This is a genomic window from Arthrobacter sp. ISL-28 (genome assembly GCF_018613875.1).
Lineage (GTDB): Bacteria > Actinomycetota > Actinomycetes > Actinomycetales > Micrococcaceae > Arthrobacter.
Genome location: NZ_JAGGPJ010000003.1, coordinates 56,966 through 114,636, shown reverse-complemented (window position 1 = coordinate 114,636; position 57,671 = coordinate 56,966). Strand labels below are relative to the sequence as shown.

Sequence of the window (57,671 nt, the reverse complement as noted above, 5' to 3'; positions counted from 1 at the left end):
GTTTGTATGTCTCGAGGTCGATGCCGGGTACCGGCTGAAGCGTCGGGATTGCTTCCCTGTCCATGTAGTCGAGCAGGAACCCGGCGAACAACGGGTCCTGCGCCACCTCGTGGGCGTAACGGTAGCCAGCGAGGTAGCCGAAGTAGCACATGCCCTGGTGGCTCGCGTTGAGGAGCCGCAGCTTCATCAGCTCGTAAGGCTCCACGTCTTCCACGAGTTGCACGCCCGCCTTTTCGAAGGGCGGGCGTCCGAGGCTGAAGTGGTCCTCCAGTACCCACTGTTCAAAGGGCTCGCAGACCACAGGCCATCCGTCATCCACGCCGAATTCCTCCGCGATGGCCGTGCGATCTTCGTCGGCAGTGACGGGAGTGATCCGGTCCACCATGCTGTTGGGGAAGGGCACGTTCTCGCTGACCCAGGCGCCCAGAGCCGGGTCCTTAAGGGCGGCAAAAGCGGTGAACATCTTCCGGGCGACGTCGCCGTTGCCTTGGATGTTGTCGCAGGACATCACTGTGAAAGGCGCCAGGCCCCGTTCACGACGGCGGGACAGTGCCTCGGTGATGAGTCCGAAGGTAGTCCGCGGGGCGGCTCCCGGCTGGAGGTCGTGGACCACGTCGGGGTTTCCGGCGTCGAAGTCGCCGGTGACGTGGTGGAAGTTGTACCCGCCCTCGGTGACGGTCAGCGAAACGATCCGGACGGCGTCGGACGCCATCTTTTCAACGACGGCCTCCGGGTCGTCAGGTGCGAAAAGGTAATCGATGATCGAGCCGATGACCCGGCCTTCCCGTGTCCCGTCGGGGTTCTTCACCACAAGCGTGTACAGGCAGTCCTGCTTGTCCATGACCTGCTTCATCCGGGCATCCCCTGGCAGGACGCCCACTCCGCAGATGGCCCAGTCATGTGCGAGTCCGGCACTCATAAGCTGGTCCAGGTACATGGCCTGGTGGGCGCGGTGGAAGCCACCGACGCCGAAGTGGACGATTCCGGCCGTCAGGGCTGACCGGTCAAAGGACGGCTTGCCGAGGTTCTCCGGGAGTCCCGTCAGTGTCGAATTCGTGAGTGGTTGCATGGGTTTTTCCTTTCAGAGCGGGCTGTCAGCGGCCTGGGTAGACGACGGCTTTGAGCTGGCCGGGCTGTTTGCCCGCTGTGAGTGCTTCTTCGGATTCGGCGAGGCTGAATCTGCCGGTGACGAGGATGTCCAGGTCCACCTGGCCGTCGGCGATGAGCTGGATGGCGAGCGGCCAGGTGTTGGTATAGCGGAAGACGCCGGAGAGCCAGATCTCCCGGTTCTGGATGAACGAAACGGGGAGTTCGACGTCGTCGGCTCCGAGACCCACGAGGATCACCCGGCCGTCCGGTCCGACGGCTTTGATGCCGGAGCGGACGGCCTGCGGGGCGCCGGAGGCGTCGATGAAGGCGTCCACGTCCAGTCCCTCCACGCTGTCGGTTCTGGCGTTGAGCGCGTGGGTCGCGCCGTGTTCCAGGGCGAAGGCCAGGCGGTCCTCGGCGATGTCCGTGATGTAGATTTCGGTGGCGCCGAACGCGCGGGCGGCCTGGGCGGCGATGATCCCGATCGGGCCGGCACCGGCGATCAGCACACGGCTGCCGGGCTTGATTTCCGCCCGCTCACAGGCCCACAGACCGACGGAGAGCGGCTCGATCAGGGCTGCGGCCTCGTCGCTGACGCTGTCGGGGATGTCGTAGGCGAAGTCGCTCTGGATGGTCACGTATTCGGCGAAGGCGCCGTCGACCGGCGGGGTGGCATAGAACTCGATGTCCGGGCAGAGGTTGTAGCGGCCGGCCTTGCACTGCTTGCAGGTGCGGCAGGGCCGCTGGGGTTCGACGGCGACCCGCTGGCCGATGCGGGCGGGATCAACGGCGCTTCCGACGGCGGCGATCCGGCCGGACAGTTCGTGGCCGAGGATCAGCGGGTGGTCCACCACGTAGTCGCCGATCCGCCCGTGTTCGTAGTAGTGGACGTCGCTGCCGCAGACGCCGACGGCGGCGACCTGGACGAGGACCTGGTCGGCGTCGAGCTGCGGGACCGGCAGGGTCTCCATGGCCATGTCGCCCTGGCGCTTCAGGACCGCGGCGCGCATGGTGGCGGGCAGGTCAGGCCGTCCCAGCGCCGGGGATTGGGTGGTTGATGTTGTCATCGAAGTATTCCTCGGGAGTTGAAGGGGCAGTTCGTTACTTCACGGCGCCGAGGGAGAGGCCCTGGACGAGTTTGTCCTGGGCGGCGAAGCCGGCCAACAGCACCGGCAGGGAGATCACAACGGCGGCGGCGCAGACCTTGGCCAGGAACAGGCCCTGGCCTGAGACGAAGCCGGTCAGAAAGACCGGGGCGGTGCCGGCGACGACGCCGGTAAGGACGCGGGCCAGGAGGAGTTCGTTCCAGCTGAAGATGAAGCAGATGAGCGCAGTCGCCGCGATGCCGGGCATTGCCACGGGGGCGATGATCCTGCGCAGAATCAGCAGCAGGCCCGCGCCGTCGATCTGGGCCGCTTCGAGCATTTCCTCGGGGACTTCAGCAAGGAAGGAGCGCATCATCCAGACCGCGATGGGCAGGTTCATGGACGTGTACATCAGGATCAGGAACCAGATGTTGTCCAGAGCACCCACCGTCCTGGCGAACAGGTAGAGCGGCAGGATCGCGGCCACCACTGGCATCATCTTGGTGGAGAGGAAGAAGAACATCACGTCGGTCCACTTCTTCACCGGCCGGATCGAGAGGGCGTAGGCGGCCGGGATGGCCAGCGCCAGCACCAGGACGGTGGAGAGGATCGAGGCGGTCGCGGAGTTGATCAGCGGCGGCCAGGGGCTGACCCCGGACGTGGCGCCGAAGAACTCCCTGTAGGCGTCCAGGGTGAGATCCGCAGCGACGGACGGCGGGTTGGTGGCGGCGTCGTTCTCCGAGTGGAAGGAGGTCAGGATCATCCACAGGACCGGAGTGGCGAAGAGCAGGGCGAGGAGCCAGGCCGCGATGCCGGCGGCGGTGTTGTTCCGGGTGGGGTCCTTCCGGGACTTGCCGCCGAACTTTCCGAAACCGCGGCGGGGGCTGCCGGTGTTGCCGGCAGTGCGGCCGGTGGCTGTGTTGTGTGACCTGGTTGGGGTGAGGGTGCTCATCGTGCTGCTTCCTTCTTGAAGAGCGAGAAAACGGTGCGGAGTGCGAACGTGGCCACGATGATGGTGCCGATGACCACCACGACGCCGGCGGCAGAGGCCAGGCCGTATTCGTTGGCGAAGTAGAACGTCTGGTAGATGGCGTAGGGCAGGTTGGCCGTGCCCAGTCCCCCGGCGGTGAGGGTGAAGACGGCGTCGAAGTTCTGCACGATGTAGATCGCGCCGAGCAGGCCGCCGAGTTCGATGTACTGGCGCAGGTGCGGCAGGGTCAGGTGCCGGAAGATGGCCCAGGGGGTGGCGCCGTCCATCTGCGCGGCCTCCACGGTGTCCATGGGACGCGACTGCAGGCCGGCGAGCAGGATGAGCATCATGAACGGGGTCCACTGCCAGACCAGGGAGACGATCACGGCCATCAGGGGCGCCTGGGAGAGCAGGTCCAACTGGGGCGCAGTATCGCTGCCGAAGAGGGACCAGACCCAGGTGAGGATGCCGTTGATCAGCCCGTACGTCGGGTTCAGCAGGGCGTGCTTCCAGATCAGGGCAGCCGCCACCGGCACCACGAGGAACGGGGCGATCAGCAGGGTGCGGGCCAGGCCCCGGCCGATGAACTTCTTGTCCAGCAGCAGGGCCAGGCCGAGCCCGATGACCAGGCTGGCCAGGACCACGGCGACGGTCAGGAGGATGGTGGTGAAGATGGCCTGGCGGAGGTCCGGGTCGGTGAGGACGGTGGCGTAGTTTTCCAGGCCGGCGAAGGCGGTCTTGTCAGGGCTCAGGCTGTTCCAGCTCAGGAACGAGATGATCAGCGTCACCACGAACGGAAGCTGGGTGACGATGATGAGGAAGATCAGGGCCGGCAGCAGCGGTGCACGCCGTGCCCAGGCCAGTGCGCGTTCACGCGCCCTGGCATCTTTTGAAGGTTTGGAGGCGCTGTGTCCCGGGCGGGAGATGCGCGCCGTTGCGGTAGTCATAATGTTCTCCTGCGGTTCGGTTGAGGTCACTTGTACTTGTTGCCGATCTTCTGTGCGGCCTGCTGGCCCTTGGCCAGCGCCTCGGCCACGGTCCCCTGGCCGGCGATTGCTGAGCTGACGCCCTGGGAGACGCTGGTGCCCAGGGCTGCGAACTCGGGAATGCCGACAAACTGGATGCCGACGGCGGGGCGGGCCTGGGCGCCGGGGTTCTTCGGGTCGGCGTTCTCGATCGCGAAGCGTTCGGCTTTGAAGAACGGCGCAGCCTGCTGGAACTCCGCATTTTCGTAGGTGGAGATGCGCTTGCCGGAGGGGACCTTCGCCCAGCCGAGCTTGGCGGCGACCAGTTCCTCATATTCCCGGGAGCTGGCCCACGCGATGAACTTCCCGGCGGCATCCTGCTTCTTGGACGCCGCCTGCATCGCCCAGGACCAGGTCCACAGCCAGCCCGAGGACTTGGTTTTCTTCACCGGCGCCTGGGCGTAGCCGATCTTTCCCTTGACCGGGGAGGCCTCGGCTTCCAAAGCGCCTGCTGCGGAGGTGGCGTCGTACCACATGGCCACCTTGCCCTGGCTCATGTTGTTCAGGCACTCGGTGAACCCGGCTTGCGCGGCCCCGGCCTCGCCGTGCTTGCGCACCAGGTTGACGTAGAACTCGGTAGCTTCGGTGAACTCAGGCGCGTTGACCTGGGCGTTCCAGTCCTTGTCGTACCAGGTGCCGCCGTAGGTGTTCACCACGGTGGTCAGCGGGGCGAAGACCTGGCCCCAGCCCGGCTGGCCGCGCAGGCAGATGCCGTTCATGCCCGGCTCAGCGCCGTCGGCCTTGGCGGCAAGATCGGCGACCTGGTCCCAGGTGGGCTTTTCCGGCATGGTCAGGCCCTTGGCCTCGAAGATGTCCTTGCGGTACATCAGGAACGAGGACTCCCCGTAGAACGGTTCGCCGTAGAGCTTGCCGTCCTTGCCCGTCAGGGACTCCGTGTAGGCAGGCAGGATGTCCGCCTGGTTGAACTCGGGATCCTTGGCCACGCTGTCCAGCGGCGCCAGCCACTTGTTCTCGGCGAAGAAGGGGATCTCGTAGTTCGACAGGGACGCGACATCGTACTGGCCGGCCTGGCTGGAGAACTCCTGGCTGATCTTGGCCCGGACATCATTCTCCGGCAGGACCGTGTAGTTGACCGCGATCCCGGTTTCCTTGGTGAAATTGTCCGCGGTCAGCCTCTGCAGATCCTCCATCTGGGGGTTGTTCACCATCAGGACATTGATGCTGTTCGGGTCACCTGCGGCAGATCCACCGCCCGCACCGGCGCAGGCCGTGGCGGAAAGTGCGATGCACAGGGCACCGGCAGCCATTGAGGCTGCACGCATGCTGGGACGCATAAGAACTCCTTTGTGCTCAAAAGTCGGATGCCGGTCCGCGCCGCCGTACGGCGGCAGACCGGGTGCGTTCGTTTCAGGGCCGGTGGTGCAGCTTCGGCTCTTCCAGAAGCTTTGCGCTCGTTTGAGCGGATCATTTTGCTCATCTGCAAAGTGACTCTAGTCATATATACTCGTTTGAGCAAGAGGCAATACTCAAATGATCAGATGTGAGAGAGGTGAGCACATGCCCGAGCATTCCCATGAGGAGCTCCTGGCGCGCATCAGCAGCGAGTACTACCTCGAAAACCGTTCCAAGGTAGAGATTGCCGCCAGCTATGACGTTTCCCGGTTCCAGGTGGCCCGGCTGCTCGCCGAGGCCCTGGAGAAGGGCATCGTGGAAATCAAGGTGCATTTCCCGTCCCGCATCTCCAATGCCGATATCCGCCGGATTGAGTCCTCGCTGGGGATAGGCGAGGTGATTGTGGCGGACACTACGGGCGATGTGGCCCAGGCCCGCGGCTTCCTGGCGAAGGCTGCCGCCGCTGAAGTCTCACGCCAGGCACCGGCGGACGGAACCCTGGGCATCTCGTGGTCCCGCACCTTGGATGTGGCCTCGCGGCTGGTCCGGGAGCTTCCCCGGTGCGATATCGTCCAGCTCGCGGGCGCCCTCCCTGCAGAAGGGGACAGCAATCCCTTGGAGCTGATCCAGCGGCTGGGACGTTTGAGCGGCGGGCTCACCTGGCCGCTGTGGTCGCCTCTGGTGGTGGAAGACCCGACGACGGCGGCCGGCTTGCGCCGCCAGCCGGAGATCGCAGGGGCCCTGGCGAAGGCGGACTCACTCGACCTGGCCGTCGTCGCAATCGGTGCCTGGAAGCCCGGCACCTCCACAGTCTGGGAACGCGCCGATGCGGAGGTGCGTGAGGCAGCGGTGGAGGCCGGCGCCGTCGCGGAATGCTCGGGCCGGCTGCTGAACGCAGCAGGTGTCCCCGTCGAATCGGGGCTGGACGAGCAGATCATCGCCGTCACCATCAAGCAGCTGCAGCGGACGCCGAAGGTGATCGCCGTGGCCCAGGGGGAAGCACGGGCGGAAGCCGTGCTGGCAGTGGCCAAGGCCGGTTTCGTCACCACACTGATCGTGGATGCGCCGCTGGCCCAGGCCATAACTGACCTAATCGATGAGGAGAACAGTCAATGAGCGTTGTCGTCGGAGTGGATTCCTCCACACAGTCCTGCAAGGTCCTCGCCGTGGACGCCGAAAGCGGTGACGTCATCTCTTCGGGCACGGCAACCCACCCCGACCTCACGGCGGTGGACCCGCAGGTCTGGACCTCCGCACTGCGGGAAGCATGGCAGTCCGCAGGCCCTGACCGCCTGGGCGGTTCCGTGGCTGCTGCCGGCATCGCTGCCCAGCAGCACGGGATGGTGGCGCTCGACAGCTCCAACACGCCCGTACACGACGCCCTGCTGTGGAACGACACCCGCAGCGCAGAAGACGCAGCGAGACTCCGGGACGAACTTGGGCCTGAAGGGTGGGTTGATGCCGTCAATCTTGTCCCGGTGGCCTCGTTCACCATCTCCAAGCTGGCGTGGCTTGCCCGGAACAGACCGGACGCCGCGGGCCGCGTGGACCAGGTGGTCCTCCCCCACGACTGGCTCAACGGCGCGCTTGGCGGTGAATTCACCACGGACCGCAGCGACGCCTCCGGCACCGGCTACTTTTCCCCGCTCACGAACAGCTACCGGCCTGACCTCGTGGAACGCTTCTTCGGACGTGTTCCGCGCCTTCCGCGCGTCGTCGCCTCGAATGAGCAGGCCGGAACAGTACGGAACGGCTGGGGCATCGACGGCGCCGTCCTCGCCGCCGGAGCCGGCGACAACGCGGCGGCAGCGCTGGGACTCGGCCTGCGCCCCGGCGAGGTGGTCGTCTCCATCGGCACCTCCGGAGCCGTCTTCACGAGCAATCCCTCCGCAATCTCGGATCCCACCGGTGCAGTCGCAGGATTCGCCGACGCTGCGGGCGGCCATCTGCCCCTGCTGGCCATGCTCAACTCCGCCCGCGTCATGGCAGCGGCCGCCTCCCTGCTCGACGTCGACCTGGCGAAGTTTAATTCCTTGGCGCTGGCAGCCGGCAGCGACGCAGGCGGGCTCACGTTCCTGCCTTACTTGGACGGCGAGCGCAGCCCCAACCTTCCGCACGCCACCGGAAGCCTCGCCGGCCTCACCAGAAGCAACATGACGCCGGAGAACCTCGCCCGGGCCTCCGTGCTGGGCGTGCTGAATTCCCTGGCGGACGCGATCGACGTCCTGAGGCAATCCGGCGGGACCCCGGACAAGGTGCTCCTGATCGGCGGTGGGTCCAAGTCGCAGGCCCTGCGCCAGGCCGCGGCGAGCATTTTCAACCTGCCCGTCGAGGTGCCGGCAACCAGGGAATATGTTGCCCTCGGCGCAGCCAAACAGGCCGCGTGGGCAGCCACGGGAGACCTTCCGGACTGGAAGCGAAGCATCGAAGCGGCCTACGAACCTGAGGGAGACTGGGGCTTCGGGGTGCGGGAGCGCTATGCCGAGGCGCGCAGGAGCTTCTACGGCGTGTGAGCTGATCCCAAAACGCAGCTGGGCTGGTAGGCCGGATCAGCGGGGCCGGACGCCTGACCCAGCGCGTGGGCCACGATCTGGTGCACCACGGGGTCGTTGGGGGTCTGGTCATGTTCGAAGATGTCGGCCGGGCACTTGTCCTGGATGGTGATGTTGGTGACCTGCCGTGCCGGACCGTTCAGGAACTGGCTGTTGTAGGGAATGACCACTTCGTCGTAGACCGTGGAGATGACGGTGTAGGAAGGTCCCGCAACGGTGTCGCCGATGGAGTTGAGCTTCTGCATGAAAACCGATCCTGCCTGCTGGTCGGCGCATGCAGCGCAACCCAGCACGCTGTAATCCGGTTCCGGGACAACGCCCGGTGGCGGGACGATCACACCTTCCGTGCCGTGGTTGGAAGGTGCGATGCCAATGAGCTGATGGACATGCTTGGCGCCGCCAAGAAAGTGCATGTAGTAGCGGGGCATCATGCCGCCCTGGCTGTGCCCAACGAGACTCACCTTCCTGGCGCCGGTGGCAGCACGCACCGCATCCACGAACGGGGCGAGCTCCTGGGCTGATTCGGCCACCGGCGCGGTGGCGTACACGCCGTTCGTCTCGCCGTAGTTCAGGGCGAAGACGCAGTACCCGGCACTCTTGAGATGGGGCGACAGCGTGGACCAGTTCTTTTCCATGCTCTCGAAGGTTCCCGGCACCAGAATGACTGGGTAAGGGTGCGCGGCGGATGGCTTGCAGGACCAGTCGTTGGCTCCTGGCGGGGAAATGGAAACAGTGTCAGCCTGGGCGGGAGCCGCGGCCAAGGAGCCGGCAAGGACGGCGGCTGCGGCGATGGACAGGACCTTGGTGAGCAGTGACATGGAAAACCTCTTTGTTCGTGTGTCAGCGTGATGCGGGGCCGGCAGGGGCCGTTCTTCGTCGTATCAACGGAGCGCCGCAAGGGTATTGAAAATGCTAGGCAACCGCACGTCCATGCGGGGCTGGTTGCACGGATGTGCACGAAAAACGGCGTCGTGAAGGGTGCCCGTTTCGGGCGCAGGATACCGGCCCACGCGCCCATAGTTACTGGTCAGTAGCTATTCGGTACAGGCGCGGCTCCACCGCAACCCGCCGACGCGAATGCAAAAACGTTCACTAGGGACATGGGCAGATAACCCATCAGGCGATTCAGGGAAGATCAGATGGTGCCCGGAGGGTCCTCCGGCGAGACCAGGAATCCATGGAGCAGCGATGCCCGGGCGTCTTCGGACTCCCGGTCACCAGCCCGTTGGTGAGCCAGTCGCGGACATGCATCTCCACGTCCGGGATGCGCGGCGGCGCAGTGGGCCTGCTCAGTGGAAAGCGTGAAGCCGGTGACGCGGACGCTGCGGGTCACCGCGAGCCGTCTTGCGGTGGAGCCGTGGTCAGGTCAGCCAGCGCCACCAACGTGGCTGCTGCGGTTCCGGCTCCGGTTCCGGTGTCGGTTCCGGCTCCGGCTTCTCCCCCAAGGCCAGTGCGGCCTCGACGATGTCGTCCGCGGTGAGCGTCATGACGGCCTCACGATCGAGCGCGTCGAGGCTTTGTTTTTCGTCGAGCGACAGACGCAGCGCCTGGCGGTTGAGCGCCTGCTCGAACAGCGTGCGGGCGAACCGTGCATTCCCGGAGTCCTCGCCCGCGTGCAGCCCGGTGAGGATGCGGCGCAGCATCTGGTCCGCACCCGGCTCCAGCGTGTACTCGTGCTGGGCCAGCATCTGGTGGAAGATCGTCTGGAGTGCGTCGACGGAGTAGTCGGGGAACGTGATCTCGCGGGCGAACCGGGAGCGCAGCCCTGGGTTTGAGAGCAAGAAGGACTCCATCAGCCGCGGGTACCCTGCCACGATCACCACCAGGCGGTGGCGGTGGTCCTCCATCCGCTTGAGCAGGACCTCGATCGCCTCGGGGCCGAAGTCCATCCGGCCGTCCTCCGGGGCCAGCGCGTAGGCCTCGTCGATGAACAGGACGCCGTCCAGCGCACGCCGGATCACCCGGTCCGTCTTGATGGCGGTCGCGCCGACATACTGCCCCACCAGGCCCGAACGGTCAACCTCGACCAGGTGGCCTTTCTGCAGTAGACCGACCGCGCGGTACATCTCGGCCAGGAGCCGCGCCACGGTGGTCTTACCCGTGCCCGGGTTTCCGAGGAACACCAGATGCTGTGATGTGGCCACCTCCGGCAGGCCATGCGCCTTACGGCGGGCCTGGACCTGGAGCAGTGCGACGAGGGCCCGCACCTGTTCCTTCACGGTCTCCAGTCCGACCAGCGCGTCGAGCTCGGCCTGCACCTCGGACAGCGGCCGGGCCGGCGCGGGCCTTGCGCCGATGAGATCGCCGACCAGGTCATCGACGCGCTCGGAACCAGGCAGCTTGAGCTGATCGACCAGATGGCCGATGGTTTCGCGCAGTTCGTCGAGCGGATGGCGGCTGGGAGCCATGTATCCACTGTAGCCCTCGATTCCCGACCGGGGCGGGGTTGGCCTGACCAGTATCAGGGCTCGTCCACGCCCACAACCTTATGCGGCCGAACCCGCTGAGGCGAGCGCCGCCGTCGTGCCTTCCCCGTCCTCAAAGAAGTCCAGCAGCGCGTCCACCAGGTGCGGGGCAAACTCCTCCTCGAGCGAGAGCACCACGCGGCACCGCGCGCCCTTCACCTCCGGGTAGCCGGCGTACAACCCGCGCATGTCGCACACCGTCTGCCCGCGGCCTGGTCCGGAGGAGGTGTCGACGGCGGCACGCACCACGGGTGCCAGGGCCGGCTTCACGGCACCGACGGCGAGCGCCGCCGCCAGCGGATCGTGCATGGCGGAGCAGGGCCGGCCGTAAATGCCCTCGTAGAACCGGAAGTAGTAGCCCAGCATCTCCCCCAGCGCCCGCGGCACCGGACCGGACGAGGCCAGCAGTTCCTGCCGGTGGCTTTCCTCGAGCACGTTGGCCATAGTCACGTCCAGCGGCACCAGTGTGATGTCCCAGTCGGCGGACAGCACCAGGGCGGCGGCCTCGGGGTCGTTGGCGATATTCGCCTCCGCCACCGGCGTGATGTTCCCCGGGGCCAGAGCCGCGCCTCCCATGATTGTGATCTCCTCCACCAGCCGGGGCAGCTCCGGTTCCAGCCGCAGCGCCTCGGCAATGTTCGAAAGCGGGCCGATGGCCAGGACCCGCAGCGTGCCGGGGTGCTGGTGGGCGAGCCGCACCAGCATCTCGGCCGCGGTCTCGGCTGCCAGCCCAACAGCGGAAGCGGAAAGCGCAACCTCACCGATCCCGTTCTCGCCGTGCACCCACGGCGCCCCGCCGCCGAAGGAACCGGCGAGCGGATCGTGGGCGCCAAGGGCGACCGGGATGTGCGCGTGCCCGGCGAGCTGGAGCAGGTCCAGGGTGTTGCGGGCGCCGACGGCGGCACTGACGTTGCCGCTGACGGTGCCGATCCCCTGCACGTCCGCCTGCGGGGAGGCGAGCAGGTAGGCCAGGGCGAGGGCGTCGTCGATGCCGGTGTCGCAGTCGAGGTAGAACGGGTGGCTGGTCATGGGAGTGGTTCTCGTTTCAGTTGTAGACGGGATCAGAGGGACTCGCCCTTTGGGGCGGCGACGAAGAGGCTGACGATGAACGCCGCGGCCGTGATGGCCACCGAGATCCAGAGCGCGGTGGCGGAGCCGGCCGAGGTCGCCTGCGCGGCGAACGGCGCCACCACCACGACGCCGAGGCTCGCCCCGATGCCGAAGGAGGCGCCGTTGATGCCGGGCAGGGCCGCGGGGGCTTCCTTGGGCGAGAGCAGGACGGAGAGTCCGTTGATGGCGGTGAGGAAGAAGCCGTTGTAGAAGATGCCGAGGGCTGCGACGGCGATCAGCACGGCAACCTGGTTGTCGGCGAACGTCGCCGCGACGATGGCGCAGGCGAGGCTGAGCCCGGTGCCGGCACGGAGGGTTTTGATCCAGCCGCGGCGGTCGGCGAGCCAGCCGGCGAGGGGTGCGGCGAAGACGCCGATCAGTGCGGCCGGGGTGAGGAACAGCAGGGCGGACAGGGAGGCGCTGAGTCCGAAGCCGTTCTTGGTGTCCTGGCTGAGCAGCACCACGGTGAAGTTGATGATGGCGAAGATCCCGGCGAGGGTCAGCACGGTGGTGGCGATGACGGGCCAGACCTGGCGGGAGCGCAGATGGTGGACGGCGATAAGCGGCTGCTTGCGCTTCTTCTCGATCATCCAGAACGCGGCGAACGACGCCACGGTGCCGGCGAGCAGTGCCAGGGTGCCGGGGGCGGTCCAGCCGGCGGCCGACCCGCCGGAGACGAAGTAGGTGATGAACACCAGGAACACCGAGAGCGAGCCCGCTCCCCACCAGTCCATGGCGCCGCGGACGCCCTGCGGCCGTCCCTGCGGGACGTACCTGAGGATGCAGCTGGCGGCGACGGCGGTGAGCACCAGCACGACAACGAAGATGGACCGGAAGCCGAGGGTCTCGGCCATCAGCCCTCCGACGTATCCGTCCACGCCGCCGACTCCCCCGTTGATGGCGGCGATGATGCCCACGGAGGTGCCGAAGACGCGGGGCTGCAGGTTTTCGCTGAGCACGATGTACGCGAGTGCGAAGACGGCGCTGGACACACCCTGCAGGAAGCGGCCCGCGATGAGCAGCGGCAGGGTCGGGGCCGCGATGCAGAGGAGGGTGCCGGCGCCCATGATGGCCAGCACCAGCAGGAGGGCTGCGCGGCGGCCGATGAAGTCGCTCCACCGGCCGATCACGGGCCCGGCGATGGCGCCGGCCAGGAAGAACATCGACTGGACGGGGGCGGCGCTCTCGGCGCCCTTGCCGAAGTCGGCGGCGATCTGCGGCAGCGCCGGGGTGACCATGCTGGCGTTGAGCTGGAAGGACAGCACGCCCAGCAGCAGCGAGGAGATCAGCAGGGCGGCGCGGCGGCCGGAGAGCCTGGCGGCGTCGTCCTGAAGTACGACGGCGGCAGCGGCTTCCGCGGGAGGCGCGGCTGCCGCGGGGGTCGGGGTGTTCACATCAAACTCCTTTGTTCGAGCAGGCTTTGGGGGGAAGGACAGCTTTTCGGGATGGCGGCTCGAGTTGTTATACAACCACGTATGACGAGCGAGTACAACCATGCGCTACACTTTTTTCTAATCCGGCCGCTTCCCGGCTTCCCCACGAGAGAGACTTCCCATGAGCAATGCACTTCCTGCCGTCACCGTGGTCGGCAGCATCAACCTGGACCTGATCGCCACCGCCGAGCGGCTTCCGACGGCGGGCGAAACCATCGGCGGCGCTGTGCTGTCCGAGCAGCCCGGCGGCAAGGGCGCCAACCAGGCCGCGGCGGCTGCCCGGCTGGGCGGCACTGCCCGGATGGTGGGCGCCGTGGGCAATGACGCGCAGGGGCGGAAGATGCTGGACGCGCTGGCGAATGCCGGCGTGGATACCGCGGACGTTGCCGTCCTGCCGGAGCCGACCGGAACCGCGCTGATCGTGGTGGACCGCGAGGGTGAAAACCAGATTGTGGTGTGCCCGGGCGCCAACTCGCACCTGTCGCTGGACGGGGTGGAGTTCGGCCCGGAGGAGGCGGTGCTGTGCCAGCTGGAGGTGGGCTTGCCCGTGGTGCTGGAGGCCGCCCGGAAGGCCCGGGGTTTCTTTGTGCTGAACGCGGCGCCGGCCATGGACCTGCCGGCGGAGCTGCTGGTGCGGTGCGATCTGGTGATCGTCAACGAAAGCGAATATGCCCTGATCCCGGCCCTGGCGGAGGCGAAGCTGGTAGCGGTCACGTACGGCGGCGACGGCTCGGCGATGTTCGAACACGGCCGGAAGGTGGCCGAGGCGCCTTCCGCTGCGGTGGCGGTGGCGAACACCGTGGGAGCCGGCGACGCGTTCTGCGCCGCCCTGGTCCTGGCGCTGCGGAGCGGGCTCGACTACAACCGGGCCCTGGCCGTGGCCAACGCGGTGGGTGCCCATGCCGTGGGCGAATCGTCCTCGCAGCCGGATTTGGCACGGCTGGGCCACTACGTGGAGCAGACCGCTCCCGCAGCGGACGCGCTGTGATTGCGGCACTGCCGACAACTGTCACGCTGCGGCGGGCGGTGCCAGCCGACTTTCCGGAGGTCCGGCGGATCACCCGCGGCGCGTACCTGCGGGCCGGGCACTTCGCGGCCGACCATCCGTACATGAGCGTGCTGGAGAACGTCGAGCACCGCGCCGAACACGCGGAGGTGTGGGTGGCGGAGGCCGCCGGCAAGGCGGTCGCGGCGGTGACGCTGACGTTCGCCGGCCAGCCGTACAGCGAGATCGCGCAGAACGGGGAGCTGGAGTTCCGGATGCTGGCGGTGGACCCTGCGCATCAGGGCATCGGCGTGGGCCGGGCCGTGGTGCGGGAAATTGTGGAGCACGCCCGGCAGCTGCCCGGCATCGACGCGATCAGCATCACCAGCGCCACGCTCATGGAACGCGCCCACGGCCTCTACCGGTCGCTGGGCTTCCGCCGGATGCCGGAGCGGGACTGGTACGTGCCGGGCGAGGACGTGCTGCTGTGGGTGTTCCGGTTGGAGCTGGGATCGTCCGCGGCTGCTTCAACCCTGAATTGAGCCCTTACTCGAGGCACCAGTCTCAGCCCGCGACAACAAATTCAACCCGCCGCACAATGACGGTCGGGCCCCTGGAACGGAAGTAGACCAAGCGCAGCCGGTCAGCGCCCTGTCGAAATGAGCGCATCCATGGCAGTCATCCAGTCGATTCGTTCCTGTTCGAGACGCACGTTGCCGCGTATTGCCAGCTGTTCCACCATGGCAATCTCGTCCGGCAGAAGGTGCCGCATGGTCCCAACGGCCGGCTTGGGCTCGTGCCCGCACAGGTCCTTAAATGCGTCTAAAGTGGCCAGGTCCATCAACACAGTGCTGACAGCTATATGTTGGGCCCGTAACCGGTTCAAAATGCCAAAACCGTGGCTGTCCAGGTCGCCCCAGTACACAACTCCAACGTCGCGAATCCACGGGATGCGGGCCAACCGGTCCACGGCGTAGCCGGAGCCATGGACCACCACAGCACCCCGTAGAGGTGGCATGGCCAACACGGACTCCAGGTTCTCAAACACGTAGACCACCTCAGGGCTTAGGTCCATAGCGGCTAACTCCGTGACCGGTGCAGCCAGATCCGCCAACCCGCCCGGCGCCAGAGCGGGGTCGAGGAAACGGACGCGGACAAGGTCCGGTTTGTCCGCCAGTCCCAAACCGCTTGCACCCGTGGCGGCTTCATGCAGCCGCGTGACGAGGGGTCTGTACTTCTGGACCCATTTAGTGTCGACTCCGCGGATGGGCAACTGGCGGATGTACAGTCCAGACGCCGGATGGACGCTGAGCCATTCCAGTACCCCGAAGAGCCGAGTGAAGTCTTCGGGAGCCAAGGCGGCAAGTTCCACGACACTGCGGCCCACCACGGTCGCAAACCGGTCCGTATGAGGCAGCGGCACCGAGTCGAGCAGTGCCTTTGCCCTGGAGAATGCCCGTTGCCAGTGGGTGGTTTTGCCGGCAAATGCCGCGACAGCCGCCGGGGTGTCGAGTTGCACACGGTGGGGAATCCTCTGCTGGCCCAGGCTGGCCCAGCGGCGTTCCGTCCACAACACGTCGGCTGTTCCTTCCCACGACTTGGCCCAATCAACGGCAGCGGACACGGAGGCCAATGCCTGTGCTTCGGTGGGCGGATGCAAAGGGATGCCGAAGGGAAGCGACGCGTCGTCGCCGACGGCCCACGAGCCAACGTGGCGGTTGTATTTCTTGAGCGCCAGCGCGGCCGCCCCGGCAGGAGTCACAGGCATAAGGCTCAAAACAGCGCGCCCTTCTCTGCCGGATCTTCAGCGTCCGCGGTTTCCAGTACCCCTGTGCCCGCTGGCTGCTCCCGGCCCGGCACTTCGGCGGGCGGTGGCGCAGAGCCCTGACCGCCGTCGTCGTCCATGGAGAGGGAACCGATGCGGGAGTCCTGGAACTCCCGGCAGGTGACCACGGCCATGCCCCCGATGTAGTCCTCCAGCGTTTGCAGGAGTTTCAGCGGGGTTGCGAGCACCATGTGGAACCCGAACTCCGTGAAGACGTCCATGGCGATGCGCGTGAAGTTGCTGTCCGCCTTATCGAACGCCTCGTCCATGATGACGGTGCCATAGCGCGGCACGTCCTCGCCGTCGCCGGCCAGCTGATAGCGCAGGGCCGCGGCCAGACAAAACGTGACAAGCTTTTGTCGCTGGCCGCCGGAGAGGCCCGCGCTGGAGTCGTACACATTGAGCTGCCTGCCGGCGGCGTCTACTTCCGTGGCGGTGAAGCGCACGTGAAGCCGGGTGTCCAGGCATTGGTTCCGCCAGGAGGTGTCGCCGGGTTCGCTCGAGGCGAGTTTCTCCATGATGCGCCGCATGACTTCGAACTTGGCTTCGGCATCGTCGCGGCTCTGGGCCACCCATGAGCCCGTACTGATGTCCTGCAGGTCGCTGAGGAACTTCCTGCCCAGCTCGCCCCGGTTCTCCTTGACAACGATCTTCAGGAACCGCCCGGCGTCGAAGGCAGACCGTTTGAGGGAGCCGTTGATGGGGGCCACCCTGTCGCGCACTTCCAAGGGCGCGCGGCGGATCTCATTGGCCAATGTGGCCACATTTTGCTGCGACTGGCGTTCCATGAGTTCGAAGAACCGGGTCTCAAAGTCCGGCAGGCGGTCCGCGACAAGCTGCTCCAACAGAGCAAGATATCCGCCACCATCCTCCACCTGGTCGGTCAAGTCCCCGGCTTTGGCGGGCCAAAGACGCCGGAACTCTCCCGCCAGCGATGCGAAGGCTGTTCGGGCGGCTGCGGCCTGGGACGTGGCCTGCTTTTCCTCCGCGCTCAACCCAGTGGCCACCGTCAGTGCGACTTCGTCGATCACCTCGTGGACAATGCTGCGGCGCTGCCTCAGGAACCGTTCCCGCAGACTGGCTGCAAGCTCCTCAGGCACGTCGGCCGACGCGGCAACGCGCGGGCCAAGCTCCAACACGATACGGTCCAGTCCCACCAGTTGGGTTTTGACCTCGGCCATCGACTCCATGGCTGCCTGCTGGGCCTTCTGCGCGGCCGCCCACCGCGTCTTGGCCTCCTTCGCGGCGGCTTCGGCTGCGCGAAGGTCGCCGCTCGCGGCGAGGATCTCTGCCAGCCGTTCTTTGTGGCTCTCCACCCGGGCGCGAGCCCGGCCAGCATCCAGTTGGTCCCAGCCGTGGGTTTCAGTCAATGCCAACGCCTCAGCGCGTAGGCGCTCGGCCTCGCGCCGATTCTCAGCGGCGTCGACCCTGTCGGCGAGTTGGTCAGCCGTTGCTCGGGCGGCCTGGACGAGTGAACTCAGGAGCTCCAGTTTGTCGGCGTTGTCGAATCCGAGCACCCACGTTGAGCGGTCATCCACTCGTGAGCGATCGTCTTTTTCATGTCGGATGCGTGAGCGTTTGACCTGCCCGGCACGGGTGACGGCTTTCTCCGAACCGCCGAGTTCCGCGGGCGAATCGACGCATTCGTAGTCATAGTTGCCGGACAGGACCGCGTGCAGCCACCCGGCCATGGGACCATCGGCAACCTGGACCCGCGAGACCAGAGACCGCTCGGTCCGCGCGGCCCGCGGCGGTTCTGACCGTCCGGGAACGGACTCGAAGACCAGCCGGGCGCCCAGAAATAGCCCGTCGACGGCGTCGCGCACGCGGTCAATGTGCTTCTCCGGGACGAGCATGACGGTGGCCAGCGGGCGCAGCACCCGCTCGATGGCTCCGGACCAGTCCGCGAATTCCTTCCGGACCTCCAACAGCTCACCGGCGAACGGAAACGCCGACGCCGGCAGGCCCGCCGCTTCTGCTACGACGGACCTCGCGGTGACCAGCCTGTCGCCGAGATTGGACCGTCGGCCGCGCAGGGATTTGAGCTCCGTTTCGAGGTCGCGGACCTTCGCTTTGGCCGCACCGCGGGCCTCGTGGAGCTCATTGATGGTCTGTCTGCTGGCCGCCCGGGCGGCATCCAGGCCGCTGCGTTCGGTGCGGGCCGCGGCCCGAAGTTCCTCATACTCTTCGAAGCTGGCAGGGAAGCTAATGCCCACCGCCTCTAACTTCGAGGCCAGCTCGGCGCGCCGCCCCAGGACATCGCGTTCGCGTTCCTGTACCAGGTCCACCTGTGTCTGTTGGTCGCGCAAGGCCTGCCCGCCGTGGCCGTCCACTTGCCGGCGGGCGGCCGAGTGAGCCTCTTCCAATTCCGCCGTGGTGGCGGCCGCCAAATCGACGTCGTGTTGGGCGGTCAGCGCGGCAGACTCGGCGGCCGCTTTGGCGTCCTTGGCCAGCTTGAGCTTCCATTCATCCCTAAAGCTGGTCAACGCCGCGGAAAGTGCGGCGGCTTCGGTGGCGCGGGCGCTGTTCAGCCCGAACGCGCGGGCCGGTTCCTCCATCCCCCGCAGATGTTCCACCTGCTCGCGCGCTTCCACCACCAGCCGGTGGGCCTCGGACAATTCGCCGAACTGCGCCACTGCGGTAATGGCGATGTCGAACGTCTTTGGCCTGTCCAGCATGAATTGGCGGAATAGGTCATCAAGGCTGCCCAGCGACTTGGCCGATTGCGTCTTGTGCAGCAGAAGCACGGCATTTTCGCCGGAGATGCCCATCAGGCGGCAGAAGCGGCTGGCAAAGGCCGAATGCTTGTCGGTGACGTACGCGGCCGGCCAGGTGGTCTTGATGCGCCGGGTCTCGACGCCGTTGCGAAGGTAGTCGACAAAACCGGTGAGCGTCGCATCCTCCTGCAGGAGGATGCTCAATTCGCTGACGTCAGCAGGCGTGTTGGAGCCTCGGCGCAGGTGGTACAGCTTGAGCAACAGCAACGGCTTAGCCCCTGTGTTGTCGCTGTAGCGCAGCAGGATGCCGCTAAACGTGGCGCCGGTGCGCAGATATTCCGCACGCACTTCGCCCGTTTCGTCATCTGCGCTGCGCCGCCATGCGCCGCGGATGTAGCTCACAAGCGTCCGGTCTTCTCCCCGGGCGGAGGTGTCCTGGGCGGCCGCGTTGAAGTGCAGCTTTCCGCGAGGCGTCAGCACGGCTGAGATGGCGTCGACCAGCGACGACTTTCCCGAGCCGGAGTGACCCGTCAGTAGGAAGCCCTTCCGTGCGATGTCCAGGCCGTGATGTCCTTGGAACGTCCCCCAGTTGAGCAACTCCACCCGTTCCAGCCGCCACTGACCGGTCCGGATGCCTGGCGCCGTGGCCGGCATCGTCATGCTCATTCTGTCTCCTCATCGGTGTCGGGCAGTTCTGCGGAGCCGGGCTCCACCTCCGCAGCCAGCCGCCGGTACTCCGCCTGCACGGCTGCAATCTCCTCCGCACCAAAGACGAGCCTCAAGACGGGCGAGACCTCGAAACGGCCCTCCGTGCTGGTTGCAGCCAACAGCCCGTATTTGACCATTTTTTGCCAGGACGAGTTGATTCGTTTGGAGAATCCCGCGATGTCGGCGTTGTCTTTCCCTCGGTAAACCTGTAGCTGATCGGTCACCTCGTCCGCCCCGACGATGGTTTTCCGACCGCCGCTTTCCTGCAGTAGCGTCTGCCGCAGGTGGAGCAGCAGCGCCGTGTCCAGGAACGTCAGCGTGGCGGTGCGCATGACCTTTGGCGCGTCAACGTCCGCGGAGGTGTTGCGGACGAAGGCGACCTGTGCGGCGTGATCGGTGACAAGGTCCAAGAACAGGTCGGCCAAGCTGGACCGGACGGCGTCCTCGTCGGACAAGAGCGCCGTCCAGAGGTTCCCGTGCCGGGAAGCGGAGAGATAGGGGCCCCGCAGAAGCTGGACGAGGACGCGGCGGGAGGGCTCGCGCAGGGTGCCTTTGTCGCCATCCCACAGCACGACGTCGGACACCGACTCCTCGCCTCCGGCCGGTCCGGGTACGCCTGATTCACTCACGGGTGGATCCTTTCGGTGAAGAGGTAGCGGCCAACGGTGCCGCGGCGCGTGGTGGCGGAGTCGTTGGTGGAGGGTGCCGGAGGCTGCCAGGTGACGTCTTCACGGCCGCTTAGCGCGGTGGCGTGCTCTTCGGCGAGCACTAGGAGTCCGACGACGCTTGCCACACCTTGGGTGGCCGGACGATCAGCCAAAACGTCGGCAATGGTGGCGGAGCTTTGCCGACTCAGCACGGCATTTATATTCCCGGTCAATTCGATCATGTCGATCTCGGAGGCGCGGGCCAAAGCCCGGAGTTCCTCAATGTCCACTGTCTCGGCGTCATGCTCGGTGATCTCGCCAGCGGCTTCGAAGTCGGCCGGATTGTGCAGGTTTAAAGCGGCCACTGAATTGAGCGGAACACTAGTCAGGTCCAGCGACAATTCCGTCTTGGCATAGGGCTTCACCGACTGCGAGGTCTCTAAAGCTTGCCGCAATGCAGAACGCAGCCGCTGGTTGATCAGCCGGTCCTGTTCGAGTTCCTGGGACTGGACAAAGCGGCGCAGGCTGCGGCTGAACGCAGTCATGACGGCATGGATTTCGGAGCTACGGTCCTGGAGCGTGGGCAGAATCCGGCGCAGGATCCTCACTTGCGCCGCGGAGAGCCGGGACGTGAATTCCCTGTCCATGATGGTGTCGATGCTGTCCTCGAAATCACGTCCCTGTTCCGGGTCAAGCAGTAAAGCGTAGAAGCCGGAAAAGCTCCGTCCAGCCTCTGACTCGGCCACGAGATCAACACCGCGGAAGATGTCATCCAGGACGCTGCCGCGCGGGCCATCCTGTTCGATCAGCCGTTCCCGCAGGTCCCTGTTGAGTTGCTCAAGCTCGGACCGGACCCGGGCAAAATCACTGGGTATTTCTTCAATGAGCGACAGTACGTCGCGCAGCCGTTCAGCGGCCTGCTCTGCGGACAGCACGTCGACGTCCCCGCCGGCGGCACGCTCGATCTGGGCATCGATGCGGGCGCGTTCCTCATGCAATGCCCGCAGCCGCGACGTACTGTCCGGGTCTGTCTCGCGGGCCAGCACGCGCACCCTGTCCAGGATGGTGGCAAGACGCGATTCGGTCACGGCCTGTCGTGGCTCAGACAACTCGGTCACAAAGCGAATGGCCTGCAGGGAACCGAGCGACAACTCAAAGGTCTCCTCGCGGGATCCCTCTGCCGTGCGACGGATCAGGATGCCGTCATTACGCCATGCCGTGCAATATGCCTGAGCCGTCTGCGGCAGGTCGAAGCCATTGCCCCGCAGCTCCTCCAGGTCCTCCTCAACCTGCTCAAAGAGCGTCGGTGCCGCCAACCGCCGTTGCTCGCCGCCCAGATGCTTGCTCAGCACAGCCACGGCGATGGCTGCGTTGTTCGCACGGAGCAGACGCCACGCAGGGTCCTCGCTCAAAAGGCGGGAGGCCGTGAGGGCGGCGCGGAGAACAGTCATGCGTCTCACACTAGCCAATGGCGCTGACAATGATTCCTTGCCCGATAAGCCCGAAGCCCTCAAGGGTAAGAGTCGATTCGGAGGGTATCGAGGCCAGGAGTCTACGTGCTGGCCGACTCGTTCAAGCTTGGGCTGCGGCCCTTCCACGCCTGGGAACGGCTGGCACTGCCGTGGACCCTGGTGACGGACGACGGCGCCGACCCCAACCAGGTGCAGAAGTTCCGGGATGAGGGATGCCGTTGAGGTGGTTGAAATTCATTTTGGAGGCCACAACGGCGTCCTGCTCAATAATTTGAAGCAGCTGATTACGCCGAAGCTGAACCAACCCGGTCGATCAGCATTACCTAACTAGATGCGCCGCCCTCAAAGGTAACCTCGTATCCGAGCGACCCGAACAGACCAGTCAGCATGCTCTTGGTATTTTCACCCGCTCGCTGCCGCAGCTCGGAGTTCTCAGCAGCGTCAGCCATATCCGATTCGGCGAGGAGATAGAGCTCCGCTTGCTGAGGCGCCGTGAACGCATCTACGACTTGGTCAGCGATACCCCGATCCTGGCTGTACACATAGGACCGGTCATGGTCGATATTGGGCTTATCGAGCTGCGGCTCGGGAAGCCGCAACGTCACCGATTTGCCATCGGCAGACACCGTGAGGTCCTCTTCAGCGAGACCCGATAAGTCGACATAGGCATTGACGGTGCCAGCGGCCACAAAGAGCGTCCGTCGTCCTGCTATGAAATCGGGAAGCCCCCCGGTGTCTTCTTTCTCATCTAACAAAAGCTCAAAATTACCGACCGCAGCGTGATACTGGCTCACGTTCCTGACGGATTTGAGAAGAACGGATTGGCTCCGCTCGCTCTTGCTTGAAAACGGCCCGAACCCAAGCATGCTCGCTACAAGCAGTGCAGCCAGTAGAACCGCCACCGCAGATGCAATGAACGCGACGGGCTTGAATGATTTAGCTTCGGACACTGGACCCCTTTGCCTTGAAACGGCTTGGGTTCCGTTCCTGTTGATTGCCTTCCAGAGATTGCTGTCTGGCTGATTCAGGATCAGTGTAGCGGGACTCGCCCAACGGTTAGGATGGCGACACTGTCATGCATTCCGATTTCAATGGGGGACGATAACCACCGGTGACATTTAGGCAGGACCCTGTTCTCAGGTCCTCACGCAGCGTCGCTCCCACCGCTGAGGCGGTTTCACTTTCGGGAGGGGACAATAAGTGACTACTGACAGCAAAACACTCGTGCCGGTATGGACACTGGCTACACAAGCAGCCAGCGTTTCTGACGTTCTGGGCACCGAGGGCCTAACGCCGGCTCGTCTGGCCGAGCTGAGAACGGTTCTGGCAACTCTTGCGGATTCCCCCATCGCAACACTCGAGATGCATGCAATGCCGCAGACCCGCGATCGCAAGGGCGGCCTACAGCTTGACGTTGCAAGTCCCCTCGCCAAGCAACTGGCGCAGCTCGTAACACAAACAGCAAAATCTGCTCCCCCGAAGGTGAACGTGGCCGAAACGGGAGAGGTACCCTATCGGATGGTGGTACCCGCCAAGCTTGCCGCCCAGGCCGGCCAAGGACTCGTTCGTCCTATGGCCGCCAAAGGAGTTGCAGGAGCTATTCATGGTTCCCTCGTGAACTCGACCGGAATCGTGGGTGCCGCCACATTCGTCCCTGTCGCAGGCGGAGCCGCAGCTGCAGGCACCGCCGGTGCTGCAACTGGTGCGGCAGCTACAGCTGGCGTGGCGGTTGCCAGCGCTGGATTCCTGACGGTAGCCGCGCCACTTGTGCTGATGGCCGTAGCCGTTAGCGTCAGCGCACATGCCGAGCACCAGCGCCAGGAAGCGATTGAGCGAATCACTGTCCTCTTGGAGCACAGGACAACCTCGATAAGGAGCGCAACGAGTTGGACGGTTGCCGTGAAGCGATCGACAAAGCGACCTCGATCCTCCTTGACCAGGGCCGGATCGGCTTTTCGCTCGGTCTGGATTCTTCCGTACACGGTATTAACACCGCTATCGCTGCCGCCCGCCGGCGGTTGAAGAAGTGGGAAGCTGCCTTGGATGCAATGCCCGACGGCGCAGTCGAGGTAAGCGAACTGAAGAAGTCGTTTCCCGGCATCGCCGAGGAAGGCGGCACATTCAGGTTCCGGACGACGCGCTGATGCACCGCATCGAGGACGGCCTGAAGATGTTCATGAGCCGGACGGAGCGGCCGCAGCTCGGCAAAGACGACATGCTGTCCGTGATCGAGATGGCGCCCACCGATGTCCGGGCCGGGGACCTCACCAGCTACAAGTCCCTGTCCGCCCTGTTCCGCGCGGCGCGCACCGGCAGTCCGATGGAGTACTGGAAATCCGTGCCGATGTTCGCGCACTTCCTTACTGACTACAAGGTCGGCCGGATGCTGGATGGCCGGATCCACTGCGACCGCGAAGCCGTTGACCCGCTGCTGCCGGCCCTGGCCACGATCGATCCCGACCCTTATCGCCGCTACGGCGCCGTGGAGACCGACAGCGGCAAGTTCAGGGCCGTGCGCGACCACACGGTCGGCCAGGGCTGGTGGAAGCTGCTGTGGGTGCCGCCGTCGCTCCCCTACGTTGAGCCGTCCGGCGCATTCGCCGAAGTGGGGCCGGATGTCACCAAGCAGCTGGTCTTCTCAGCGTGGAACGCCGCTCCGACAGCGATCACCACGATGCTCTCCTACGAGGCAGAGCGTCAGATCCTTGAGGGCTCGCCGCGGCACGGGGAGAATACCGCCGAGGCTCGCCGCAAATTCGCCGGACGACTGCGCTACAACGTCCGTGACGGCGAACCCCAGACCATGTCAGCCCTTGCGCTGTTCATCCCGCATGCTTCACTGGCACGTGCGGGCGATCCGCTGGAACTGGCCTCGATGAAGGGGGCCGTGGTGGACGGCGCCTCTGTGCGGGAAGCTGCCGCGGAGGCCGGCAAGTCCATGGTGGGCGGCACCGACATCGACCCCGCCAGCCGTCTGGGCGTTTGGGCTTCCTACTTCTCCGTTCCCGGCACCCTGCCGGCAGAATGGAAGAACGACGCCCGGGTTGCCACCAATCAGCTGCGGGGCTTGGACGAGTACACGCAGCAGCTCGGCAAGGCATCAGACACGGGAGGCGCCGACCTGGATGCCGGCTCAGAAGCCGGACTGTATCTGGCCCACATTGACCGGATGGCGCAATCATCCGTCGGTGAGCCGGCAGGCTGGGACGACGGCGTTGAAGACCTGGCCGTCAACTCCCCTGCCAACTGCATCTACCGCGCACTGGGTCGGGTCGTTCCGGATGAATTCGACGGCGCAGAGCTGTGGAAGGCCGCCGTTTTCGCGGCCGCCGGGCTGCGTGCACTCTTCAACCGCCTCGACGCCTCAGAGCTGCTCGACATGCTCTACCCCGAAGGCGCCTACTGGCAGAAAGTCCTGCGCTACTGCGAAGCCGGAAACCTCCAGGCGGTGCTGGACGAGTACGTCTTTCAGCTCCGCAGCCAGCAGGCTCCCGGGGAGATCACCAACGAGCAGCTGTGGGCACTGGCCGACGACATCCGGTGCTCCCTGTCCCTCAAGCCGGCGCAGATGGTTGCCAAGTATCCGGACGGATCTCATGAGGACCTCCGGATGGGTGTCCGGTTCGCCGTCCGGTACAGCAATGCCAAGACGGACGAGGGTGACAGCAACCGTATGCCCGATGTCCGCAGGGCCTTCAACAGCCCCTTCTGGCCGTTCGTCCTGGCTTCCACGTCCGTGGGCCAGGAGGGCATCGATTTCCACTGGTGGGCACACTCCGTCATCCACTGGAATGTTCCCGGTAACCCGGTCGACTTTGAGCAGCGGGAAGGGCGTGTTCATCGGTATCTAGGGCATGTAGTGCGGAAGAACGTTGCTGCGGCCCACGGTGCTGCGGTGCTGAAGCCAGGGGTGACGGACCCGTGGGACACGCTGTTCTCGGTTGCCGCATCTGAGATCGCTGCACGGCCGGAAGATTCCAGTACTGAATTCGCCCCTCACTGGATTCATCCGGGCAAGCACAAGATCGAGCGACGGTTATTAGATCACCCCCTCAGCCGTGATGTGCCTAGAACGAGGCACATGCTCTCCGGTCTCGCGAAGTACCGGCTGACGTTGGGCCAGGCCAGGCAGGATGATCTGCTGGGCCTGATCAAGGATGGTGCGGAGATCAAGCCGCTGAATTTGCGGCCGTAGGACGTCACAAAGCAGCCGATACGCGGCCGGCTGGACCGATGAAAAGTGTCATGCCGCCAACTTGACTGGACAAGAATTTAGCCCGCGCCGCGAAGAAACTTCGGGGCTAATGGGAAGGGCCGACAAGTTATGGCGGAGTGGGGTGTAACCCCCGAGAACATTCGATGCAACTCCTCCATCTGGCTGACAGTCAAAGGACCGCAAGCGCCGAAATACGGCGGAGTCCGAACTCGTTTAGCCCAAATTCAACTACGACCGTCACGCGTCTGATCCTGTCCAGTATTTCTGGCCCCGGAAGGACGGTTTCATCTGGCGCCACAGCCTAACTCTCGTGAAGGTCGAAACTGAGGCGAACGGACAAGTGTTGGTTATGACGACAGGACGCCAGCTGCTGCCGCCGTGGGGCTGTTGCTCGATTAAAGCCGCGTGTGGGCAGACGGCCCATGGGGGTCCGCGGGCCATGGCCGACGCCGGGCTCACGAACTCCGCCCCATGTAGTCTCGTTCCATTACCGTAATTCCAAGGAGGCATTTGTGGTTCGGGCGGAGAACGGGACACTTGCGGGGGTTCTGGAAGGCAAGAAGCAGTACCAGGTTCCGCTCTACCAACGCGTGTACTCGTGGGGCAAGAAGCAGCTCGGCCAACTGTGGTCGGATGTCATCGAGTTGGAGCGCACTCTTGGTGACGACCCGAAGGCCTCGCACTTCATCGGCTCTCTCGTACTGGCTAGCAGTCCTGACTTCGGCGCCATCGGCGTTAACAAGTTCCTTGTCGTCGACGGCCAGCAGCGCCTGACCACGCTGACGCTCCTTCTGGCTGCGCTCCGCGATCATTTGATCGAGACCGGGGAAACCGATCGGGCGAGCGGCATTGACGCACAGTACCTAATCAACGTCTTCGACAGCGGCAAGCCGCTTAAGGTCATGCCAACCCAGACAGATCGGCCCGCCTACATGGCGGTGCTCAATCGTGCGCCGCAGGCTGGCGGGGAGGACGCCGTCGGCGATGCGTATCGGTTCTTCCGCTCGAAGATCGCCGCGGCCGACGACCCTGATGATCCACATGACCTGGAGCTGCTCGAAGCCGCCGTCGTACGCGGTCTCGCGCTCGTCGTCGTCACGGCGGAGCCGTCCGACAATGCACACCGCATCTTTGAGTCGCTGAACAACACTGGCCTTCGGCTGACGCAAAGTGACCTGCTAAAGAACTATTTGTTCATGCGGCTCGGTGATCGCGCAGAGATGGTCTACGAGAATATTTGGCTTCCACTGGAGAAGAAACTCGACTCTGAGAATCTTGAGCTGTTGTTCTGGCTCGACCTCGCTCAGCGCGACGAACGAGCGAAACAGTCGGACACGTACGTGGGACAGCAACATCGGCTCGAGAAACTAAGGACCATCGACGAGGTCGAGGCTGAGGTGATCCGTATCGCCAATCTCGGTGACGTACTCGCGACGATTCTCAAGCCTGCGGGGGAGAAGCACGCTGAGATTCGCCGTCGCCTCACCAGGATCAGAGCCTGGGGCTCGACGACGGCATATCCGGTGGTGATGCAGATTCTCGCCCGACGTGCTTCCGGGACGGCTGCTGACGCTGAGGTTGTGCGCGTTCTGACGTACCTGGAGTCGTACTTCGTGCGGCGCATCGTAATCGGGCGCGCCACAGCAAATCTGAATCGAACGCTACTCCAGGCCGTAGGTGCGATCAGTGATGCGGACCACATCGACATCGCGCTGCGCGAATACCTGTCCCGCGGCCGCAAACACTTCGCGACCGACCTCCAGGTTCGCGAGGCTGCCAAGACGATCGCGTTCTACTGGCAAGGCCGCGGACCGCAAAAAAAGCTCATCCTGCAGTGGCTCGAAGAGGCGTACCGCCCGAAGGAGATCGTCGACCTCGACCCTAGGCATCTGACGATCGAGCATGTGTTGCCACAGCAGATGACTGATTCTGTGCGCAAGACGTTCGCAGCGGCTTTCAACGCCGACGCGGACATCGACTACGAACATGAGCGGGTCGTGCATACGCTCGGCAACCTCACTCTGAGCGGATACAACAGCGAGCTCAGCAACAAGCCGTTCGAAGAGAAGCGCGAGATGCTGGCCAAGAGCGGCGTATCGATGAATCAGGCAATCGCGGCGCACGCCACATGGGGCGTCGACGAGATCAGCGAGCGTAGCGCTGAATTAGCAGAGAAGATAATTGAGCTGTGGCCGGGGCCGGATGAGAGCATCATCGCCGTCGGCGACGAGCCGTCAGCGCTGCGCAGCCAAATTGCTGCGATCGTCGCCGAGATCCCAGCAGGGCGCTGGACTTCTTATGGCGACGTCGCGATCGTGGCCGGCACTTGGGCCCAGCCGCTGGCCGCGATTATCGCGAACTACCCAATGGCCAACGCTTGGAGAGTCCTGCAGAGCGGCGGGACTATCTCTTCTGGTTTCCGCTGGACCGAGCCCGGGCGCGACGATGACCCCCGCGTGGTGCTTGAGAAGGAGGGGCTCCAGTTCGATGCACAAGGCCACGCGAATCCCGAGCAGTTCATCGGCGCAGAAGAACTCGCGGAAGCTGCCGGCCTCGATGTGGACGAGGAGGCGATCGCTGAACGCCGCAAGAAGAACAAGCCGCAAGCCAAGGCCACAAGGGAGGTGTCTGTGACGGATGCCCAGCTTAAATTCTTCGAGCGGGTACGTGACCACGGCCTTGTAAACGCGACGAACATCGATACTTGGCGCAAGCCCTTTCCGCAAAACTGGTACGACGTCAGCATTGGAGACTCCCGTGGGCAGATCTCGCTCCAAGTGAACTCCCAGAAGAAACTCGTCACCACGCTTTTCTGGATCAGCGACGACAAGAACCTCTACGCGAAATTGCTGGCCCAGCGCGAAGCCATCGAAGCAGACCTCGGTCTCGTTCTCGAGTGGGACGACAAGCCCGGCCGCAAGGCATCCAAGCTCGTCATCAGCCGCCCCGGCGACTTCCTAGACCCGGCTCAATCGCCAGAACTCGTCGAGTGGCTAGTGACCATGGGAGACACGTTCGCGCGGGTCTTGCCGAAGTACTTGTGACGCTCCTGCTACTTCTTAATGCCACGGTTCCGTCCACAGTGACAAGAACCTCTCGGGAGGGAACTCTTGGCAGCCTTTCCTCAAAGTGCGCTGTCCACCGTTCCTCTCATCAAGTCGATCAGTCATGAATAAGTTATCAGCAGTTGCTATCGCCCATATGTGGACAGGTCCCCCGTCTAGTTATTGCGCCACTGCAGCCGCGGTCGCGTAGACATCAGCTGGCATCGGGCGGTGCAGCTTCCAGGTAATAGAGATCGGCTTCTCGCCGGCGTGCTGCACGTAGTCCACTTGCCCGAGACACGTGTAAGGAACCGTCAGGCCGGTGTCGTCGTCCGCAGTATCCCTGGTGAAGATCAGGATCGTCGAGCCGTGTGAAGCCCGGTCCAGGTACCGTTTACCAGTCGGGCTCCCGGGCGAGGTCGCGTTCTGCGACTCCCAGTGGAACAGCTCCGGGCTGATGGCATAGTCCTTGTACATCGTGGTGGCCGAGTGCTTTTTGTCGTCCTTGTTGAGCGTCACGAAGAAGGCGTCGGTGGAGGTCGCCGGGCACCAGGCAACGCCCTCGCGGTGCTGCACGTTCTTGCCCAGCTCCAACGAACCGTACTGCAGGGCCGCCAGGACCTCTTCGCGCCGGTAGGTCGCGTGCGAAAGCAGTGGAACGTGCTGCAGCCCCGCTCCGAGCCCCTTGGCGGCGTGCTTGGACGCTGCGACTCCGAGTCTCACGAGCTGGCGGATCTCGCTGCAAACAAACTGGTAGCCGCGCAGGTAGTCCAGGCCGGCGTCGTACGTCTGAAAACTGCCGCCGTCGTCCCAAAGCGTATAGAACAGCATCCGGGCAAACGTCTGTTTCCTCATTCCGAGCTCCGCGTAGCGGGGAGCATCAGGGCCGACCAGCATCGAGTACGCCTCGGCACGTTCCGGGTCGTCCACATGGATGAGCGCAGCCATACGGCCGAGAAGCTTCTTCTCATCGGCATCCGAGAGCTCCTGGATCCTCCCGCTGAGGGCTGCCTCCAGCGGGGAGAACCCTTCGATCAGGCCCGCCTGGCGGAGGTAGCCGGTCCACGAGTCCCTGGTCGAACGGTAGATCGACTTCACGTCGTTCCCGGACTGTTCCAGATAGGCTTCCAGCTCGGTCTCCGCATATGAGGCAATGTCCCGGACGAGCTGCGCCCGGTTGAACCGCAGCTGCGCCTTGATGTTGTCCAGTACCACCTTCTGCGCTACCCTGTCCAGCACGATCTGGGAGCCCGAGGGCAGGAACGGGAACTCGTCCTCGACCGCCATCTCCAGTTCCTTACGCCCGTAGCCCGTCAGCGCCCGGTAGCGCAGATCGAAGCGGAACTCACGCCGTTGCTGTCCGATGAAGTCCATGACCGTCAGCACGGCCTTGCCCTCGGCACGGCGCAGCCCCCGCCCCAGCTGCTGGAGGAAGATCGTGGCGCTCTGCGTGGGCCGGAGCAGCAGGATGGTATCCACCTGCGGCAGGTCCAGGCCTTCGTTGAAAAGGTCGACGGCGAAGATGCAGTTGATCTCCCGCCTGCGGAGGCGTTCCAGCGCCGCGGCGCGGTCGGCGTCGTTGGTGCTGCCATCGACTGCAACGGAGGCGATGCCTGCACGGTTGAAGACCTCGGCCATGTAGTGCGCGTGCTGGACCGAGACGCAGAAGCCGATGGCCCGCATCTGGTCGGTGCTGGTGACTTTGTTGCGGAGTTCGCGGATCACCTTCGCGGCGCGGGCATCATTTCCGGTGTAGAGGTTGTTCAGCTGTGCGGCGTCGTAGTTGCCGCGTTTCCATTCCAGCTGGCTCAGATCGACGTCGTCGGAGACGCCGAAGTAGTGGAACGGCACCAGCAGGTCCGCGTCCAGGGCGTCCCACAGCCTCAGTTCACTCGCAGTGCGGCCGTCGAAGAACTGCTTGGCGACGTCGGCGCCGTCGCCGCGTTCCGGCGTCGCTGTCAGCCCGAGGAGCTGTTGCGGCTGAAGGTGGTCCAGCAGCCGGCGGTAGGTGGGCGCCATGGCATGGTGAAATTCATCGATAACGACGACGTCGAAGAAGTCGTGGTCCAGCTGTTCGAAGCCGAGGGATGACAGGGACTGGACCGACGCGAAGATGTGCTTCCAGTGCTCCGGCTTGTGGTCCCCGACGTACAGCTCGCCAAACGCACCATGCTGCATAACGTCCCGGTAGGTGCGTATCGCCTGTTTCAGGATTTCCTGCCGGTGGGCGACGAAGAGCAGCTTCAGATCACGGCCGGCAGCTTCGCTGAGGCGTTTGTAGTCGAGCGCGGCGATGACAGTCTTGCCGGTGCCGGTGGCCGCGACCAGGAGGTTGTGGTTGAAGCCCTTGAGCCGCTCCGCTTCCAGGTCCTCGAGCATCTCCTCCTGGTGGAGGAACGGCTGGACTTCAAGGCCGGTGGCAGCATCAGGGGCGGCGGTTCGCCGACCGCCGTTGCGCTCCAGCGCGGCGTCGAGTTTTTCGCCGTCACGCTCAGGGTCATAGGTCTGGAAGGCCCGCTGCTCCCAGTAGCTGTCGAAGGTGACCTCGAATTTTTGAAGCAGCGTGGGCGTGCCGACGGAGCTGAGCCTGACGTTCCACTCGAGTCCGTCCAGGAGGGCTGCCTGGCTGAGGTTTGAGCTGCCGACGTAGGCCGTGTCGAAGCCGGAGTCCCTGCGGAACAGCCAGGCCTTGGCGTGTAGGCGGGTGGCCTGGGTTTCGTAGTTGATCTTCACTTCGGCGCCGTAACGCGTGACCAGCTCGTCGATGGCGCGGCGTTCCGTGGCACCCATGTAGGTGGTTGTGATGACTCGGAGTTTGACGGCGCGCTCCTTGAGCTGCTCCAGCGCCGGCTGGAGCAGGCGCAGTCCCGTCCAGCGAACGAAGGCACAGAGCAGGTCCACGGTGTTGGCGGACTCGATCTCGGTTCGGAGCTCGGCTGCGAGGTTCGGATCGTCCTTGCTGTTGGTCAGGAGGGCCGAATCGCTCAGCTTGGTAGTGGGACGGCGGAGTTGGCGGCGCTTGAGTGCATCCGGACGGTGGAGGGAGTGGAGTTGCGTGGGGCCTGCGGCGATGCGGTCTGAGGTGTTCAGTTCCTCAAGGAGGCGGTTGGCCAGACCGACCCTGTCACTTGGTTTGGCTGCAGCGAGAGCCTGGCAGACGGCATCGGCCACGTGGCGGGAGAGGATGTCCGGGGTGTCTTCGTCCTCGACATTTGCGAAGACCGGATGGAGTTCTGGCGTGGTATTCAGCAGATTGCCGAGCGCATCCGTGTTGAGTAGTTCGTACAATCCTTCGGACAGCTTCTCCGCCGCTCGTCCCCCGCTGAAATTAGTCACTGCGCCAGGCTACTAGTGATCACCGACAACAAGGGGGATTCCTCGTGTCAGCTCGCTCAGGAATTAGCTGGATAAGCCGACACAAGTAATCCGCGGTGAGGCCATTCTCAGAGAGACACAGCCTCGCCCTCGATCGCCGAGACGAGCACCGAGAGCGCGCGCCGGTCAAACTCAAAATGATCGCTCATTGAAAGTCGGTACCCCGGCAACTCGTGTTTCGCTTCGGCAACGGCTTTTTCCCGCCGTATGTCTGTGCTCCCGGCTGCGCTTCTGAACCAAAGGGGATGGCCCACAACGACTCCGACTTTCTCATCTGGCATAAGCACGACCGGGACTCCCAAGGACCCTACCGCCACGACCTCACAGCCAGGATCGATAGACTGCGCTGCCGACTGGAGATCCTGCTTGCGATCGAACCATCTGGCGAGTTTCAGCGCGTCTCCCGCACACAAATCCAGCATGTCGAGCGCCAATCTCCAGTCGAGAACGCCATGGAGGCGTTGGTTGTCCCACGACCTCAGGCAGTCGGGGCAAGACGTAGAACACCCCACGTGGCCTTCTGCTTCGTACATGAACCGCAATGTCTCACGGGTGGAGCGCAGCAGGGCTTTGAAATTTTCCGGTTTGGCTATCTCCACGGCGTACCCCGCCCCGTTATCCAGACTGTCGGCCAGGAACACTCTGGCTGTCGGCTCACCAGCAGTGGTCAGATGCTGCAGGCCTGCCTGCATCTCCTGCGGATCGATGTCTAGCTGAGCCTTCACCCCTGCGCGCATCACCTCTGCTAGCGACCAGAGAGCAGACATTCCTGCTGGCAGTACTCCTGCGGAGGTCGGGAGGCCACCTGTTGGCGTCTCCAGGCGTGTGAATGCTACCGTCACCGCGTCCGTGGTGCGGATTTCTCCGATTGCGCTCTTACCGATGTCGATCCCCGACGTGGGCATATCCTTCCAACCCCGCGTATAGATCGTCTTGTCGACGGCGACCACAGAACCGTCGCCCTGCCGCTTAAGGTCAAAGAGGTGTCCTTTGTTGTCGTTGTACTGCAGCAACTTGCCCTGCTCATATAGACGGACATCGACACCCAGGACCTCTTCGAGCGACGTCTCCTTTTGGGCGGAAACGAATGTAGGCAGGCTTTTGGACTGTGCTCGCGAGCCGTCGATACGGTAGGGACGCGGCTTGTAAGTCGTTCTGAACCCTCGCGGTTCAAACATGGAGAACCGCACCACTTGAGAGCCACAGTTCTCGCAAGCGTCGTCGACTTTCCGGTCAATGAATGTCGTTGCGCAATCCGGACATGACACAACTTCGTGGGAAGCCCCCAGCGGGTCGGCCGGCGACCATGATCTGCCTGTCTTCTCGTAGTGGGCAAACCCTGCTGCCGTGTGAACGAGTCCGTCTCTGACAACTTCGGCGCCTGGGGCATAGTTCGTTACAGCCAGCGCAAGCGGACGGTCGGCAACAACGTTGTTGTCCAGCACTCTCCCCATGACTTCACCGTCGTAAAGATTGCGTACCCTTGTGGGAAATCCGAAGAGGGGGAGGAGACCGCCGAGCGCCAAGACCAGACTAAGCTCCTCGTCGCTTCGTTCTGGCAGCGCAATTATGCGGTCGATTTCAGCGACAAGCTCAATTCGCGCCCAACGCTCGATCTCCAGGACGTGCGTCTCTGTGAGCCTCGTGTAGCGGCTCAGCTGTCGAACGACGTGGCCTACGTCTGGATGCGTACTCAGCCAGTCAGCGACTCCGGACCGGTATTCGGGCCAGGATTCAACGTTTCCGAAAGATCCATGCAAGCTTTCGGGAGACCATCCTGGCCCCCCCGCCACCGATGAGAAGGCCCGTTTGAGAAGCTCAGATGCTGCGACGCGCTGAACGATGCGGGGACGCCCCAGGTCGAGGAACGGCTGGGGAGGAAGATCTCCTGTCATGCGGTAAGCATTGTTGAAGTAGTACTCATCGTGGGCCGAGTCGCGGCAGGATGTGATGGCGAATGAAAATGCCTGCCCGGCGCGGCCGGCGCGGCCGACTCTCTGCTGGTAATTGAACCGCTGAGGCGGCATGTTGGCCATCAGAGTTGCGTTGAGGGCACCGATATCGACGCCGACTTCCATGGTCGTAGTCACACTGAGAACATCAAGCTGGCAGGTGCGTGGGTTCTCTTGAGGCGCCGGCAGCTGGATACCTTTAAACCAGCGCTGCCGCTTGCGCTGTTCGCTGGCAGGCTTGGTCTGTGCGGTCAGCTCGGCAACGGCGATTCTCCGCAGGTCCTGGCTCGCAAGCCACCCATAGTAATCACCACCCTTTGACGGTCGTTCGTGTTGCGTCAGTGTGGTGGAGTCGCAGCCCTTGTTGGCACAGACTCCCGCAGAGCCTTGTAAATGGACAAAACCACAGCGGTCGCAAGTCCACATTTGGCCCGGTGGAGGGGCGAAGCGGATGTGGTTCGTCGATCCGTGAATCTTTAGGATCCATCCGTCATGGGTCAGGCCCTGACTCTTGAGAACGCCGTATGCCCACGCCTCGAGCGTTGCGGCGTCGACACCGTGCAGGACCGAAACACGCTTGAGGTAGTCTTTCACCGCGGTCGGGGTCTTGATCCCGTCCGACCGGGCAGCAAAGGAGCCTTCGTAGTTGAGGTCTAGGCCCAGCAGGCGCACGCAGCTTGCGACGACCTCGCTGGCAAGATCGTCGCCGAGACCGCTTCCGGACCCTGAAACGTCCGCTCGAATCCAGGCCAGCCCCGTCGATTCAACGTCGCGCCGGCCGGAGTCGAACACTTGTCGAGCCAACTCCATATCCAGCATGTTGCCGAGCTTCTCCTGCGCGACAGCTGAGGAGGCGGCATCCGCCTTTATCCAGAGTCCCTGTTCCGGCGGCGCGTAGAAGGAGTACCAAGGCTCCTTGTTGAATTTTTGCGCAAAGGGAGACGGGCCACCCGGGCTTATCCCCAAGTCGACCATCTGCGTTTCGATCCGAACTCGGAGGTCGGTCCATGCGATGGACTCGGATCCTGCTGAGCCCAACTCTGACAACACCTCATGGTCAGCAGGGGTGGCGACGCCGGCCGTTTCACGCATGATGGCCATGAGCGCCCCGGGGTTGGTCTGCAATATGTGTTGTGCCTGAGCGAGTTCAGCAGGCTTCAGACCTGATGGGTCTGAGGTGAACCGTCGAAGGATGTCCGCAATGTCAGTGTCCGCTGCGTCAGAGAGGCCCTTCCGGAGCATTTGAACCAGGATGTCGCTGTACTGACGGGTGGCCAACGAAGCGGCCGTCCTCGCCGCGGAATCTCGATTGTCCGTGAACACTATGGTTCGGTAATCCTCCGGCCGCTCACCGAGTGTGCGGGGGAGCTGACGGAGGTACACAGAAGTCGTCTGAGCCGGCGACGTCGCGTGACCTTGCAGGGGAGAGGCAACTTGGCCCTGCACAAATTCAGCCGTCTGGCGCCCTTGTTGTCCGCATTGTGGACATTTGCCAGGGATGGCGGGGGTGGCACTTGCGTCGCCCTTGCCGCTGATTTGAAGCACCCAGCCATTTGCTCCCTCCGGAGCACCTACTTCGACGCGGCCGCTGGTGTCCAACCGTGCCCGGATCCATGCAACATCGAATGTCTGATTTGACCATTTGCTGCCGGCACCCACCGGTGCCTGGTCGCCGACCGTTGGCCAAAACCAACGATAAATTCCCCGGCTGCGCCGGGTAACCAATCCGGGTGCGTCCGACAAGATGCCGGCCGGCGTGGCACTCAGGCTCTCCGTTCCGTCGCTGAATGGCAAGACGTAGCCGCCCAGGCTGGTGTCGCCGCACTCGCCGCAGAGGATGAGTTCCAGGACTCGGCTGCCGCAGGCGTCGCAAACTGACACGGGTTGTCCGAAGAGCTTGCCAACGTTTCGGTGCTTGTCTCGTCGATCGGACGACACCCCCGCACACAGAGCGCTGCTGCAGGCCCACAATCCGGACAATACGCGGGCAAAGATATGGCCACGGAGGGGGATGCCAACCTGTCCGCCGAGTGCGACAGCTTGGAAGACTGCTTCAAGTGCAGTCAGTTCGTGATCATTGCTGCCGAACAACCGCTGCGAAACTGTGTGGAGGGACTGTGCCCGATACCTGCCGTCCGACTCCTCGAAGCAAGCCGCCGCAATGGCTTCGGAGAGTTCGGCAGATCGACTCGCCAACGTGCCCGCCGCGTGTCCCGCCAGCACCTGATCCCGACTAATCGGTAGCTGGCTCACAATTGCACGGGGCTGCCCGGCAGTGACGACAAAGCTGCTTTTGGACGCTCCGAAGAACTCCTCCAAAAAGTTCAAGCCCTGCTCGTCCGGACTTAGTGATGCGCTGGCGGCGATAATGCGCAGCTGGGGGCTATCTGGCTCGAGGCCAAGTCGACTCATTAGCCTTCTCAGAAGCAGGGCAACTTCGCTACCTGCGGAACCTCGGTATGAGTGGAGTTCGTCCACCGCCAGCGTGAACACATGGTCCCGAGACTGAGCAAGCCATTCCCGTGACTGCCGAAACAGCGGCGCCTCGAAGTCCCGCATTAGGATCGCGTTGATCATCGCGAAGTTAGAAACCATGACGTCGGGAGGGTCCTGAACCATATCCCAACGGGTCACCATTTCGTGAACCCTTGGGTCGGTAAAGAGCGATAAATCACTCTCGTCGACCGTCCCAGCAGTCACAAGGCTTTCGTACTCTGCTGTCATCTCACGAAGTTCCTGAATTACCCGTGACACTGCCCCCGATTTTGCGGACGGTGTCGGCAGTACGTTGTTTCCGGGCGTAGCACCCGTGTACCGGCCAAACCAGAGCCGCGCCTCGGGACGGGTCTCGGAAATCCTCCGGAAGGCCAGGCGGAGACGCGTTAGTTGGTCTTCCACTAGCGCGTTCGTGGGGTACAAGATAATCGCTCGGACTGCCGCCTTGCGCTTCTCGTTCTTCCGCATCGGGCTGAATGCGTCCCCAGTCCACCACGTGTTGACTGGTCCCGGCGTGCTCCATCCCTCAGACTCCTCGACCAGCCGGAGCAGGATAGGCAACAGGATCGCCTCCGTCTTGCCGGATCCAGTGCCCGAGGTCAGGACGACATTTCTCTTGCCGGCCTCACCAGCACCTCTATTCGTCAGGATGCTCATGGCTTGATGCCGTCGAACCCCGATTGCCTCACCTGGCTTCACGAATTGCCGAAAAAAAGCGTCTCCAACAACACGCCCAACCGATTCCGAGTACCCGGCAGCAACGGCTACATCAATTAGATCGTCTGTTGTCGGATAGGGAACCACGGGTTCGACCAAGGGCTCTTGGAAAACCTGTCCCGGCGCACCGAGAAGGTCATCCCTATCCGCGGCCAATCCATGGGACCGCAGGCGATAGTTTGTCGAGAAGTACCGCGAAAATGCCTCCTTCAAGTCGTTGCTGACGCTGATCGGATTGGGGTGTTGGGTCATGACGTGAGCTTTCCAATAATCGCTTCAGCAGCGGCGGGAGGAACATTGAAGTATGTGGTTGAGCGGGTCAGACGCTGAATTTCGGGCAGGCCGCCACCACCCATGACTGCTGCCCGTCCGTACATGCCTGGGAGTTCGGCGCCGACTGGCACCCACAAGGTGGCTTCCGCCGGGTTATAGGCAATGATCGGGCGATTTGCCTCCAGCGCGGCAAGGTGCTTTCCCAGCTCCACGGTTACCAAAGCCGCAACCCCGTCGGCGACGTCTTGGGCGCTGCGGAAGTAGTATCGCGAACTGAAACTCTGAGACACCCGGTAAAGTCCCGGCAGTTGCGGGGTCTCGATCGCGGCCCAAGAGGCGGACTGCGTGTTGAAGTACTCGTATGACTCTGTGAAGGGCATGCTGCAGCGATGCAGCCCTTCACCCACCGCGGACAAAGGCGGCAACGCGCTGGCGAGCGCGATGGAAGCACCCGGGACCAGGTCGACGCCAAAATCCTCTGCGATCGCGCCGATCTTGTCGTTTGGGATATCGGCGATCACGTGCAGTGACTCGCGTTCAGGCGCATTGACTGAAATGGTGGCACCTGCCGCGTCCAGCGCTTCGAGAACTGCACTTTTGAGTTGCCTATCCCAGTACCCAGTCAGCATCCAGGATCCGTCGGCTAATTGACCGAAACATGTTGCTGCGGACTCCCAGCGAACGACTTCAAGGTCAGCGTTCCGCTCTAGCTCGATAATGCCTAACGATTCCAAGTCGCGAAGCAGCTGGTTCTCAAAGATTGCGCTGTCCTCGAGTTGCCTCGCAAGAGTGGAAAATTCGCGACGGGATCCGGCACCGAGGAAGAAGAGTGCATCAATGAGTGCGCTCCAACTTGGGCCAACAGGAGAAAGCTTAGGCAACGCATTTCTTGTGCGCCGGGCTGTGACTTCGCCGGAGGATGCGGATTTCCGTACCCAGGTAGGTTGTCTTTTACTCATGCCGCATTGCGTGCAGACTCCGTACATCCAACTCGACTTCGGACGCTTTCCGTCAAAGGTCGGAAACTCGAAGCGATGGCGTCCAGTCACAATGCAGGAGTCCACCGGAGGCCCCGCCACGACTAGCAGCTGACCGCGTGGACGCATTTGGCCGCTGCCAGCCCAATTCGGGCGGGACTCGACGCTGCGATTGGAGTGTGGCACCTGTGGTGCCGATAAGGCCAGACCATCGAGACCAGGGACCGCTGCATCGTCACTGGGAAGACATTGCATCGGCCAAAGAGGGTCCTCCAGATCGTGACACAGCGACCTGAAGCGCAAGGCGAGGTCAGGGACTGGTTCCATTGAGCTCCTGAGTTTCACAGCCAAATTCTGGAGCGTTGTCTTTCCTCGCCGCAGGGACAAAGTAAAGTCCGTACAATTTTGTGGAAGGTCATCCAGACGGACTACTGCGGGAACCGTCAGCCGTCGGCGTACAAAATGCTCCTCAGCTTGGAGTGTCTCCGCATTTCGAGTCAGCAACAACAGATCCACGGGTTCGTCAGTCTCTGAGGCGATCATGACTTGGATCGGGCTGAGGGAACTCCAACGAGGCATATGCCCCGGGAGCTTCAGTCCGCCTGTGATCGTCATTTGCGTCGAAAGCCGCGGCTGAAATGCTGAGAGATCAGTAGCTGTCACCAGCGCGGACGCGGGTGGGCGTAAGAGGACCACATCCGTATATACGGCCCAGCCCTGGGGGACACCGCTCGTCCCCCCAGGAATCCTTGAATATCCTGGCTGGGCAGCGTCAGCTAGGATCTTCTCCACCGCCGACGTGAGTTGAGGTTCATCTTTGACCAAAACGCGCGACGGTGCTGCCGCATTTATGCGATCGGATTCGATATAGCCGGCGGAGAATGCGTCACGCGTCAGGATGACCACATTTTTTGGAAAGCGACGCCGTTCGGTCCCTGCGCCCACGGCCACCCGTAGATCACCAGCAATAGCGGACCCTGCGTCGATGCCGACAGCACGAAAATCAAATCCGGACGAACCGACTCCTAGAGCCTCCAATCTGAACTCCTTCGCCATGTCCTGGAGCCCGCCGATGCGGCATGTTTCGCCGGGCGACGCAGCTGCGAGAATCAATCCAAATCTCATTTCAGACCGAAGCATGACACGCCCGTCCCTGAGCGTCAGAAGACAACGTCCGGGCCCCGTTCCCCCCTTCCCCTCTGCGGATGACGCTGCACCTTCCCACGTGGCGAATTCGGCAAGGGCAATTTCAACGATGCGGCTCTTCAGCTCGGATGAAGCCCACATCTTGACAAGGGCTTTGTTGGCCGATGTCCGGGCCGAGTTGATCCAAACGTCAATAGCGCCGTACATGTCGGTGTGGGAGACTGTCTGACCCGCGACGAAGCCCTGTTCCTCGAACATTTTCTTCAAGTTTCGGCGCTCGCGGGCGCGCACCAACGCTTGCGAAATTGGCAGCCCAACATATCGATGCATCAGCGCATAGGCGCTCGGCATACCCCTGTGACCGTCTTGGTCTTCGAGCCAGAGGCTCAGAGATTCCCAGTAAGCCTCACTGGATTTCGTGAAGGACGTCCGGAACCTTCCCGACTCGGCGCGAGGTACAGCCAAGAGTCCCTCGAGGTTTGAGTAGTATCCAGATTCGACAGCCCCCGTATCGCTGTTGGCGCCACCGATGCGTTCTGCGGCCAATGAAAATAGCGTCAACAGCGCAATGTGCGGCGGTGGCGGGACCTGTATGGAACTTGCCAGCGCCTTTCGCCTCCTGGACAGCCACAATGTTGTTATGCGGTCGAACTCAGCAAACGCGGCCCGGCCTGAGTCCTTCCAGCAAAGCCTCGACCGGACGGCATTCGCCAACGAATCGTCTGCATCATCGATGTTCACTCCGATGTCCTCGCAAACTTTGGCAAAGGCGTCATCGTCTTTGTCCAAGTAGACGAGCTCCCCCGCCCTGTCGTCACCGAAGAATCTGTGAGCCAAAGCCGTGTTCCAGGCCTCGTAATCAGAGCCAACTACCGTTGCGACGTCATTTGTCGCCAATTCAACCATTTCCTCGCCCCCCACCTACAAAAGTAACTCTTTTACGCAAGGTTAGTTAGCACCCCTGACAGTTATCGTTTGGACGCGCAGAATGGACGATTACAAAGACCCGACGTTGCCTGCTCCCCACCGATAGGAGTTTTCAGCTGCTCCCAAGCGCTTTGCCAGCGCAGAATCCAGCTGATATACCGTCCCAATGACTAAAGGCCACGTTTTTGTCACGATGGGCGACTTGCTCAACTTCAAGTCCGATGCTTGGCTGCTGCCTGTCGACCGCCGCGCTTCGCCTGGTGATCACTGGAAAGAGGCGTTGCCCTGGCTTGAGGAGGCCTTGGAAATCCACAATCTTCAGTCGATAAGAGACGAATCGGTTTTCGCATTTCCGCTTCATATCTGGAATCGCGATTCATCCATTCCCGTCCTCACAGCCGTCCCGATGTCGGGCGTCACCGACGCAGAGCAGCTCCTGCCTCGTTTCCGTTCATTTCTCGAAGTCGCGACCGCTGCCACCACTGAGCGTCGTAAATCAACCGCAGAATCCGCGGTACGCCCGGTGTTGGCAGTGCCATTCTTTGGTACCGGTCGAGGCGGTGGAAACATCTATCGAGGCGAGATTCTGCGGGTGCTGCTCAAGGAGGCTTACCGCCACACGGGCGAGGCTGGCGTGGACGTCGTCTTTGTCTTTCAGGATGCTGCCGCCTTTGCTCTCGCGCAACAGCAGCGACGGGAACGCAGTGATGCGTGGTCGGCCCTTGCGCCATCCCTCCTGACCCAGGCCAAAGATTTGGCTAAGGTTGCACGGGACGGCAGATTAGTTCCATTCATGGGCGCCGGCGTCAGCGTCAGCGCGGGGGCTCCAAATTGGAGCCAGCTTTTGCAGGGTCTCGCCGGTGCAGCGGGTCTAGAATCATCTGAAAAAGCTGCACTCACCAAACTTAGCAATTTGGATCAGGCCGACGTCCTTCGATCGTACTTCTCTGACAAATTTCCCCTTGACAGCGACGCCAGGTTTGGCCAGGCTGTGGCCGACTCCGTCGATGTGAGGAAATACGGCCTGGCTCCGAGTCTTCTCGCCTGTCTTCCATCCAACGGGGCGATCACCCTCAATTACGACACTCTCTTCGAGACAGCTTCTGAGGACGCAGGAAGTCCTCGTACAGTTATTCCCGGAGATCAGCCGGACGATCGGACGGCCGCAAGCCAGAAATGGCTCCTGAAACTCCATGGGTCGGTCGATAAGCCCGAGACCATAGTCCTCACTAGGGACGACTACCTCGGCTACAGCGCCACGCGGGAAGCACTCTCGGCCTTGGTGAAGGCTCATCTCATTACTCATCACTTACTCTTCGTGGGCTTCGGACTCGCCGACGACCACTTCCACGAGATCGTTCATGATGTTCGCCGCGCATTACCAGCCAAGAAGGGAGGGAATCGATTTGGATCAGCGCTCATGCTGGAAAATGACGTGATGCAGGAGAAGCTCTGGGGAAAACACCTAAATCTGATTGACATGAAGAATCCAGATCCTTCGGAATCCGGCATCGCTGCAGCAGCAAGGCGGCTCGAGATCTTCCTTGACGCACTCGTTGCGCATGCTTCGGACAGCCACTCGTTCCTCTTGGCCCCGCACTATGGAGAGGGCCTCACGGACGAGGAGGCCAGGCTCAGAGATGCGTTACTTGAGGTCGCCAGGGTCTCTTCTACAGGCAACACCAGCAGCGCCGCGCCAGTCGTCCACCGGGTGCTTCGGGAGCTTGGCTGGGACGGCACGACTCCGAACACGAAGACACACGCGCAGGGAGTCACGTTTTCGCCCGGCTCCCCCACCGACGCGGACGTCGGCAAGGGACTCCACTAAATAATCCGCATCCATCCGATCGCACACGCGTTGAAGCTGGTCGACTCCTTGCATAAAGACTGATCTCGCGGACGGCTCGGTTGGATCCCGAGAAGGGCCGATCTGGCACCAGGTCCGAGCATGGCGCCGAGCCTCCTCGGCGACTGATGACAAGGCTGCCGCAAGAGCTTACTCTGCGCGGCCCGCCCGCACCCACAACCGCGACGGCCTCCCCCGCGTCCCGTCCGACATCTGCCCGGTTCCGGCCAGCTGCGGTTCCATGAACCGGCGGAACGTGTCCCGCATCAGTGAGGTGCCAGCCACCACCTCATGCAGGTCCCGCAGCTCCTTCAGCGTGAACGGCTCATCGAGCAGCGCCCCGGGGTCCGGCGCCTCGACGTAAGCAGCCTGCAGCCACTCCACCGCCTTCGCCACGATCTCCGCGTGCCCGTACGGCAGCCCGGCGATCACTTCCGGTTCCTCAGCAACGGAAGCCAGCCGAACGCCGTCGGACTTCAATGCGCCCTCCAAACCAGCCAGCGGCACCACATCCACGTGCGCCACGGACAGCACCCAGCCCCGGTCGTCCCGGGCCGGGTCGTCGAAGACGTGCAGCTGCCGGGGCACCCGCCCGGAGATCCCGGCCTTCTCCCGCAGGGACCGCAGCACAGCGTCCGCCAGCCGCTCCCGCTCACGCAGGAAGCTGCCTGGCAGCGCCCACCTGCCGTGCCGGTGGTCCTCGCCGCGCCGCACCAGGAGAACACAAAGGCTGCCGTCCGCGACAGTCAGGACCGCGGTGTCCACCGCCACCGACGGCCGCGGGTAGTCCAGCAGGGAAGCACGCGGAGCATCTTTGGAAGTCTTCACTGGATCATTTATCTCAGTATTGCGCTAAAGATTCAAGCCATGCATACTGGAGTTAATTAGCTCAGATCTGAGCTAAAGATTCCGGAGGTCATCATGAAGGTTCAACAGCTGCACGTCGGGGTGGGCACCACGCTCGGCCCGCTCAGCATCTTTCCCGTGTGGACAGCGGGCGCCGGCGAGCTCGGCATCAGCACCGGCACCCACGCCGACGTCGCCGTCACCGAACTGGCCAGCGGCCCGCAGGTTCCCCGGCTCACGGTCACCAACAACGGCCCGCGCCCGGCCCTGCTGCTCGAAGGCGAGCTGCTCGAGGGCGGCCAGCAGCACCGCACCTGCGCCCGGGACGTCGTCCTCGGCCCCGGCGAGACCCGCGACATCGACACCTACTGCGTGGAGGCCGGCCGCTGGGAAGGCACCCACAGCCACCGCCGCCAGGCCCGCCGCGCCCCGTTCAACGTCCGGGCCGAACTCGCAACCAGTACGGCGGACCCGGGCGGAGCCGACCGGCAAGGCCGCATCTGGAACCGGGTCAGCAGTTTCGACGCCGCCCGCGGTCGGTCGGCCACCAGCTCCCTGCTGGAGCACCTGGACCGGCTCACCGCCGAACCACGGGAGGACCGACGGTTCAGTGCCGACGACGCCCCGGCTCCACTCGAGGGCCAGCGCGGCGTGGTGATCGGGCTCGGCACGCAGCCGCTCCTGCTGGAGGTCTTCGGCACCCATACGCTGTTCCGCCGGCACTACCGCCAGCTGGTCGAATCCGCGCTGCTCGACCTGGAGCTCCTTCCGCCGCACGTGATGGCCTCCGGGCCGATGCCCGGCCAGCGGGGACGCGACTTCGCCGCCGCGGTCCAGGCCCTGGAGTTCGGACCGTTCGACGGCGGCCTACCGGCGCTGGAGGTCAGGAACCACGGCGCGCTGCGCAGCCGCAACATCAGCCGAACCGCGGGACACGTCGCCACGGCGGGCATCGCCGTCGCACTCCCCCGCCGCGAACCCGAGCTGGCCCACCTGACCGGCTGGAACACCAAACACCCCCTGATGGAGATCGCATGAAACTGAACCCACTGCAGAACGACCGCGCCGCCGGCGTCCTCGTCACCCTCGCCGCGGGGGACGCCCTCGGCGCCGGCTACGAATTCGGCGCCCCGCTGCCCGACGGAACCCCGGTGACCATGAAGGGCGGCGGCCCCTTCGGCTTCGCCCCCGCCGAATGGACCGACGACACGTCCATGGCCGTCGCGATCGCCGAGGCCTTCCTTGACGCCCTCGCGGCACCCGGTTCGCCTTCCGCGCTCGACGCTACCGTCCGGGCCTGGACGGCGTGGGCCGCGGACGCCAAGGACGTGGGGGCGCAGACCAGCGCCGTCATCGCGGCGGCCCGCCGGGCTGCCGTTGAGGCGGGCCGGAGCGACGTGGACGCCGCGGACTTCACTGCGGCCGCCGCCGCGTTCCACGCCCGCACCGGCCGGAGCGCCGGCAACGGCTCGCTCATGCGCACCGCTCCCCTGGCCTTGGCCTACCTGGGCCGCGGCCCGGAGGAGCTCATGGCCCAGGCCGCGGCGGTCAGCGCCCTGACTCACACCGATCCCGACGCACAGGAGGCCTGCGGTCTCTGGTGCGTCGCCATCCGGCAGGCGGTACTCACCGGCGAGCTGGATGTGCGGGCGGGGTTGCCGCTGCTCCCGGCCGGGCGCGCGGCCCTCTGGCTGGAGCGGATCGAGGTGGCTGAGCGGTCCCGGCCGCGGGACTTCGCCCGCAATGGCTGGGTGGTGGAGGCATTCCAGGGAGCGTGGAGTGCCATCCACTCCACTTCCGCTTCCGGTGCGGGCCCCGCGCATCTTCGGGCTGCCTTAGAGGAAGCTGTCCGGGGCGACCGCGACACGGACACGGTCGCCGCCATCGCCGGCGGCCTGCTCGGCGCCGCCTACGGCTACTCCGCGGTGCCATTCGAGTGGCGCCAGCACCTGCACGGCTGGCCGGGGCTGCGCGCCCGCGACCTGATGATGCTCGGCATGGAGCTGGGCCGCGGCGAAGGCCGCCGTCTTGATTCCTGGCCGCGGGCGATCACGCAGGACTACAGCATGTGGGGACGCACCGACGCGCTGGTCCAGCACCCGCACGACGACGGCGTCTGGCTGGGCGGCGTTGCTTCAGTCACCCTGGTGGCTGAGCTGGGGATCGACGCGGTGGTGTCGCTGTGCAGGCTGGGCATTGATGATGTTCCCGGCGTGGACGTGGCGGACCACGCGACGTTCTGGGTGATCGATTCCTACGATGCCGGGGACAACGCCCATCCGGACTTCGTGCTGCGGGAGGCCGCGGCCGCCGTCGAACGCTACCGGGCGGAGGGCAAGACGGTGCTGCTGCACTGTGTGCGGGCGGAGTCCAGGACGCCTACCGTGGCGGCGCTGTACGGGGCGATGGTGGCAGATTTGTCTCCACTGCGAGCGCTGGAGGACGTCCGGCGCGTGCTGCCAGGAGCGCAGCCCAATGCTTTATTCATGAAATTGCTCGGCGTTGCCGACGCGCATGCAGAAGGCTCCGGTTTGCAGCCGTTGTAATTCCGACGGGCAATCTAAGATGTTCACAAATGCGCGGCATGGTCGCCCGGCCTTATTGTCGGTGCAGCAGTTCATGCTTCTTCTAGCAGTTCGAAGAATTACGGCTCCCTGGGGATAGACTGCCGGGAGTCTTTGGACTCAGTGAAGAGTTTCGGCCGTATGACCAGCTGGTCCCGAGCACAACAATTTGGGGGAAAGATGACGGTTCCGGACATTCGGCTCCGACCCGCTGCCCGACATTCGCGTCGGGATACAGTGCTCCGGCTGCACGGGAAGGAGAACCTCGCCCGTGAAAGGCAATAACGGCGGCTCGGCGCCCAAGGACAACTATGCACAGTTCATCGAGCAGCTTGATGCCGCGTCGAGGAATCTGACCGCTCGCCGCGAACCGCTGACGCGAACGCTTGAGATTTTGGACGTGCTGTTAAGGCAAAACGCGCTCGGACTCAAGCTGTGGGAAGAGCGGCGCACCAAAGTCGGCAGGCTGGTTGACGAGGAAGATAAGTCGGCGGACAAAAGTCTAGCGCTGAGTGAGCTCCACGAGGTATCTCTTCGGATGGAATCGATGTTCCTGAACCGCACTCAGCGCATCAGAGAGCAGCAGGCTTCCTTCCAGGGCCGCCTGGACGAAATTGGCAAGTCGCTTCTTGAGCTGGAGCGCAGCAGGCTTAAATTGACGTCTTCCAGAACGCTGTCCTGCGAACGCGAAAGCCTGAACAAGGCCGTTGCGGATCTTGCGGGGGTACCCCAGGGGGCAACCACAGGTTCGGCGGATCTAGGCCTTCGCACCGACCTTAACGAGGCTCGGAGGGCGATCATCCTTGCCGAGGCTCTAATGGAAGTGAAAGGGAGATGACCATGCCCGAATGGCCTACGGAGAAGCGCGTGATCAGAATTTTCACTTCTGCGCAATGGGACGGCCAACGTGGCTACATGGCGAGGAGCCTTCTTGCCAAACTCACTGCTAAGCGGTTCTTGATCGGCTTGGGCATTGTCGCAGTCCTCACCAGACTTGGAGCATTCGGTGCGGTAGTCATAACGGTTAGCGTGGTCGCCTTACTACTGTGGATTCTGTCGGAAGATAAGGTCAGACAGAAATTCGCAGATGAGCTGATCTCTGATGTGAACGAGACCATCATTGGACTCACGGGAGACGCCACCGCTGGGCTATCCAGAAAGACCTTTGGATCGTTGTGCTCCTCCGGAGGGCGCATCCCGCTGCCCGTCAACGGTGTCCCGGGACTTGAGCTGGGCGTCATCAGCGATAGGCCAGCCGCTGAACGCATAGCAGCAATAGCGCGTGTGGACGAAACGGTCCGTACGAGTCACGTCACGGTCTTTGCAACGCCGCCCGACTACGGAACCGCCAGCTTCGACCGGCTTCTTCAGGCCACCCTCGACGCAGACTGACCGCGCGCCGTCCACAGTGGCACCCAACGAGTCGCGCCGTCCGTTGCCTGAGCTGGCCCATATGCTACGCATGACTTGCACGAGGCCTGCCTCCGCCCGCGCCGAGTTCGACGGGTGGAAGCAGGATGAGGTCTCTGCCGCTAAGGGTGGCGAATTTCCCGGACCGTGACTAAGCACTAGGGCGTGTCTTCTAAACCGATAGGACAGGGGAATGCCGTAAAGTCAGAGCAACTGCGGCCAAGGGGGCCATCAAAAGGAAAGGCCGGGAACACAATGACTACTCCACCAGCTGGCTGGTACGACGATCAAACGACTCCTGGTCGCCAACGCTGGTTTGACGGAACGCAGTGGACTGACCATTTCCAGAATGCTCCCGCAATGACCCCCCCGCCTGCCTATCCCGCACAGCAGTGGCAGCAGCCTCATCACACGATGGGGCCAATGACCTCGTCGAATCTCAATGTGGTCCGCGAGGTTGTCTACACTCGTCAGCAAACCCCGCACAGTGCGACCGCGTGGACCCTCATCTCACTTTTCAGCGGCGGCCTCGGGCTCATTTGGGTCGTCTACTACTCGTTGAGTCCCAACCACTATTGGAAGGCCTGACGGACTAGGGTTCCGCCTGGCCTACCAGCACGCCCTAGTGCTAAGCGATGCCCATAGGAAGGCCAGATGGACTTGGGGAGTCCAGGGAATAGGACCTCAGGTGGACACTACATCGGCGCGAGGGCCCCGCGGCCTGAAGTGCGACTAGCGCCCTCGCTGCATTCCAATCCGGAAGCTGGCTCCGCGCCGTCGTCGAACGCTTTCCGCTACGGCAAAACGTGAACGGGGTGGTGCGCGACCGGCGCCTCCGTTTAGGGGGTCCACGCTCCAGACGAACCCCCTGGTTGCGCTATCACTCGTAGCTGCTTTCAGCGGCTAAGAAACGACAGGTGATAGCGCAACGGGACCACATTCCGCAGCTGGCTAACCCCCGGGGTTACTTCTCGACCACTTCCTCGCTGCCGGTCTCAGACCCGCCCGCCGACTGTTCGCCGCGCTTTTTCCGTTTGAACAGCCCTGCGACGTTCCCTCCGACCGAGCCCGCCGTACCGGTGATGGCGCCACCGATGCCCTTGACCGCGGTGAGGGCCTGGGGCTCATCTGGGATCCCGTCCCCGTCGATGTCCACGCTCCGGAACGCGCGCGTTACCGTGTCGGCTGCGGTTGTTACCCCGGTGCCCACTGCCACAGCGCTCGTTGCGACGCCGCCTCCGACTGTGCTGGCAGTGCCAGCAATCCAGTTTCCCGTCGCTTTCGCGGCGTCCTCCATTGCTGCCAGCGCTCGGTTCTGTTCGACCTCGCGATCTTCGGCGTCAGCCTTCGTATTGAGGGCCAGATGTTCGGGGAACGTATCTGGTGCATCGGCGAAGGCTTCCCGGGCTGCGACGATGACGTCACGACCGAACACGAAGCGCGTGACTCCTCCCGCCAAGGCGCCAACTCCGTATTCGATCGTCGCCTGCTGCTTTCCGCTCAAGTTTTCGCGCACGGCGTCCAGCTGACCTGTCTGCATGGTCCGAACCAAGCTCTGGGCGGCGCCTCCGGGGAGGGTGTCCGCGAGCGTGTTCGCCCAGTGTGACCAGTCCGTGCGGCCAGCTGCGATCCTATTGCCAACGCCGACAACGCCTTCGGGCGACGCGCTCGATAGGTCCGTCGCCATCGTTGCGATTTGCTTCTGGCTAACGCGTTCGTTCGAGAGTCCGTAGACAAGGGCGAGAGCTTGGTCTTTGTCGAGGTCCATTCCGTGAATATCGGCAATAGCGAGCGCAAAAATCGCGGTGATCTCGAACTGCAGCTGCTCATCGCCTGCGGGAAGGAGAGCAGCGGCTCGCTGTGCACCGTTCTTCGCAGTACCCAGCGCCATGTTCTTTGCGGCGAGTTTCGCGGCGTTCTTTGCGGCAAGTTTGGCGGCTTCCTTGCCGGTCTTCTTAGCGGCCTGTTGGCCCGCACTCTTCATACCGGCTGCTGCGGCCCCAACTCCCGGAATCATCGCGATACCGATATCAGCCGCGATGGCGCCGGCGGCGATGACGGCACCAGCAGTGGTGATCGAGGTACCGTAGTGACGCTCCAACATCTGGATCACCTCAGCGGGCGTTGCGTCCGGATGCCGGCGACGGATCCTCATGATGTACTTGCGAGCGATCGAATGACGAGCGCTGACTGCCTTCGCAATGTCACGTGTGGCGTCCTCGCCCACGAGCTCCGCCTCCAGTGTGATGCTCTCGATATTGGTCATCGCTTGCTCCTCTGTGGTTGCACCTCTCCGGGAGGTGTGAACGCGGCTGATAGGTGAGAATCCAGCAGTGCCGCCCTGGATATGGTGATTGTATTCATGGATCCAGGCCTGGTAGGTCGCGGCGCGTTCAAAACTCCTCGAGCAGGTGTCTCCCACCTGCCAAACGAAGACCGGCCCTGAACCTACCAAAGGAGGCGGAACCGTCATGTTGCGACTGAGCACCTCACCGATCAGTGACCACAACGGCACCGGCAGCATCGGGGCCATACACTTGCCCGCCAGCGCCCTCAGCACTGCCCAGCACGACCGCGTCGATCATCCGCGGCCCGCGGACCGGCGGGCGCGGCGGCCGGGCCCGCACCGGCCGCAGTTCCAGCGCCTGACGCAACGCCCGCCGGGCATAGTCCCGGTTCCAGCCCGTCAGATCCACCAACTCATCCAGGATCCGCACCTTCTCGGCGCGTGTTGTCCCAGCGGGTGAAGGCGAACGGCGCGTTCAGCGGCCGTTCACCTCCGGCAATCATGGTGCACGTCACACTGCGGCGTCGCCGTTCTGCGACGAGCGGCATATTCCTTGAACTGGAATTGAAGCGGGCGCCATAGGATAAACGCATCGTTGGGCGCGGATTCCGGGCTCCAGGCAGGGGGCAGCAGTGAGGTGTATTCCAGAGAAACCCGAGTTCGGCGACGGCCAACTGGCCGAGAAGGCCGTGTGGGATGCGCTAAGGAGCAGCCTGCCGGATGGCTGTGTGCTGGCACATTCCGTCCAGGTCCGGGATAGCCGACGCGAGCATGAGATCGACCTGCTGGTGCTGTGGCCAGGCGTCGGCATGGCCGCGATCGAAGTCAAGGGCGGTAAGGTCGGCGTCGAGAACGGGCAGTGGTACCAGTCCGACAGGAGCGGCAAGCACGACATCAAGAGCCCTGTCGCGCAGTCCCAAGGTTCGATGCACGCCTTCAAGACCTGGCTCGAAGGCCGGCTCGGCTCCCGGCTCAGCAGCCGCTTCGCTTATCTGGTCAGCCTTCCCTACACGGATGTCCGACGGGACTGGACTATGGCCGGATGCCCCCGCTCGCTGATACTCGACCAAACCGACATGAAGTCACCGGCCGGGTTGATCAGGCACGCAATCGAGCACGAAGGTGGCGGGGCCACGATCCTGGCGCCGACGTTCCTGGAGCGCATCCTCCCCCACCTCTGTGGGGACCTAAATACGCAGTCAGACGGGTCGTTGGATCCGCAGGAAGCCGAGGACGCACAGGATCACCTCACGGAGCGGCAGGCCGTCCTCTTGCAGGCAACCAGGTCTCTCAAGAGGGTGAGGTTCACCGGCGGTGCAGGCAGCGGCAAGACCTGGCTCGCCTTGGAAAAGGCCCGGCTGCTGTGCCGGGAAGGCAAGCGGGTGGGGCTCTTCTGCTACAACAAGGGCCTCGGCCAGTACCTGCAGCAGCAGGTATCCGGCTGGCGGCAGAACAAACCTGTCTTTACCGGCGAATTCCACGAGTACGCGCGCGGGCTGGGCGTCCCGGACGGTTTCGAGCCGCACTACTTTGAAGAGGAGATGCCCCTCCTCCTGAAGGAACTGGCGGCGCGCATGGACGCGCATGAGCGGCTGGACGCTGTCGTCGTCGATGAAGCGCAAGACTTTGCGCCGCTATGGTGGGAGTCGCTGCTCGCCTGCACCACAAATCCCGACGGCGGTGAGGTCTACGCGTTCATGGACGACCGCCAGGACGTCTACCGGAGGTGGGCCGGACCATCTTCCGGCACGAACCATCCGACGGCGGACCTGGTGCCGATCCACATCGATGAGAACCTGCGGAACACCCGGAAGATCGCCGAAACCTTCAAGTCGTTTGCCGGCGACCACTTCACGCCGCGCGGCGGCACGGGGCTGCCCGTCCGCAGGGTTGAATGCGCAACCGATGACGCGCTCGATGCTGCCGATAATTGTGTCGAGTCGCTCATGGATGAAGGCTGGGCCAACAACCAGATAGCTCTCCTCACCACCCACTCGCGGCATCCGGCGCACCTGGAGCACGTCAATGCCGGCACCATCGCCGAGTACTGGCTCGACTTCCATGCGAACAACGACGTGTTCTATGGCCACGTACTGGGCTTCAAGGGCCTGGAGCGCTCTGTCGTGGTGCTGTGCGTCAACGGATTCAAGGACATGGGGCGGGCCGCGGAACAGCTGTACGTCGGACTGTCCCGGGCTAGGAGCCTGCTGGTGGTGGTCGGTGACAGCGCACTGCTGGAGGAGGCCGGCGGACGGGAGTTGAAGATGGCGCTGTCGAAGGCGGAGGCATGGGTGCCGAACGTCGACCTGTAGGCGCAACTTTGGGACGACAAGGGCTTCTCCCACGCTGCGGGGGCCTCTCCCAGGAGGGGTTCCAAAGCTTTTTGTCGGCAGGGCGGGTCATAATTCGGGCAATAGATTCAATATCCGCGAGATGGGGACCGCAGTGCATTTTGAATGGGTAGTGGTACTGGGTTTATTTGCAGTCCTCGTTGTTTTCGTCATCTGGGTCGCCCGGCACAGGGAAGCAACAAACAAGGGCGGGCGCGATCCGTTGAGGCCCGGCGACGGGGTTCGGCCTAGGATGCCAACACAGGCGGCACCTGCTCCAGCACCGCCTGCCGCGTTGAAAACCACGGCTCGGAGCGTGACGCCGGACGAAGCGCCCATCCGCTCGCACCCGGAAATCGTGCGACGCTATCACGCCCGACTACTCACGGATTCCTCCGGCGCACCCATCAGTTCTGAAAATCGGGCGGCGTGGTTGAAGGCACGACGAAACGGTGTGACGGCAACAGACGTCGGAAAAATTGTCAGGCTCAACGGCACGTTCAGCAGCCAGAGGTCCCCCCTGATGGAGGCGAAGCTGAGCGGCCAGGAGCAGCCGTTCCTGCAGATCATGCAGCACGGCATCGACAGGGAGCCTGTCATTGCGGCCTGGGTTGCCGAAAAGTTCGGTATTCAGCCAAATAGCCTGCTCTGTCGGGGTGAAAACTCGCGTCATCTTGCAACCCCGGACGGGATCGGTCCAGGCGTAATAGCCGAAATCAAGACCTCCACTAAGCCCTTGGACCAAGCGCTGGGCACATACAGAGACCAGCTTCAATGGCAGCTCCATGTGACGCGGTCTGAGCGCGTGCTGTTCATTGTAGAGAACCGACACACTTTTAGGAAAGAAACGCGCTGGGTTGAGCGGGACGAGTACCGTATCTTCATTCTCGCGCAGCATGCGGATGCCTTCATGCTGGAAATGGATGAGCGACAGGCAACAGCCCGGCCTACTGCGGACACGCCCACTCGACGGCCCGCCCACGCCCCATCAGCCAAGAAGCCGGCGGCTGTGGAAACCACTTCATCGTTTCGTTCGCCCGCGCCTGCCCCTACCCCGGAGCCTGCACGCACCCGGTTGGTAGGTGCAGACGAGGACGAGACCCGCACGTGGAACGAGGCTGAACGCGGAGAACTCGTGGCTGGCTACGCCCGCGGCGCATCGATTGCAATGCTCGCATTGAGCGCCGGCACGACCCCTCGGGCAGTCGTCTTCGAACTTAGCCGGTTGTGGCTTAAACCAGAGGGCCAGATGGTGGACCCTACGGCCGCGAGGTTCAGATACACATGGGCTTCTGGGGAAGAGCAGGCGCTCCGGGACCTCTATTCAGCCGGCATCGCCCTCCCAAACATTGCCCGCCAGATGCAGCGGGATCAGTTGGGAATAGCCTTCAGGCTTTTCGAGAATCACATTCCGCAAGTGCCCGCCGTGCAGTTGAACCCCCCTGCGGCACTTGCGGTTGCAACCATCTACCCTGCCAATACCGCTGAGCCAGAAGTTGTCGCCGAGTCTGCGGAGAACCCTTCCACGACCACCGGGCCCGCCGCCCCGGATGTGGCCCCGCGCCCATGTCAAACCGGCAGGGTGCGTCAGCTCTACGAGCCCATGCCTCCCGAGACCACTGTCGGAGGCCTCGATCCGGACAATGATTCAGAAGACAACCGCAGTTGGTCTCCAGCAGAACAGAAGCGCTTGCTCGAGCTTTATAGTGACAACGAAGATCTGGAGGTCTTCGAAATAGCCCGGCATTTCTGCACCACGAGTCGGGCAGTCGCTATTACGTTGACGCATCTACTCCTGGAGCCCCACGGTCCGCTGGAGGATGCGTCATGTCCAAGACGCAAGCAACTCTGGACCGTCGGAGAGGTGGATACGCTTCACGACTCCTTCCGGGACGGCGCCACGCTTTATCAGATTGCGCAAGCCCTCGAGCGCGACCAGTTGTCCGTCGCCTTCAAGCTTTTCGGGGAGAGACTTCCGAGTGTGTCAGGTTTTGGAGAACTCCAAACCGCATGAATCAACTCAGCACGAGACACATTTGTTGGACCCTGGCGCTAGCGTGATAGAAACGACCACCAGTCAATGCATGGGGGATAAATGAAGATCGAGTTCGGGTGGCACCTGGACCGGGCACCGTGGGCATATACCCAACCGGGCCTCAACCGCATCCGCGTGGGCCGAAAGAACTTCACGACTCTATTGCAGACGCGCCTGGGCATCACCCGCCCTGACACCGGGCATGCTGAGCGTGTGAGCCAGTATCTGGAGCGGCTTCGGTCCGTCGACTCCCCCGATACGTGGTTCCATGATTCGTTTGACGTGGACCCGTGGTCCACGGCACAGGAGCTGCTCGCCGCCCGTGACGACGCCGTCGCTAACGGCTGGGATGGGTCACTCCCCGAGTGGAAGCCAGGCACGGCGGAACCGTCTCCGTTGCTGCAGACATTGGCAGCAGCGGAAAGCGCGCCTGGGCATCTCGCGCCCGCATTGGCCGATGACATCGCCGAGCTGGTGACGACCCTTGACTCGCCCCTCCCCCTCGGCATCGACGAACTTGTACTCCAGCACGCTGAGAGCACGTTCCCACACGTCTGGCGGTGCATCATCGGCAAGCTGCGGGACCGTGGAGTCCGGGTCACTGAAGCCGTGCCCGCAAGCCGCCAGCCGCGGCTGACGATTTTCACCGCTGAAACAGAGTGGGAGGCCGCGGAACACAGCGCGCGGTGGCTCGCGGCCGGAGATAATCAACGAACCGCCGTCGTGTCCTCCGACACCACTGCCGTCCTGGACGCTTATCTCGCCGGCCACGGCCTGCCGGCTGTCGGCATAGGTGCCCCATCCGTCTGGCGTCCCCATGCCCAGCTTATTCCGCTCTTTTTCGAGGTCATCTGGGCTCCGGCGAACGTTCAGCTCCTCGCCGAGCTCCTTACCCTGCCCGGCTCCCCCGTGCGGCGGGCTGCCGCCCGGCACCTTCTTGATGCTCTGCGGGCAGAGCCCGGAACCGGAGGCGAAGCGTGGACGGCTGCCATCTCCGCCATCTCCGCCGACGCGCAGCTGGGTCCCGACCTCGCCGCTGCGCTGGATAGACTCTTTTGCGCCGGTCTTCTTGTTGAGGACAATGACGTGCCCGGTACTGAGCTTGCCGAAAGAGCAGAATGGCTAACCGGCCGGTTGCGCGCCCGTGCTGCCATAGACGACTCCGCCAAGGCAACCGCCTCCCTGCTGCAACGGATCCTGGCACTCGTGACACCGCTCCCCCGCGTCTCGCGTCGGGATCTGCGCCGCATCATCACGGCCGTCGTAACGCCTTCATCGGGTGCGCTCAGGCCAGCAGAAGCTGCGCCCTGGTTGCGGCTCGGTCATCTGGCCGAGCTGACTGACGACGTCGATCACGTGATCTGGTGGGGTTTCCAAAGCAGTCGCGCCCCGTCCGTCCGGCGCTGGGACGCCCACGACATCGAGGCCCTGTCCCGGGTGGGTGTTCACCTACCAACACCGGAAGTAGTCAGTGCCTTGGAGATCGACCAGACTCTCGCTGCCGCGAGACGGGCCGGAGACCTGCTCCTCGTTCAGATCGAACAGCGCGACGGCGAGCGGGTGGAAGGCAATCCGCTGCTGGAGGCTCTCGCCGCTGCACAGCCAAGCCTGGCGGAGGAGTCCCTCTCTGACCGTCAGACCCGGCTCACGCGCAGACCCGAAGCACTCACTGATGCCGCCGGCTGCTGGTCGCTCGCAGGCCGCCAGATGCAGCTCGCTCGCGTCGCCCAGCACCGTCCCGACGCACCACCGGCCGTGCACGACGTGGGCCCTAACCCTGCTTTCGTCCCGGAGACTCTCTCCTCGACGCAGTTGTCCACGCTGCTCGGCTGCTCCCTGGCATGGGTACTCAAGCACAAATCTCGCCTCCGCGTCCCCGCCGCTGCCAGCGTCCCGACGGACAACCAGATGCTCGGGATCTTCGCCCATAAGGTTGTCGAGGTGGTGCAGGTCCAGCTCCGGGCCGAACACCGGGCGGTTCCGGAGCAGGACGAGGTAAGGGCCGCCGTCGACCGTCTCCTGCCGCAGCTTGCATCAGAGTTGCTTCTGCCCGGCCAAAGAAGCCGTCTGACCGGCTTGCGCGCCACCATCGAAACCACCGTCATGACCTTCTTTGAACAGCTGCAACACGGCGGCGTCGTGCTGCAGGAGATGGAGAAGGACTTCTCAAAGGACCTGCACTTCACGGCAGGGGGAAAGAACTACACCGTCCCCGTCACCGGCCGGGCGGACAGCGTCGGCATCGACGCTGCCGGCCGCACCGTCGTCGTCGATCTCAAGTGGACCAACGGCGAGAAGTACCGTCGCGAGGAAATCCAGCGCGGCGAGGCCCTTCAGCTCGCGCTGTACCAGTGGGCCTTCCATCCTGGCGATTTGCCGCCGGACTCACCCACCGCTTATTTCATGCTCAAACAGGGAAGGTTCGCATCGGCCCACCCGGAATTCGGTTCCACGATCCAGCCCCGCCAGGACCCCTCACAGCTATGGCGGCAGACCATGCGGGCGATCGAGTTCACCGTTGAAGAAGTGCTCGCGGGACGGGTAACGGCAACGGCGCCAGCAGCCAACTCAGTGGCTGAAGGCGAACCCGATGCCGCCGCGAGCGCGACAGACAGCGGCCGCCTGTATGTGAAGCCGAACTGCAAGTACTGCCACTTCGGAAGCCTCTGCGGACTTAAAGGGGATTACTCATGAGCCTGCTGGACAACGTCACCATGGTTTCTGCGAGTGCCGGCACCGGGAAGACTTTTACACTTACCGGCAAGATTGTCGACCAGATCACCGCCGGCCTGCCAGCGGGGGCCATCATGGCCACCACGTTCACCAAGAAGGCAGCCGGAGAGCTGCGCGAACGGATCGCGGGCCGTCTCCTTGAGCAGGCAAATGCTACGAAGGACGCCGCTTCCGCCGCCGCCCTGCGGCTCGCCTCCCAGCAGTTGCCCGCGAGCCTCATCGGCACGGTCAACAGCGTGTGTGGCCAGCTGCTGCAGGAGCATGCGATCGACGCCGGCCTGTCCCCTGCCCTTGAAGTCATCGGCGAGGAGCAACTCGCCAGTATCTTCCGCCTGGCCACGGATGAAGTCCTAGACGAACACGCGCCCAGCATCCTGCCCATCGCACGGCGCATGGGGACCGACGGCAGCGGAGCCCGGGACACGACAACATGGCAGGATACCGTGCGGGCCATCGTGGATGCCGCCCGCACCAACCTGCTCGGAGCGGAGGAACTCGCAGCCTGCGCGGAACGGTCCTGGACCGGTTTCAGGGAACTGCTGGACGCTCCCGGCGCAGACGAACGCGACCAGTGGCTGCACTCCCTGCGCAGCACCGTGCCCGACCTTGAGACCATGGCCCGCGATGGCAAAACACCTGCTGGAAAGAAGGTGACCACGACCACCGCCGCCTTTACCGAACATGTGCCCAAGATCCTCCACAAGATTGCGTCCATGGGCCCCGTGGAGGACATCTCCTGGGAAGACTGGAGAGGGGTGGTGGGGTCCGCAGCGCCGTCCGCAGTCAAAGCACTCTTTGCTCCGGTCACCGGTGCCATCAAGGAAGGCCTCCTCGCCAACCCCGCCTTCCACGATGACCTCGAGCAGTACATTCGGCGGATGTTTGCCTGCGCTGAAGAATGCCTGACCGCCTACTCAGACTTCAAACGGTTGCACGGGCTCATGGACTTCGTAGACCAGGAGACCCTGGTTCTGAAGCTTGCCCGGGAAAACGAGGCCTTCCGGCGCTCCTTCCCGTCGCGCATCCGCTTCCTCGTCGTGGACGAGTTCCAGGACACCAGC

The 57,671-nt window shown here is 63.7% G+C and carries 36 protein-coding genes and 2 pseudogenes (2 of these 38 running past the window's edge); 19 read left to right on the top strand and 19 right to left on the bottom strand.

Annotation, left to right across the window (positions count from 1 at the left end):
- The 5 genes in view from J7E80_RS02185 to J7E80_RS02165 are tightly spaced (at most 34 nt apart) and all read right to left on the bottom strand, a layout consistent with a single transcriptional unit that may run on beyond the window.
- A protein-coding gene (locus tag J7E80_RS02185; RefSeq protein WP_215049846.1) for a mannitol dehydrogenase family protein crosses the window boundary here: on the bottom strand, positions 1-1,069 show its 5' portion. The gene continues 404 nt to the left of window position 1, outside the view; only the first 1,069 of its 1,473 coding nucleotides appear in the window; the start codon lies at positions 1,067-1,069; the stop codon falls past the left edge of the window.
- 25 nt (positions 1,070-1,094) lie between these two features.
- Positions 1,095-2,156, bottom strand: coding sequence for an NAD(P)-dependent alcohol dehydrogenase (locus J7E80_RS02180; RefSeq protein WP_215049845.1), 1,062 nt, complete (start codon positions 2,154-2,156; stop codon positions 1,095-1,097).
- 34 nt (positions 2,157-2,190) lie between these two features.
- Positions 2,191-3,126, bottom strand: coding sequence for a carbohydrate ABC transporter permease (locus J7E80_RS02175; protein WP_215049844.1), 936 nt, complete (start codon positions 3,124-3,126; stop codon positions 2,191-2,193).
- On the bottom strand, positions 3,123-4,091 hold the full coding sequence (locus J7E80_RS02170; RefSeq protein WP_215049843.1) for a carbohydrate ABC transporter permease: 969 nt from the start codon (positions 4,089-4,091) through the stop codon (positions 3,123-3,125). Before J7E80_RS02170 ends, J7E80_RS02175 begins: the two co-directional genes overlap by 4 nt.
- A gap of 26 nt (positions 4,092-4,117) precedes the next feature.
- Positions 4,118-5,464, bottom strand: a complete 1,347-nt coding sequence (locus tag J7E80_RS02165; protein ID WP_215049842.1) for a sugar ABC transporter substrate-binding protein — start codon at positions 5,462-5,464, stop codon at positions 4,118-4,120.
- A gap of 223 nt (positions 5,465-5,687) precedes the next feature.
- Here J7E80_RS02165 and J7E80_RS02160 point away from each other — a divergent pair, with 223 nt between their 5' ends.
- A complete protein-coding gene (locus J7E80_RS02160) occupies positions 5,688-6,638 on the top strand; it encodes a sugar-binding transcriptional regulator (protein ID WP_215049841.1) in 951 nt (316 codons plus the stop codon).
- Positions 6,635-8,035 carry a xylulokinase gene (gene xylB, locus J7E80_RS02155; RefSeq protein ID WP_215049840.1) on the top strand — a complete coding sequence of 467 codons (1,401 nt, stop codon included), beginning with the start codon at positions 6,635-6,637 and terminating at the stop codon, positions 8,033-8,035. The genes J7E80_RS02160 and xylB overlap by 4 nt, the downstream gene beginning before the upstream one ends.
- Here xylB and J7E80_RS02150 read toward each other — a convergent pair.
- The 4 genes from J7E80_RS02150 to J7E80_RS02135 all read right to left on the bottom strand — a co-directional run bounded on the left by J7E80_RS02150 (position 8,023) and on the right by J7E80_RS02135 (position 13,043).
- A complete protein-coding gene (locus J7E80_RS02150) occupies positions 8,023-8,892 on the bottom strand; it encodes a triacylglycerol lipase (RefSeq protein WP_215049839.1) in 870 nt (289 codons plus the stop codon). The genes xylB and J7E80_RS02150 overlap by 13 nt on opposite strands.
- Before the next feature lie 543 nt (positions 8,893-9,435).
- Entirely contained in the window at positions 9,436-10,482 is a 1,047-nt protein-coding gene (locus tag J7E80_RS02145) for an AAA family ATPase (RefSeq protein ID WP_215049838.1), read from the bottom strand.
- Between the two features lie 78 nt (positions 10,483-10,560).
- On the bottom strand, positions 10,561-11,568 hold the full coding sequence (locus tag J7E80_RS02140) for a nucleoside hydrolase (RefSeq protein WP_215049837.1): 1,008 nt from the start codon (positions 11,566-11,568) through the stop codon (positions 10,561-10,563).
- Between the two features lie 32 nt (positions 11,569-11,600).
- A complete protein-coding gene (locus J7E80_RS02135) occupies positions 11,601-13,043 on the bottom strand; it encodes an MFS transporter (RefSeq protein ID WP_215049836.1) in 1,443 nt (480 codons plus the stop codon).
- A 160-nt stretch (positions 13,044-13,203) separates the two neighbouring features.
- Between J7E80_RS02135 and J7E80_RS02130 the strand changes: the two genes are divergently transcribed.
- A complete protein-coding gene (locus tag J7E80_RS02130; protein ID WP_215049835.1) occupies positions 13,204-14,070 on the top strand; it encodes a ribokinase in 867 nt (288 codons plus the stop codon).
- A complete protein-coding gene (locus tag J7E80_RS02125; protein WP_215049834.1) occupies positions 14,067-14,609 on the top strand; it encodes an N-acetyltransferase in 543 nt (180 codons plus the stop codon). The genes J7E80_RS02130 and J7E80_RS02125 overlap by 4 nt, the downstream gene beginning before the upstream one ends.
- Positions 14,610-14,710: 101 nt before the next feature.
- On the opposite strand, the gene J7E80_RS02120 is transcribed toward J7E80_RS02125, so the two are convergent.
- From J7E80_RS02120 to J7E80_RS02105, 4 genes are read right to left on the bottom strand one after another with little or no spacing between them, the layout of a single operon-like run.
- Positions 14,711-15,829 carry a Wadjet anti-phage system protein JetD domain-containing protein gene (locus J7E80_RS02120; RefSeq protein WP_215049833.1) on the bottom strand — a complete coding sequence of 373 codons (1,119 nt, stop codon included), beginning with the start codon at positions 15,827-15,829 and terminating at the stop codon, positions 14,711-14,713.
- 11 nt (positions 15,830-15,840) lie between these two features.
- Positions 15,841-19,275 (bottom strand): ATP-binding protein, encoded by a 3,435-nt coding sequence (locus J7E80_RS02115; RefSeq protein ID WP_215049832.1) that lies wholly within the window; start codon positions 19,273-19,275, stop codon positions 15,841-15,843.
- Positions 19,272-19,946: a DUF4194 domain-containing protein gene (locus J7E80_RS02110; protein ID WP_215049831.1), complete on the bottom strand. Its 675-nt coding sequence runs from the start codon at positions 19,944-19,946 to the stop codon at positions 19,272-19,274. Before J7E80_RS02110 ends, J7E80_RS02115 begins: the two co-directional genes overlap by 4 nt.
- On the bottom strand, positions 19,943-21,415 hold the full coding sequence (locus tag J7E80_RS02105; RefSeq protein WP_215049830.1) for a DUF3375 domain-containing protein: 1,473 nt from the start codon (positions 21,413-21,415) through the stop codon (positions 19,943-19,945). The genes J7E80_RS02110 and J7E80_RS02105 overlap by 4 nt, the downstream gene beginning before the upstream one ends.
- A 99-nt stretch (positions 21,416-21,514) precedes the next feature.
- Between J7E80_RS02105 and J7E80_RS23610 the strand changes: the two are divergent.
- Positions 21,515-21,658, top strand: a pseudogene (locus J7E80_RS23610) (DeoR/GlpR transcriptional regulator); the annotation flags it as partial.
- Positions 21,659-21,759: 101 nt separating this feature from the next.
- Here J7E80_RS23610 and J7E80_RS02095 read toward each other — a convergent pair.
- On the bottom strand, positions 21,760-22,386 hold the full coding sequence (locus tag J7E80_RS02095) for a DUF4230 domain-containing protein (protein WP_215049829.1): 627 nt from the start codon (positions 22,384-22,386) through the stop codon (positions 21,760-21,762).
- 936 nt (positions 22,387-23,322) lie between these two features.
- Here J7E80_RS02095 and J7E80_RS02090 point away from each other — a divergent pair.
- From J7E80_RS02090 to J7E80_RS02080, 3 genes are all read left to right on the top strand, one after another.
- Positions 23,323-23,580, top strand: coding sequence for a hypothetical protein (locus J7E80_RS02090; protein ID WP_215049828.1), 258 nt, complete (start codon positions 23,323-23,325; stop codon positions 23,578-23,580).
- Positions 23,580-25,631, top strand: coding sequence for a helicase C-terminal domain-containing protein (locus J7E80_RS02085; RefSeq protein WP_215049827.1), 2,052 nt, complete (start codon positions 23,580-23,582; stop codon positions 25,629-25,631). The genes J7E80_RS02090 and J7E80_RS02085 overlap by 1 nt, the downstream gene beginning before the upstream one ends.
- Positions 25,632-26,164: 533 nt before the next feature.
- Entirely contained in the window at positions 26,165-28,696 is a 2,532-nt protein-coding gene (locus tag J7E80_RS02080; RefSeq protein ID WP_215049826.1) for a DUF4268 domain-containing protein, read from the top strand.
- A gap of 180 nt (positions 28,697-28,876) precedes the next feature.
- Here the strand turns inward: J7E80_RS02080 and J7E80_RS02075 are convergent, their stop codons facing one another.
- The 3 genes from J7E80_RS02075 to J7E80_RS02065 all read right to left on the bottom strand — a co-directional run bounded on the left by J7E80_RS02075 (position 28,877) and on the right by J7E80_RS02065 (position 40,538).
- Positions 28,877-32,032, bottom strand: a complete 3,156-nt coding sequence (locus J7E80_RS02075) for a DUF3427 domain-containing protein (RefSeq protein WP_215049825.1) — start codon at positions 32,030-32,032, stop codon at positions 28,877-28,879.
- A gap of 107 nt (positions 32,033-32,139) precedes the next feature.
- Positions 32,140-37,488 carry a DEAD/DEAH box helicase gene (locus J7E80_RS02070; protein ID WP_215049824.1) on the bottom strand — a complete coding sequence of 1,783 codons (5,349 nt, stop codon included), beginning with the start codon at positions 37,486-37,488 and terminating at the stop codon, positions 32,140-32,142.
- Positions 37,485-40,538, bottom strand: coding sequence for a hypothetical protein (locus J7E80_RS02065; protein ID WP_215049823.1), 3,054 nt, complete (start codon positions 40,536-40,538; stop codon positions 37,485-37,487). The genes J7E80_RS02070 and J7E80_RS02065 overlap by 4 nt, the downstream gene beginning before the upstream one ends.
- 187 nt (positions 40,539-40,725) lie before the next feature.
- Between J7E80_RS02065 and J7E80_RS02060 the strand changes: the two genes are divergently transcribed.
- Positions 40,726-42,387, top strand: a complete 1,662-nt coding sequence (locus J7E80_RS02060; RefSeq protein ID WP_215049822.1) for an SIR2 family protein — start codon at positions 40,726-40,728, stop codon at positions 42,385-42,387.
- A gap of 168 nt (positions 42,388-42,555) precedes the next feature.
- Here the strand turns inward: J7E80_RS02060 and J7E80_RS02055 are convergent, their stop codons facing one another.
- Complete coding sequence (locus tag J7E80_RS02055; protein WP_215049821.1) at positions 42,556-43,233, bottom strand: NUDIX hydrolase; 678 nt, start codon at positions 43,231-43,233, stop codon at positions 42,556-42,558.
- A gap of 93 nt (positions 43,234-43,326) precedes the next feature.
- Between J7E80_RS02055 and J7E80_RS02050 the strand changes: the two genes are divergently transcribed.
- The 6 genes and pseudogenes from J7E80_RS02050 to J7E80_RS23600 all read left to right on the top strand — a co-directional run bounded on the left by J7E80_RS02050 (position 43,327) and on the right by J7E80_RS23600 (position 47,813).
- Positions 43,327-44,289 (top strand): ARPP-1 family domain-containing protein, encoded by a 963-nt coding sequence (locus J7E80_RS02050; RefSeq protein ID WP_215049820.1) that lies wholly within the window; start codon positions 43,327-43,329, stop codon positions 44,287-44,289.
- Complete coding sequence (locus J7E80_RS02045) at positions 44,286-45,797, top strand: ADP-ribosylglycohydrolase family protein (RefSeq protein ID WP_215049819.1); 1,512 nt, start codon at positions 44,286-44,288, stop codon at positions 45,795-45,797. The genes J7E80_RS02050 and J7E80_RS02045 overlap by 4 nt, the downstream gene beginning before the upstream one ends.
- Positions 45,798-46,086: 289 nt before the next feature.
- Positions 46,087-46,653 (top strand): hypothetical protein, encoded by a 567-nt coding sequence (locus J7E80_RS02040; RefSeq protein WP_215049818.1) that lies wholly within the window; start codon positions 46,087-46,089, stop codon positions 46,651-46,653.
- 2 nt (positions 46,654-46,655) lie between these two features.
- Entirely contained in the window at positions 46,656-47,207 is a 552-nt protein-coding gene (locus tag J7E80_RS02035) for a hypothetical protein (RefSeq protein WP_215049817.1), read from the top strand.
- A gap of 273 nt (positions 47,208-47,480) precedes the next feature.
- Positions 47,481-47,582: pseudogene (locus J7E80_RS23605) on the top strand (DUF2510 domain-containing protein); the annotation flags it as partial.
- Between the two features lie 66 nt (positions 47,583-47,648).
- Positions 47,649-47,813: a hypothetical protein gene (locus J7E80_RS23600; protein WP_251036362.1), complete on the top strand. Its 165-nt coding sequence runs from the start codon at positions 47,649-47,651 to the stop codon at positions 47,811-47,813.
- Positions 47,814-48,189: 376 nt separating this feature from the next.
- Here J7E80_RS23600 and J7E80_RS02025 read toward each other — a convergent pair whose 3' ends face one another.
- Positions 48,190-49,491, bottom strand: a complete 1,302-nt coding sequence (locus tag J7E80_RS02025; protein ID WP_215049815.1) for a hypothetical protein — start codon at positions 49,489-49,491, stop codon at positions 48,190-48,192.
- 653 nt (positions 49,492-50,144) lie between these two features.
- Between J7E80_RS02025 and J7E80_RS02020 the strand changes: the two genes are divergently transcribed.
- The 4 genes from J7E80_RS02020 to J7E80_RS02005 all read left to right on the top strand — a co-directional run.
- Positions 50,145-51,824 (top strand): NERD domain-containing protein, encoded by a 1,680-nt coding sequence (locus tag J7E80_RS02020; protein ID WP_215049814.1) that lies wholly within the window; start codon positions 50,145-50,147, stop codon positions 51,822-51,824.
- A gap of 121 nt (positions 51,825-51,945) precedes the next feature.
- Positions 51,946-53,856, top strand: a complete 1,911-nt coding sequence (locus J7E80_RS02015) for a YqaJ viral recombinase family protein (protein WP_311380746.1) — start codon at positions 51,946-51,948, stop codon at positions 53,854-53,856.
- Positions 53,857-53,937: 81 nt separating this feature from the next.
- Complete coding sequence (locus tag J7E80_RS02010; protein ID WP_215049812.1) at positions 53,938-56,571, top strand: PD-(D/E)XK nuclease family protein; 2,634 nt, start codon at positions 53,938-53,940, stop codon at positions 56,569-56,571.
- Positions 56,568-57,671, top strand: the start of a protein-coding gene (locus J7E80_RS02005; protein ID WP_215049811.1) for an exodeoxyribonuclease V subunit beta. It continues 2,073 nt past the right edge of the window; 1,104 of the gene's 3,177 nt are visible here — the first part of the coding sequence; the start codon lies at positions 56,568-56,570; its stop codon lies off the right edge, out of view. The genes J7E80_RS02010 and J7E80_RS02005 overlap by 4 nt, the downstream gene beginning before the upstream one ends.

Bases quoted from the DNA above. Each gene is read 5' to 3' on its own strand.
- J7E80_RS02180 (WP_215049845.1), bottom strand. From the start codon at position 2,156: ATGACAACATCAACCACCCAATCCCCGGCGCTGGGACGGCCTGACCTG.
- J7E80_RS02175 (WP_215049844.1), bottom strand. From the start codon at position 3,126: ATGAGCACCCTCACCCCAACCAGGTCACACAACACAGCCACCGGCCGC.
- J7E80_RS02170 (WP_215049843.1), bottom strand. From the start codon at position 4,091: ATGACTACCGCAACGGCGCGCATCTCCCGCCCGGGACACAGCGCCTCC.
- J7E80_RS02165 (WP_215049842.1), bottom strand. From the start codon at position 5,464: ATGCGTCCCAGCATGCGTGCAGCCTCAATGGCTGCCGGTGCCCTGTGC.
- J7E80_RS02160 (WP_215049841.1), top strand. From the start codon at position 5,688: ATGCCCGAGCATTCCCATGAGGAGCTCCTGGCGCGCATCAGCAGCGAG.
- xylB (WP_215049840.1), top strand. From the start codon at position 6,635: ATGAGCGTTGTCGTCGGAGTGGATTCCTCCACACAGTCCTGCAAGGTC.
- J7E80_RS02150 (WP_215049839.1), bottom strand. From the start codon at position 8,892: ATGTCACTGCTCACCAAGGTCCTGTCCATCGCCGCAGCCGCCGTCCTT.
- J7E80_RS02145 (WP_215049838.1), bottom strand. From the start codon at position 10,482: ATGGCTCCCAGCCGCCATCCGCTCGACGAACTGCGCGAAACCATCGGC.
- J7E80_RS02140 (WP_215049837.1), bottom strand. From the start codon at position 11,568: ATGACCAGCCACCCGTTCTACCTCGACTGCGACACCGGCATCGACGAC.
- J7E80_RS02130 (WP_215049835.1), top strand. From the start codon at position 13,204: ATGAGCAATGCACTTCCTGCCGTCACCGTGGTCGGCAGCATCAACCTG.
- J7E80_RS02115 (WP_215049832.1), bottom strand. From the start codon at position 19,275: ATGAGCATGACGATGCCGGCCACGGCGCCAGGCATCCGGACCGGTCAG.
- J7E80_RS02105 (WP_215049830.1), bottom strand. From the start codon at position 21,415: ATGACTGTTCTCCGCGCCGCCCTCACGGCCTCCCGCCTTTTGAGCGAG.
- J7E80_RS02085 (WP_215049827.1), top strand. From the start codon at position 23,580: ATGCACCGCATCGAGGACGGCCTGAAGATGTTCATGAGCCGGACGGAG.
- J7E80_RS02070 (WP_215049824.1), bottom strand. From the start codon at position 37,488: ATGACCCAACACCCCAATCCGATCAGCGTCAGCAACGACTTGAAGGAG.
- J7E80_RS02065 (WP_215049823.1), bottom strand. From the start codon at position 40,538: ATGGTTGAATTGGCGACAAATGACGTCGCAACGGTAGTTGGCTCTGAT.
- J7E80_RS02060 (WP_215049822.1), top strand. From the start codon at position 40,726: ATGACTAAAGGCCACGTTTTTGTCACGATGGGCGACTTGCTCAACTTC.
- J7E80_RS02050 (WP_215049820.1), top strand. From the start codon at position 43,327: ATGAAGGTTCAACAGCTGCACGTCGGGGTGGGCACCACGCTCGGCCCG.
- J7E80_RS02045 (WP_215049819.1), top strand. From the start codon at position 44,286: ATGAAACTGAACCCACTGCAGAACGACCGCGCCGCCGGCGTCCTCGTC.
- J7E80_RS02035 (WP_215049817.1), top strand. From the start codon at position 46,656: ATGCCCGAATGGCCTACGGAGAAGCGCGTGATCAGAATTTTCACTTCT.
- J7E80_RS23600 (WP_251036362.1), top strand. From the start codon at position 47,649: ATGACCTCGTCGAATCTCAATGTGGTCCGCGAGGTTGTCTACACTCGT.
- J7E80_RS02025 (WP_215049815.1), bottom strand. From the start codon at position 49,491: ATGACCAATATCGAGAGCATCACACTGGAGGCGGAGCTCGTGGGCGAG.
- J7E80_RS02015 (WP_311380746.1), top strand. From the start codon at position 51,946: ATGGGGACCGCAGTGCATTTTGAATGGGTAGTGGTACTGGGTTTATTT.
- J7E80_RS02010 (WP_215049812.1), top strand. From the start codon at position 53,938: ATGAAGATCGAGTTCGGGTGGCACCTGGACCGGGCACCGTGGGCATAT.